Annotated in this window: 55 protein-coding genes (1 of these 55 only partly in view); 23 read left to right on the top strand and 32 right to left on the bottom strand. The window is 71.7% G+C overall.

Going from position 1 to position 55,479, the window contains the following annotated elements:
• The 7 genes in view from ACWEPL_RS38460 to ACWEPL_RS38430 are tightly spaced (each overlapping or abutting the next) and all read right to left on the bottom strand, a layout consistent with a single transcriptional unit that may run on beyond the window.
• A protein-coding gene (locus ACWEPL_RS38460) for an alkylhydroperoxidase domain protein (RefSeq protein ID WP_452439061.1) crosses the window boundary here: on the bottom strand, nt 1-226 show its start. The gene continues 350 nt to the left of window position 1, outside the view; 226 of the gene's 576 nt are visible here — the first part of the coding sequence; its start codon is at nt 224-226; its stop codon lies off the left edge, out of view.
• A complete protein-coding gene (locus ACWEPL_RS38455; protein ID WP_452439060.1) occupies nt 223-813 on the bottom strand; it encodes a CMD domain protein in 591 nt (196 codons plus the stop codon). The genes ACWEPL_RS38460 and ACWEPL_RS38455 overlap by 4 nt, the downstream gene beginning before the upstream one ends.
• Complete coding sequence (locus ACWEPL_RS38450) at nt 810-1,802, bottom strand: putative FMN-dependent luciferase-like monooxygenase (protein ID WP_452439059.1); 993 nt, start codon at nt 1,800-1,802, stop codon at nt 810-812. The genes ACWEPL_RS38455 and ACWEPL_RS38450 overlap by 4 nt, the downstream gene beginning before the upstream one ends.
• A complete protein-coding gene (locus tag ACWEPL_RS38445) occupies nt 1,799-3,337 on the bottom strand; it encodes an ABC transporter ATP-binding protein (protein WP_350728542.1) in 1,539 nt (512 codons plus the stop codon). Before ACWEPL_RS38445 ends, ACWEPL_RS38450 begins: the two co-directional genes overlap by 4 nt.
• Nucleotides 3,334-4,125 carry an ABC transporter permease gene (locus tag ACWEPL_RS38440; RefSeq protein ID WP_350728541.1) on the bottom strand — a complete coding sequence of 264 codons (792 nt, stop codon included), beginning with the start codon at nt 4,123-4,125 and terminating at the stop codon, nt 3,334-3,336. The genes ACWEPL_RS38445 and ACWEPL_RS38440 overlap by 4 nt, the downstream gene beginning before the upstream one ends.
• Nucleotides 4,122-5,069 (bottom strand): ABC transporter permease, encoded by a 948-nt coding sequence (locus tag ACWEPL_RS38435; protein WP_350728540.1) that lies wholly within the window; start codon nt 5,067-5,069, stop codon nt 4,122-4,124. The genes ACWEPL_RS38440 and ACWEPL_RS38435 overlap by 4 nt, the downstream gene beginning before the upstream one ends.
• Nucleotides 5,051-6,682 (bottom strand): TIGR04028 family ABC transporter substrate-binding protein, encoded by a 1,632-nt coding sequence (locus ACWEPL_RS38430; protein WP_452439058.1) that lies wholly within the window; start codon nt 6,680-6,682, stop codon nt 5,051-5,053. The genes ACWEPL_RS38435 and ACWEPL_RS38430 overlap by 19 nt, the downstream gene beginning before the upstream one ends.
• Before the next feature lie 153 nt (nt 6,683-6,835).
• Here ACWEPL_RS38430 and ACWEPL_RS38425 point away from each other — a divergent pair, with 153 nt between their 5' ends.
• From ACWEPL_RS38425 to ACWEPL_RS38405, 5 genes are read left to right on the top strand one after another with little or no spacing between them, the layout of a single operon-like run.
• Entirely contained in the window at nt 6,836-7,843 is a 1,008-nt protein-coding gene (locus ACWEPL_RS38425; protein ID WP_363962596.1) for a sulfate ABC transporter substrate-binding protein, read from the top strand.
• A 7-nt stretch (nt 7,844-7,850) separates the two neighbouring features.
• Nucleotides 7,851-8,669, top strand: a complete 819-nt coding sequence (gene cysT / locus ACWEPL_RS38420; RefSeq protein ID WP_363962595.1) for a sulfate ABC transporter permease subunit CysT — start codon at nt 7,851-7,853, stop codon at nt 8,667-8,669.
• Nucleotides 8,662-9,444 carry a sulfate ABC transporter permease gene (locus ACWEPL_RS38415; protein WP_363962594.1) on the top strand — a complete coding sequence of 261 codons (783 nt, stop codon included), beginning with the start codon at nt 8,662-8,664 and terminating at the stop codon, nt 9,442-9,444. Before cysT ends, ACWEPL_RS38415 begins: the two co-directional genes overlap by 8 nt.
• A gap of 5 nt (nt 9,445-9,449) precedes the next feature.
• Nucleotides 9,450-10,421, top strand: a complete 972-nt coding sequence (locus tag ACWEPL_RS38410) for a sulfate/molybdate ABC transporter ATP-binding protein (RefSeq protein ID WP_363962593.1) — start codon at nt 9,450-9,452, stop codon at nt 10,419-10,421.
• Nucleotides 10,421-10,822, top strand: coding sequence for an RrF2 family transcriptional regulator (locus tag ACWEPL_RS38405; RefSeq protein WP_363962592.1), 402 nt, complete (start codon nt 10,421-10,423; stop codon nt 10,820-10,822). The genes ACWEPL_RS38410 and ACWEPL_RS38405 overlap by 1 nt, the downstream gene beginning before the upstream one ends.
• On the opposite strand, the gene ACWEPL_RS38400 is transcribed toward ACWEPL_RS38405, so the two are convergent.
• From ACWEPL_RS38400 to ACWEPL_RS38370, 7 genes are all read right to left on the bottom strand, one after another.
• Nucleotides 10,819-13,479, bottom strand: a complete 2,661-nt coding sequence (locus ACWEPL_RS38400) for a fumarate reductase/succinate dehydrogenase flavoprotein subunit (RefSeq protein ID WP_452439057.1) — start codon at nt 13,477-13,479, stop codon at nt 10,819-10,821. The genes ACWEPL_RS38405 and ACWEPL_RS38400 overlap by 4 nt on opposite strands.
• Complete coding sequence (locus ACWEPL_RS38395; RefSeq protein ID WP_363962590.1) at nt 13,480-14,184, bottom strand: ABC transporter ATP-binding protein; 705 nt, start codon at nt 14,182-14,184, stop codon at nt 13,480-13,482.
• Nucleotides 14,181-15,035: an ABC transporter permease gene (locus ACWEPL_RS38390; protein WP_452439056.1), complete on the bottom strand. Its 855-nt coding sequence runs from the start codon at nt 15,033-15,035 to the stop codon at nt 14,181-14,183. Before ACWEPL_RS38390 ends, ACWEPL_RS38395 begins: the two co-directional genes overlap by 4 nt.
• Nucleotides 15,032-16,429 (bottom strand): ABC transporter substrate-binding protein, encoded by a 1,398-nt coding sequence (locus ACWEPL_RS38385; RefSeq protein WP_452439055.1) that lies wholly within the window; start codon nt 16,427-16,429, stop codon nt 15,032-15,034. Before ACWEPL_RS38385 ends, ACWEPL_RS38390 begins: the two co-directional genes overlap by 4 nt.
• Nucleotides 16,430-16,440: 11 nt before the next feature.
• Nucleotides 16,441-16,668 carry a 4Fe-4S dicluster domain-containing protein gene (locus ACWEPL_RS38380; RefSeq protein ID WP_192790340.1) on the bottom strand — a complete coding sequence of 76 codons (228 nt, stop codon included), beginning with the start codon at nt 16,666-16,668 and terminating at the stop codon, nt 16,441-16,443.
• A gap of 2 nt (nt 16,669-16,670) precedes the next feature.
• Complete coding sequence (locus tag ACWEPL_RS38375) at nt 16,671-17,405, bottom strand: GntR family transcriptional regulator (protein ID WP_452439054.1); 735 nt, start codon at nt 17,403-17,405, stop codon at nt 16,671-16,673.
• A gap of 454 nt (nt 17,406-17,859) precedes the next feature.
• The gene (locus ACWEPL_RS38370; protein ID WP_363962586.1) at nt 17,860-18,420 is read right to left on the bottom strand and encodes an NADPH-dependent FMN reductase; all 561 of its coding nucleotides are present in this window, start codon (nt 18,418-18,420) and stop codon (nt 17,860-17,862) included.
• Between the two features lie 122 nt (nt 18,421-18,542).
• On the opposite strand from ACWEPL_RS38370, the gene ACWEPL_RS38365 reads away from it, so the two are divergent.
• The 3 genes from ACWEPL_RS38365 (at nt 18,543) to ACWEPL_RS38355 (ending at nt 21,469) form a co-directional block, all read left to right on the top strand.
• On the top strand, nt 18,543-19,487 hold the full coding sequence (locus tag ACWEPL_RS38365) for an AraC family transcriptional regulator (protein ID WP_363962585.1): 945 nt from the start codon (nt 18,543-18,545) through the stop codon (nt 19,485-19,487).
• A gap of 646 nt (nt 19,488-20,133) precedes the next feature.
• Entirely contained in the window at nt 20,134-20,847 is a 714-nt protein-coding gene (locus ACWEPL_RS38360; RefSeq protein ID WP_452439053.1) for a hypothetical protein, read from the top strand.
• Nucleotides 20,848-20,890: 43 nt separating this feature from the next.
• Nucleotides 20,891-21,469 carry a TetR/AcrR family transcriptional regulator gene (locus ACWEPL_RS38355; protein WP_452439052.1) on the top strand — a complete coding sequence of 193 codons (579 nt, stop codon included), beginning with the start codon at nt 20,891-20,893 and terminating at the stop codon, nt 21,467-21,469.
• Between the two features lie 7 nt (nt 21,470-21,476).
• On the opposite strand, the gene ACWEPL_RS38350 is transcribed toward ACWEPL_RS38355, so the two are convergent.
• Nucleotides 21,477-24,233, bottom strand: coding sequence for an ATP-binding protein (locus ACWEPL_RS38350; protein WP_452439051.1), 2,757 nt, complete (start codon nt 24,231-24,233; stop codon nt 21,477-21,479).
• Nucleotides 24,234-24,335: 102 nt separating this feature from the next.
• Here ACWEPL_RS38350 and ACWEPL_RS38345 point away from each other — a divergent pair, with 102 nt between their 5' ends.
• Nucleotides 24,336-24,950: a LysE family translocator gene (locus ACWEPL_RS38345; protein ID WP_364244133.1), complete on the top strand. Its 615-nt coding sequence runs from the start codon at nt 24,336-24,338 to the stop codon at nt 24,948-24,950.
• A gap of 4 nt (nt 24,951-24,954) precedes the next feature.
• The gene (locus tag ACWEPL_RS38340; RefSeq protein ID WP_397368179.1) at nt 24,955-25,503 is read left to right on the top strand and encodes a TetR/AcrR family transcriptional regulator; all 549 of its coding nucleotides are present in this window, start codon (nt 24,955-24,957) and stop codon (nt 25,501-25,503) included.
• Here the strand turns inward: ACWEPL_RS38340 and ACWEPL_RS38335 are convergent.
• The 6 genes from ACWEPL_RS38335 to ACWEPL_RS38310 are packed head-to-tail and all read right to left on the bottom strand — an operon-like array spanning nt 25,489 to nt 33,703.
• On the bottom strand, nt 25,489-26,685 hold the full coding sequence (locus ACWEPL_RS38335; protein ID WP_350728524.1) for a hypothetical protein: 1,197 nt from the start codon (nt 26,683-26,685) through the stop codon (nt 25,489-25,491). The genes ACWEPL_RS38340 and ACWEPL_RS38335 overlap by 15 nt on opposite strands.
• Before the next feature lie 9 nt (nt 26,686-26,694).
• On the bottom strand, nt 26,695-27,075 hold the full coding sequence (locus ACWEPL_RS38330) for a RidA family protein (RefSeq protein ID WP_185071114.1): 381 nt from the start codon (nt 27,073-27,075) through the stop codon (nt 26,695-26,697).
• Between the two features lie 9 nt (nt 27,076-27,084).
• Nucleotides 27,085-28,152, bottom strand: coding sequence for an alanine racemase (locus tag ACWEPL_RS38325; protein WP_452439050.1), 1,068 nt, complete (start codon nt 28,150-28,152; stop codon nt 27,085-27,087).
• A gap of 48 nt (nt 28,153-28,200) precedes the next feature.
• Entirely contained in the window at nt 28,201-29,742 is a 1,542-nt protein-coding gene (locus ACWEPL_RS38320; RefSeq protein WP_363962579.1) for an N-acyl-D-amino-acid deacylase family protein, read from the bottom strand.
• Between the two features lie 8 nt (nt 29,743-29,750).
• Nucleotides 29,751-33,023: a DUF4153 domain-containing protein gene (locus tag ACWEPL_RS38315; RefSeq protein ID WP_452439049.1), complete on the bottom strand. Its 3,273-nt coding sequence runs from the start codon at nt 33,021-33,023 to the stop codon at nt 29,751-29,753.
• The gene (locus ACWEPL_RS38310; RefSeq protein WP_313044633.1) at nt 33,020-33,703 is read right to left on the bottom strand and encodes a response regulator transcription factor; all 684 of its coding nucleotides are present in this window, start codon (nt 33,701-33,703) and stop codon (nt 33,020-33,022) included. Before ACWEPL_RS38310 ends, ACWEPL_RS38315 begins: the two co-directional genes overlap by 4 nt.
• Before the next feature lie 72 nt (nt 33,704-33,775).
• Between ACWEPL_RS38310 and ACWEPL_RS38305 the strand changes: the two genes are divergently transcribed.
• The 3 genes from ACWEPL_RS38305 (at nt 33,776) to ACWEPL_RS38295 (ending at nt 36,026) form a co-directional block, all read left to right on the top strand.
• Nucleotides 33,776-34,630, top strand: coding sequence for an arylamine N-acetyltransferase family protein (locus tag ACWEPL_RS38305; protein WP_452439048.1), 855 nt, complete (start codon nt 33,776-33,778; stop codon nt 34,628-34,630).
• A gap of 27 nt (nt 34,631-34,657) precedes the next feature.
• Nucleotides 34,658-35,722, top strand: a complete 1,065-nt coding sequence (locus ACWEPL_RS38300; protein WP_363962576.1) for a protein kinase domain-containing protein — start codon at nt 34,658-34,660, stop codon at nt 35,720-35,722.
• Nucleotides 35,723-35,831: 109 nt separating this feature from the next.
• Entirely contained in the window at nt 35,832-36,026 is a 195-nt protein-coding gene (locus ACWEPL_RS38295) for a hypothetical protein (RefSeq protein WP_350728518.1), read from the top strand.
• A gap of 80 nt (nt 36,027-36,106) precedes the next feature.
• Here the strand turns inward: ACWEPL_RS38295 and ACWEPL_RS38290 are convergent, their stop codons facing one another.
• Both ACWEPL_RS38290 and ACWEPL_RS38285 read right to left on the bottom strand, forming a co-directional pair.
• The gene (locus ACWEPL_RS38290; RefSeq protein ID WP_350728517.1) at nt 36,107-36,424 is read right to left on the bottom strand and encodes a DUF3817 domain-containing protein; all 318 of its coding nucleotides are present in this window, start codon (nt 36,422-36,424) and stop codon (nt 36,107-36,109) included.
• 2 nt (nt 36,425-36,426) lie between these two features.
• Entirely contained in the window at nt 36,427-37,209 is a 783-nt protein-coding gene (locus ACWEPL_RS38285) for an SURF1 family protein (protein WP_363962575.1), read from the bottom strand.
• Nucleotides 37,210-37,314: 105 nt separating this feature from the next.
• On the opposite strand from ACWEPL_RS38285, the gene ACWEPL_RS38280 reads away from it, so the two are divergent.
• Together ACWEPL_RS38280 and ACWEPL_RS38275 are read left to right on the top strand one after the other, a co-directional pair.
• Nucleotides 37,315-37,488, top strand: a complete 174-nt coding sequence (locus ACWEPL_RS38280) for a hypothetical protein (protein WP_192790321.1) — start codon at nt 37,315-37,317, stop codon at nt 37,486-37,488.
• 520 nt (nt 37,489-38,008) lie between these two features.
• Nucleotides 38,009-39,457, top strand: coding sequence for a flavin-containing monooxygenase (locus ACWEPL_RS38275; RefSeq protein ID WP_452439047.1), 1,449 nt, complete (start codon nt 38,009-38,011; stop codon nt 39,455-39,457).
• Here the strand turns inward: ACWEPL_RS38275 and ACWEPL_RS38270 are convergent.
• Genes ACWEPL_RS38270 through ACWEPL_RS38255 form a run of 4 tightly spaced genes read right to left on the bottom strand, consistent with a single transcriptional unit; the run spans nt 39,451 to nt 41,309 of the window.
• Nucleotides 39,451-39,828: a VOC family protein gene (locus ACWEPL_RS38270; protein WP_350728513.1), complete on the bottom strand. Its 378-nt coding sequence runs from the start codon at nt 39,826-39,828 to the stop codon at nt 39,451-39,453. The genes ACWEPL_RS38275 and ACWEPL_RS38270 overlap by 7 nt on opposite strands.
• Nucleotides 39,812-40,576 (bottom strand): class I SAM-dependent methyltransferase, encoded by a 765-nt coding sequence (locus tag ACWEPL_RS38265; RefSeq protein WP_452439046.1) that lies wholly within the window; start codon nt 40,574-40,576, stop codon nt 39,812-39,814. The genes ACWEPL_RS38270 and ACWEPL_RS38265 overlap by 17 nt, the downstream gene beginning before the upstream one ends.
• Nucleotides 40,577-40,636: 60 nt before the next feature.
• Nucleotides 40,637-41,095, bottom strand: a complete 459-nt coding sequence (locus tag ACWEPL_RS38260) for a Clp protease N-terminal domain-containing protein (protein WP_350728511.1) — start codon at nt 41,093-41,095, stop codon at nt 40,637-40,639.
• 10 nt (nt 41,096-41,105) lie between these two features.
• Nucleotides 41,106-41,309: a helix-turn-helix domain-containing protein gene (locus ACWEPL_RS38255; RefSeq protein WP_185071099.1), complete on the bottom strand. Its 204-nt coding sequence runs from the start codon at nt 41,307-41,309 to the stop codon at nt 41,106-41,108.
• A 51-nt stretch (nt 41,310-41,360) separates the two neighbouring features.
• Between ACWEPL_RS38255 and ACWEPL_RS38250 the strand changes: the two genes are divergently transcribed.
• Nucleotides 41,361-42,797, top strand: coding sequence for an FAD-dependent oxidoreductase (locus ACWEPL_RS38250; protein ID WP_452439045.1), 1,437 nt, complete (start codon nt 41,361-41,363; stop codon nt 42,795-42,797).
• On the opposite strand, the gene ACWEPL_RS38245 is transcribed toward ACWEPL_RS38250, so the two are convergent.
• Together ACWEPL_RS38245 and ACWEPL_RS38240 are read right to left on the bottom strand one after the other, a co-directional pair.
• Entirely contained in the window at nt 42,778-43,425 is a 648-nt protein-coding gene (locus tag ACWEPL_RS38245) for a response regulator (protein WP_452439044.1), read from the bottom strand. The genes ACWEPL_RS38250 and ACWEPL_RS38245 overlap by 20 nt on opposite strands.
• Complete coding sequence (locus ACWEPL_RS38240) at nt 43,422-44,528, bottom strand: sensor histidine kinase (RefSeq protein WP_452439043.1); 1,107 nt, start codon at nt 44,526-44,528, stop codon at nt 43,422-43,424. The genes ACWEPL_RS38245 and ACWEPL_RS38240 overlap by 4 nt, the downstream gene beginning before the upstream one ends.
• A gap of 95 nt (nt 44,529-44,623) precedes the next feature.
• Here ACWEPL_RS38240 and ggt point away from each other — a divergent pair, with 95 nt between their 5' ends.
• Entirely contained in the window at nt 44,624-46,345 is a 1,722-nt protein-coding gene (ggt, locus tag ACWEPL_RS38235; RefSeq protein ID WP_452439042.1) for a gamma-glutamyltransferase, read from the top strand.
• Here the strand turns inward: ggt and ACWEPL_RS38230 are convergent.
• On the bottom strand, nt 46,342-47,172 hold the full coding sequence (locus ACWEPL_RS38230; RefSeq protein ID WP_452439041.1) for an NAD(P)H-binding protein: 831 nt from the start codon (nt 47,170-47,172) through the stop codon (nt 46,342-46,344). The two genes, ggt and ACWEPL_RS38230, sit on opposite strands and share 4 nt — an antisense overlap.
• Before the next feature lie 86 nt (nt 47,173-47,258).
• On the opposite strand from ACWEPL_RS38230, the gene ACWEPL_RS38225 reads away from it, so the two are divergent.
• The 5 genes from ACWEPL_RS38225 to ACWEPL_RS38205 all read left to right on the top strand — a co-directional run bounded on the left by ACWEPL_RS38225 (nt 47,259) and on the right by ACWEPL_RS38205 (nt 51,195).
• On the top strand, nt 47,259-48,227 hold the full coding sequence (locus ACWEPL_RS38225) for an Lrp/AsnC family transcriptional regulator (RefSeq protein WP_363962568.1): 969 nt from the start codon (nt 47,259-47,261) through the stop codon (nt 48,225-48,227).
• A 95-nt stretch (nt 48,228-48,322) separates the two neighbouring features.
• On the top strand, nt 48,323-48,562 hold the full coding sequence (locus ACWEPL_RS38220; RefSeq protein ID WP_350728504.1) for an SHOCT domain-containing protein: 240 nt from the start codon (nt 48,323-48,325) through the stop codon (nt 48,560-48,562).
• Between the two features lie 91 nt (nt 48,563-48,653).
• Nucleotides 48,654-48,854, top strand: coding sequence for a hypothetical protein (locus ACWEPL_RS38215; protein ID WP_452439040.1), 201 nt, complete (start codon nt 48,654-48,656; stop codon nt 48,852-48,854).
• A gap of 41 nt (nt 48,855-48,895) precedes the next feature.
• On the top strand, nt 48,896-49,753 hold the full coding sequence (locus ACWEPL_RS38210; protein WP_452439039.1) for an urease accessory protein UreH domain-containing protein: 858 nt from the start codon (nt 48,896-48,898) through the stop codon (nt 49,751-49,753).
• 56 nt (nt 49,754-49,809) lie between these two features.
• Nucleotides 49,810-51,195 carry a tetratricopeptide repeat protein gene (locus ACWEPL_RS38205; protein WP_350728501.1) on the top strand — a complete coding sequence of 462 codons (1,386 nt, stop codon included), beginning with the start codon at nt 49,810-49,812 and terminating at the stop codon, nt 51,193-51,195.
• Nucleotides 51,196-51,220: 25 nt separating this feature from the next.
• On the opposite strand, the gene ald is transcribed toward ACWEPL_RS38205, so the two are convergent.
• Together ald and ACWEPL_RS38195 are read right to left on the bottom strand one after the other, a co-directional pair.
• Nucleotides 51,221-52,330: an alanine dehydrogenase gene (gene ald, locus ACWEPL_RS38200; protein WP_363962565.1), complete on the bottom strand. Its 1,110-nt coding sequence runs from the start codon at nt 52,328-52,330 to the stop codon at nt 51,221-51,223.
• 64 nt (nt 52,331-52,394) lie between these two features.
• On the bottom strand, nt 52,395-53,777 hold the full coding sequence (locus tag ACWEPL_RS38195) for an aspartate aminotransferase family protein (protein ID WP_350728499.1): 1,383 nt from the start codon (nt 53,775-53,777) through the stop codon (nt 52,395-52,397).
• Nucleotides 53,778-54,040: 263 nt separating this feature from the next.
• Here ACWEPL_RS38195 and ACWEPL_RS38190 point away from each other — a divergent pair, with 263 nt between their 5' ends.
• Nucleotides 54,041-55,396, top strand: a complete 1,356-nt coding sequence (locus ACWEPL_RS38190) for a dipeptidase (protein WP_363962564.1) — start codon at nt 54,041-54,043, stop codon at nt 55,394-55,396.
• Nucleotides 55,397-55,479: the final 83 nt, after the last annotated feature.

Here is a 55,479-nt window from a genome sequence, read left to right as displayed (position 1 = left end):
CGGCCCGCGGCAGCCCGCCGTCGGCGTTGTAGAAGATGTCGTTGTCGGTCCTCGTCCTGGCCTGCAGGATCGCCGGGTCCCTGGCCAGGAGCAGGAAGTACGGCGACTTCGCGCGGGCCTTGTCGACCAGCGCCTCGTAGTGCTCGTCGGTCAGCTCGTCCGTCTCCAGGGGCGTCAGCCAGGGCTCCCACCCGAGCTGATCCCGCGTGAACGCCAATTGAGTCATGAGGTCACTCCGTTCTGCAGGTGACGCAGCCCGGCCACCACGCGGATCTGGAAGGTGAGGAAGGCGACGAGCTGCGACAGCGTCACGACGCCCGTGGCGCTCCAGCCCGCCCTGGCCAGCGCGTCCAGGGACTCCCGCCCCGCCTCCCTGGGGCGGAACACGAGCAGGTGGGCGTGCTCGAACGCGGCGGCGAGCCGTACGCCGAAGTCGCCGGGGCGCCGCACCCGGTAGCGCAGCCCCTCGTCGCTCTCCACCGACAGCGGGCCCTCGCCCGGGTAGACCCCGTACGGCCCGGTCGTGGCCCCGGCCGAGACCTCCGACTCGACCGCCGCGAGCAGCCCGGGCGAGAGCTCGGCCAGCCGGTCGGCGTAGAAGCGGGCGATGCCGGGGTCGTCGTGCAGCCCGGCCACGAAGGCGGCGACCGCGTCCCGCTCGACGAGCGTGATCTCCTCCTCCGTCTCGGGGCGGAACAGCGCGTCGTAGCTGCGCTGGGCGTGCTCGCGGGCGGCGGGCCGGCGGGCGCGCAGCCGGTCGAGCGACGAGCCGGGCTGGATGCCCGCCAGGTGGTCGATGACGTCGGCGATCATGTGGTGCTCAATTCTGTGGAGGGGACCCAGCCGAGCGCGGGCGCGACCTCGGTCGCCAGCAGCTCGATCGAGCGGAGGACGAGCGGGTGCGGCGGGTCCACCGAGTGCACCTGGAGGACCAGGTCGGTGACCCGTTCGAGGGTCGGGTCGGCCTTGAGGCTCTCGATGACGTCCTGCGGCGTGCCCACGTGCACGTCGAACGCGGCGATGCGCCGGTCGAGGTCGCTGTCCGGCAGCTCGAACGGCAGTCGCCCCCGCCCGAGCCCGAGTTCGGCGTAGCGCAGCGCCTCGGCCCGGCTGTCGGCCACGAACGCGGTCCGGGAGGCCATGATCCGCGGGGCCGCGTCGGCCGGCAGGTGTTCGAGGTAGGCGTCCACGATGGGCCGCTGGATCTGGGCCAGCGTGGCCTGCGGGTCGTCGGCCGGGCGGGGCTGCGTGCGCGAGAGCATGAGTCCGTGGCCCGCCTGCCCGGCGCGTACGCCGCCGCCGACCGAGAACGTCGCCTGCCAGACCGCCTCCAGCAGCCTCGGCGCGGGCGGGTAGAGCCGGTTGCCGCCGCCGAGGTCGCCCCCGGACCAGGCGTTGAGCAGCACCGCCAGGTGCTCGGCGTAGACGGCCGAGCGCTCCGCGCTGTCGTGCCCGAACGGCGCGAACGACGCGGGCGTCCCGCCGCTGCCCACGCCGACCTCCAGCCGCCCGCCGGTGAGCAGGTCGAGCACGGCGGTGTCCTCGGCCACCCGCACCGGCTGCTCCAGCGGGAGCGTGATGATCCCGGTGCCGAGCCTGATGCGGCTGGTACGGGCGGCCACGTGGGCGAGGAACACCAGCGGCGCGGGCAGGCCGCCCTCCGCGCCGTCGAAGTGGTGCTGCGCGACCCAGGCCGTGTCGAACCCGTACGCCTCGGCGTGCGCGATCTGCTCGGTGGCCAGCCGGTAGCGCTCGCCCGCGGGCACGTCGTCCAGCAGCCGGGTGAAGAAGCCGAGCCTCATATCGCGGGCTCCGGGATGGCGGCCAGGAGCTCGCGCGTGTATTCGTGCCGGGGGTCGGTGAAGACCCGCCGGGTCGTTCCTGATTCCACGATTCTTCCCTTGTTCATGACGGAGACGGTGTGCGAGATCTGCCGCACCACGGCCAGGTCGTGCGAGATGAAGAGATAGGTCAGCCCCAGGTCGCGCTGGAGCTGTTCGAGCAGGTCGAGGATCTGCGCCTGCACGGTGACGTCGAGGGCGGAGACGGCCTCGTCGAGCACGACGACCTCGGGCCCGGCCGCCAGCGCGCGGGCGACGGCCACCCGCTGCCGCTGCCCGCCGGACAGCTCGCGCGGCCTGCGGGTGAGCACGTCCCGCGGCAGCGCGACCCGGTCGAGCAGGTCGAGCACGCGGGCGCGCCGCTCGGCCCGGTCCCCCAGCCGGAAGTTGCGCAACGGCTCCTCCACGATGTCGCCGATCGGCTGCCGGGGGTCGAGCGAACCGTACGGGTTCTGGTGGACGAGTTGCACGTGCCGGCGGAACCCGCGGCCCTCCCCCGCCCCGGCGATGGTGACCGTTCCCGAGGTGGGCTCGGCGAACCGCACCACCATCCGGGCCGTGGTCGTCTTGCCCGAGCCGGACTCGCCCACGAGCGCGTGCGTGGTGCCGCGGGCCACCTCGAACGAGACCCCGTCCACCGCCCTGAACCCCTTGAACTCCTTGACCAGGTCGCGCACCACGATCGCGGGCTCGCTCCCGGGAGGGGGGTCGCGGAACGGGGACGCCGACAGCGACGGGGCGTCGTTCAGCAGGCGCTTGGTGTAGTCGGCCGCCGGGGAGGCCAGCACCTCCGGCGTCCGGCCCTGCTCCTCGATCCGGCCGCCCTTCATGACGACCAGCCGGTCGGAGCGGGCGGCGGCCACGCCCAGGTCGTGGGTCACCAGCAGCAGCGCGGTGCCGGACTCCGCGCGCAGGTCGTCGATGAGGTCCAGGATGCGCCGCTGCACGGTGACGTCCAGGGCGCTGGTGGGCTCGTCGGCGATGATCAGGCGGGGTTCGAGCGCGATCGCGATGGCGATGAGCACGCGCTGGCGCATGCCGCCGGACAGCTCGTGCGGGTACTGGCGGGCCCGCGCCTCAGGGTCCGGCAGGCCCACGCGGGCCAGCAGGTCGACGACCCGGCTCCGGATCGCCCGCCGGTCGCCACGCTTGTGGATGCGCAGCACCTCGGCGATCTGCGCCCCGACGGTCTTGACCGGGTCCAGCGAGCTGGACGGGTCCTGGGGGATCAGGCCGATCTGGGCGCCGCGTACCGACTCCATGCGCTTCGACGACCAGGACGCCAGGTCGGCGTCGCCCAGCAGGATCCGGCCCGCGTCCACGGCGCCGTTCGAGGGGAGCAGACCGATGACGGCGTGCGCGGTGGTGGACTTGCCCGATCCCGACTCGCCGACGACGGCGACGACCTCGCCGGGCTCCACGGTGAAGGAGACGCCCTCGACCGCGCGCCTGCCGTCGTAGGAGACGGCCAGGTCACGGACCTCCAGCAGGCTCACTCGTGCCTCCCGATCGAACGGCTGATGCGGCCGGCGGCGAGCACCACCGCGACCACGACGGCGCCCGGCAGCGTGGTCAGCCACCATGACGTAGCCAGGTAGTTGCGTCCCTCGGAGATGAGCAGGCCCCACTCGGGCGTGGGCGGCTCGGCGCCGTACCCGAGGAAGCCGAGCGTCGAGATGGCCAGGATGGCCATCCCGAACTGCAGCGCCGCGAGCGCGATGACCGGGCCGAGCGAGTTGGGCAGCACGTGCCGCCACAGCACGGCCGGGAACCGGCCGCCGCTGCCGAACGCGGCCTCCACGTAGTCGGTGCGCCGCACCCGGACCACCTCCGAGCGCGACAGCCTGGCGAAGGCCGCGACCGAGCCGACGCCGACCGCGATGGCCACGTTCACGGTGCCGGGCCCGAGCAGGATGATCACGGTCAGGGCCAGGAGCAGGCCGGGCACCGACAGCAGCACGTCCACGATCCGCATGACGGCCTCGTCCGGCACCCCGCCGACGGATCCGGCCAGCAGCCCGAGCAGCGTGCCCAGCACCAGGCCCACCGCCACGGCCACGAACGCGCCCGACAGCGAGTGCACGGACCCGTGCACCACCCGCGCGAACAGGTCGCGTCCCACCGCGTCGGTGCCGAACAGGTGGTACGCGCTCGGCGCCTGCAGCTTCTCGGCCGGGACGCCCGCGATCGGGTCGAACCCGGTGAACAGGCCCGGCACCACGGCCCAGAACAGGGCCAGGCCGATCACCGCCCAGGCGAGCGCCAGCCCGCCCCTGCGCTTCACGAGGCCGCCTTGAGCCGCGGGTCCAGCACCGGGAACAGCACGTCCACCACCAGGTTGACCAGCACGAACACGGCCGCCGCGAGCACCACGACCGCCAGCATCACCGGCGTGTCCTGCGCGTTGACGGCCTGCTCGGTCAGCCGTCCGATGCCGCCGCGCCCGAAGACCGTCTCGGTCACGACCGACCCGGCGATCAGCTCGCCCAGCGTCAGCCCCGCCACGGTCAGGGTCGGCAGCACGGCGTTGCGGGCGACGTGCCGCCACAGGATCCACCACCGCGAGGCGCCCTTGGCCGCCACCACGGGCACGAACGCCTGCGTGGACACCTGGTCCATGCTGCGCGCCAGCACCTGGGCGATCGGCGCGGAGATGGGCACGGCCAGCGTGAGCACCGGCAAGATGAGTTGCTGCACCGGCCCGCCGCCGATGACCGGCACCAGCTTGAGCCGGAACGAGAACACCTGGATGAGCAGGATGCCCAGCCAGAACGCCGGGACCGACACGAACACCGACGGCACCGACAGCAGCGCGTTCCTGATCCAGGAGGTCCTGCTGTAACCGGCCGCGAACGCGATCAGCACGGCGATCAGCACCGCCAGCGCGAACGCGGCCGAGGCCAGCTTCGCCGTCTCCGGCAGCGCCTCGCCCAGCCGCTCGACGACCGGCGTGCCGGTGTCGATCGAGTAGCCGAACGAGCCGCGCAGGAAGCCGAGCAGGGTGTTCAGGTAGTCGAGGAGCGGCGGGTCGCCGGCGCCGTAATAGGCCCGGATCTCGGCGATCTGCTGCGGCGACAGGCCCAGCTCGGGGTTCTGGAACTTGATCAGGATCGAGTCGCCGGGCAGCAGCTGCAGCAGCACGTAGCTCGCCGTGAAGGCGATCCAGAGCACGAGCGCCGCCTGCCCGACCCGGCCGAGCAGGTACCTGGTCACTGCTGCGACTTCCACACCGAGTAGAACCACGGCCTGGCGACCGCCTCGAAGGCCACCCCCTGGACGTACGGCGCCCCGCCGTAGACCTGCGGCTCCTCGAAGAGCGGGATCGCGTAGCCCTGGTCGAGCACGTACCGCTGGATCTCGGCGACCTTGGCGTTGCGCTTGGCGACGTCCGGCTCGGCCGACTCCTCCTCCAGCAGCTTGTCCAGCTTGGTGTCGTCGGACAGGATGACGTCGCGGTTCTTGCTGTGGAAGTGGCTCTTGATCACGTCCTGGTCGGCGCGCCCGACCATGCCGTGCTGGACGGCGGTCTTCTCGGCGTCCTTGATGTCCACGGCCTGGGTGCCCGCGTCGGCGGGGCGGATCTCCAGCTTCACGCCGAGCTGGGCCCACTGCTGGCCGACGAGTTCGAGCGTCTGCTTCGACAGCGGCTGCGGGCCGGAGACGAACACGCCGAGCTGCAGCGGCACGCCGTCCTTCGCCCGGGTGCCGTCGGCGCCCCTGGCCCAGCCCGCCTCGTCGAGGAGCCGGTTGGCCTTGCCGGGGTCGTAGGCGAGGTCCTTCGACAGGTCCACGTAGCCCTGCGCCAGGTGGCTGAGCACCGAAGTGGCCGGCGGGTAACTCGCGGTGAAGAGGGTGTCGACGACCTCCTTGGCGTTCGTGCCGGCCTGGAGGGCCTTGCGGACCTTGACGTCCTTCAGGATGCTGTTGCGCGGCCGCAGGTAGAGGCCGTTGTTGACGCCTCGCGTGGGCTCGGCGTAGATCTGGAAGCCCGCGTCCTTGACGGTCTTCTCGTCGTACGCCTGGACGTACCTGACGAAGTCGGCCTGGCCGGAGGTGAGGGCGCCGACGCGCACGTTGTCCTCGGGTGTCACGATGATCTTGATTTCGTCCAGGTACGCGCGGCCCTGGTGCTTCGACGACGGCGGCGCCCAGTTGTAGTCCTTGCGCGCGACCAGGTCCACCTCCTTGTCGACGACCTGGTTCTTCAGCGTGAAGGGGCCGGAGCCGACGATGTTCTTGAGCTGGCACTGCTGCTCGTACGGCAGCGAGATCGTCTTCTTGGACACCAGCCCGGCGCCGATGACCGAGGTGCCCTGGAGGAAGCCGGGCGACGGCTTGTCGAAGTGGAAGCGCACGGTCAGAGGGTCGACGACCTCGCTGCGCTGGTAGTTGTTGACGAACTCGGCGACGGGCAGCTTGAGCTTCTCGTCGCCCAGGCCGTACACGTCGAAGTTGGCCGCCACGGCGGAGGCGTCCAGCGGGCTGCCGTCGCTGAACGTCACCCCGTCGCGCAGGTGGAACGTGTACTCGGTGGCGTCCTTGTCGACCTCCCACTTGCTGGCGATCCACGGCTCGATCTCGAGCGTCTTCGGGTTCTGCCAGGTGAGCTTGTCGGTGATCTGATTGAGGATGCCGCCGTTGGGATAGAACCCGGCCGCCGGCAGGTAGAGGCAGGTCGGGGGCTGGTGCTCGAGGTAGGTGAGCGTGCCGCCGAAGACGGGCTGCCCGCCGCTCTTCGCCGTCTGGGCAGCTCCGCCACCGCCACAGGCGCCGAGTAGCCCCACGACGGCGAGCATCGCGGTGCTCGCCACGGCTGTGGTGCGCAGTCTGGAGGATGACATGGATCTGCCCTTCATGAACGGAGGCGGATGACTCTAAAGCCACTATAACCTACCAGCAAAGAAGGGAATGTTCCGGGTCGCGGTCTTGCCAAGGAAGCCCGCTCGCCCTAACATCCAAATATCGACTTGTTAAGTAGGGATATAGGAGAATCGGTGAACGTGCGCAGGCTTCTGGCGACCGCTACGGTCATGGCGTCGATCGCCACTCTCGCCGCGTGCGGGGGCGGCGGGTCCGACGGAGGGTCGGGCGGTCAGGTACAGCTGTCGCTGGTGGCGTACTCCACGCCACAGGCGGCCTACGAGAAGATCATCAAGGCCTTCCAGGCCACGCCGGAGGGCAAGAACGTCACCTTCACCAAGTCCTTCGGGGCGTCGGGCGACCAGAGCCGGGCCGTGGAGGCCGGGCTGAAGGCCGACATCGTCGCGTTCTCCCTCGAGCCGGACATGACCCGCCTGGTCAAGAAGGGCCTGGTCGCCGAGGACTGGAGCGCCGGCGAGAACAAGGGCATGATCACCGACTCGGTCGTGGTCATCGCCACCCGCAAGGGCAACCCGAAGAGCCTCAAGACCTGGGACGACCTGACCAAGCCGGGCGTCGAGGTCATCACCCCCAACCCGTTCACCTCGGGCGGCGCCCGCTGGAACGTCATGGCCGGTTACGGCGCCAAGTCGAACAAGGGCGCCGACAAGCAGGCCGGCGTGGACTACCTCAACGCCCTGTTCGCGAACGTTCCGGTGCAGGACGACAGCGCCCGCAAGTCGCTGCAGACCTTCTCCAGCGGCAAGGGGGACGCCATCCTCGCCTACGAGAACGAGGCGATCTTCGCCCAGCAGAACAACCAGCCGCTGGACTACACGGTCCCGGACTCGACGATCCTGATCGAGAACCCGGTCGCGGTGGCCAAGAACTCGGCCCACCCCAACGAGGCCAAGGCGTTCCTGAAGTTCCTCTACACCACGGAAGCGCAGAAGATCTTCGCTGACAACGGCTACCGGCCGGTGGTCAAGGGCGTGCAGGGCGTCTCCTTCCCTGCTCCGCCCGCCCTGTTCACCATCGCCGACCTCGGCGGCTGGCCGAAGGTGACCACCGAGTTCTTCGACCCCAAGGGCAGCGTCATGGCCGACGTCGAGCGCAAGCTCGGGGTCTCGATCGAGAAGTAGGGACCGCGTGTCCGCACAGACTGTCGTCTCCAGAGCGGCGCTCAGCCAGAAGCGGGGCACCGCGCTCGGGCTGGGCGCGGCCGTCCTGTACCTGAGCCTGATCGTGCTGATCCCCCTGGCCGCCGTGGTGTTGCGCTCGCAGGAGCGGGGGATCGTCTACTTCTGGGACGCCGTCACCACGCCGGACGCCTGGGCGGCGCTCTCCCTGACGATCGGCGCCTCGGTGGTCGTGGCCGTGATCAACCTGGTCATGGGCACGGTCATCGCCTGGGTCCTGGTCCGGGACCGCTTCCCCGGCAAGGCCGTGGTCGACACGCTCATCGACCTGCCGTTCGCCCTGCCCACCATCGTCGCCGGGCTGGTGCTGCTGGCGCTGTACGGCCCGCAGAGCCCGCTCGGCGTCGACCTGGCCTACAGCCGCGCCGGCGTGGTGCTGGCGCTGCTGTTCGTCACCCTCCCGTTCGTGGTGCGCACGGTCCAGCCGGTCCTGCTTGAACTTGACAGGGACATGGAGCAGGCCGCGGCCTCACTCGGCGCGAGCACGGCGCAAACCTTCCGTCGCATCATCCTGCCCAACCTGGTGCCGGCCATGTTGTCGGGCACCGCGCTGGCGTTCTCCCGATCGATGGCCGAGATCGGCTCCGTCGTGCTGATCTCGGGAAACCTCCCGTTCAAGACCCAGGTGGCCTCGGTGCACATCTTCGGACAGATCGAAACCGACAACCCGGTCGGCGCGGCGGCGGTCTCCACGGTCCTGCTCGTCGTCGCCCTGGTGACGCTGGTCCTGCTGGACCTGCTGCAGCGGTGGGGCAGTCGCCGTGGCTAAATACGGACTCCGCGCGCTCGCGCTCCTCTACCTGCTGTTCCTGCTCGTGCTGCCGGTCGTGCTCATCGGCTGGCGCACCTTCGCGAACGGTCTCGGCCCGGTGCTGGAGGCGCTCGCCACGCCCCAGGCCCAGTCGGCCTTCCGCGTCACCCTGATCGTCGCGTTCTGGGCCGTGCTGGCCAACACCGTCTTCGGGGTCGGCACGGCGATTCTCCTGGTACGGCACGACTTCCCCGGCAAGCGGCTGCTGAACGCTCTCATCGACCTGCCCATGGCCGTCTCCCCGGTCGTGGTGGGCCTGGCGCTGATCCTGGTCTACGGCCGCTTCGCCCCTGTGGGCGGATGGTTGGAGAACCTCGGCGTCCAGGTCATCTTCTCCATCCCCGGCATGGTCATGGCAGCCGTCTTCATCTCCCTGCCCCTGGTCATCCGAGAGGTGATCCCCGTCCTGGAGGAGCTCGGAGACGAGCAGGAGCAGGCGGCCCGCACGCTCGGCGCCGGCCCCTGGCAGACCTTCCGCCGCATCACCATCCCCGGGATCCGCTGGGCGTTGGCCTACGGCGTCGTGCTGTGCCTGGCTCGGGCGCTGGGCGAGTACGGCGCGGTCGCCGTCGTCTCCGGCCGCCTGGTCGAGAAGACCCAGACGCTGACCCTGTTCGTGGAGGAACGCTTCCAGAACTTCGACGAAGCCTCCGCCTTCGCCGCCGCGACCGCGCTCGCGCTGGTGGCGGTCGTCACGCTCCTGCTCACCAAGATCCTGCGCCCGAAGGGCTGAACCTCATGGCCATCCAAGTAAGCGGCGTCAACAAGGCGTTCGGGGAAACGCCGGTGCTGAGCGACGTCTCCATCGACGTGGCCGCCGGATCCCTGACCGCGCTGCTCGGCCCCAGCGGCGGCGGCAAGTCGACGCTGCTGCGCGTCATCGCCGGACTGGAGACCCCCGACACGGGCACCGTGCTGATCTCCGGCGTGGACGCCACCAGGCTGTCGCCCCAGCGCCGCAATGTCGGCTTCGTCTTCCAGCACTACGCGGCCTTCAAGCACATGAGCGTGTTCAAGAACGTCGCCTTCGGCCTGGAGATCCGCAAACGTCCCAAAGACGAGATCCGCAAGCGCGTGATGGAGCTGCTGGAGCTGGTCCACCTGGAGAACTTCGCCGACCGCTACCCGGCCCAGCTCTCCGGCGGCCAGCGCCAGCGCATGGCCCTGGCCCGCGCGCTGGCGGTCGAGCCGCAGGTCCTGCTGCTCGACGAGCCCTTCGGCGCCCTGGACGCCCAGGTACGCAAGGAGCTGCGGACGTGGCTGCGCCGCCTGCACGACGAGGTGCACGTCACCACCGTGTTCGTCACCCACGACCAGGAGGAGGCGATCGAGGTCGCCGACACCATCGTCGTGCTGGCCGACGGTCAGGTGAAGCAGATCGGCAGCCCCACGGAGGTCTACGACAACCCGGCCGACCCGTTCGTGATGCGCTTCCTCGGCCCCGTCACCGAGCTGGACGGCCACCTGGTCCGCCCGCACGACATCGAGATCGGCACCGCCCCGGAGGACGGCAGCGTCCCCGCCACGGTCACCCGGATCGTCCGCCTCGGTTTCGAGGTGCGCGTGGAGCTGCTCATCGACGGCCAGGAAGCCTGGGCCCAGGCCACCCGCAGCACCGTCGAGCGCCTGAACCTGCGTCCGGACCAGGTCATCCACGTGTGGCCCAGCCCGGCCGCCCGCTCCCTCGCCCTGAGCACGACCACGGCGTGATGAGGATCTCTGCCCGCACTCACTACGCCCTGCGCGCCGCCGTCGCCCTCGCGGCGGCACCACCCGGCCCGGTGCCCGCCGAGAAGATCGCCTCCAGTCAGGACATCCCGCGCAGGTTCTGCGACAACATCCTGCTGCAGCTGCGCCGGGCCGGGCTCGTGCGCAGCCAGCGGGGCCCTGACGGGGGCTACTGGCTGGCCCGGCCTCCCGAGGAGATCACCCTCGCCGACGTCATCCGCGTGACGGAGGGGATCGAGGAGGAGATCGAGCGCTTCCCCGGGGTGGCCGGCCCGCTCGCCGACATCTGGACGGCGATGCGCGAGCACGAGCACGCCCTGCTGACCGAGGTCACGCTCGCCGACGTCGTCACCACGGCGGCCAAGGACCCCGCCGCCGGCTAGGTGTTCTCGATCGCCCGGCGGGCGTAGGCCCGTACGTCGGCGTCCGGATCGTCAATGACGGCGCGCAGTCCGGCGGCCGCCTCGGAGGTGGTCGCCCAGGGGGTGAGGGCGAGCACGGCGGCCTTGCGTACGTCCTGGTTGGCGTCCGAGAGGGCCGCGACCAGAGCTCCGATCGCCGTGGCCGGGTCCGCGGCGGCCAGGCAGCGGGCCGCGCCCACGCGTACCTGCCAGTCGGGGTCCTCCAGCCCCTTGACGGCCCGCGACTCCAGCGGGACGCCCGCGGCGCCGGACGCCTCCAGCGCGGCGGCCCTGACCAGCGGGTCGGCATCGTCCGCGAGCACCGCCAGCGACCCTGTCGATCTGCCGATGAGGCCGAGGCCCTTCGCCACCCATACGCGCACCTCGCGCGACGGGTCGGCGACGGCCGTGGCCACCAAGGCGGCCTCGTCGAGCGAGACCAGCCCGCGGATCGCCTCGATGCGCACCCGGCGGTCGGGGTCGCCGATCCCCGCCGCGAACGCCTCCCGGTCACCGAGCCGCAGCGCGCGCAGCACGTCGAGCGCGGTGGCCCGGACGACGGCGTCCGCGCCGGTCAGGCACCCGGCCAGGGCCGCGCCCAGCGAGGGGGTGGCGGGCAGCACCTCCACCAGCTCCCTCAGCCCGGTCGCCGCGGCCCGCCGCACGGTGCCGTGGCCGTCCCCGAGCGCGGCGACCAGCGCCTCCCCCGCCCCTTCCGGGACGGTCTCGGTGAGCGTGGCGATGGCGGCCCGCCGCACCTTGGGGTCGGGGTCGGCGAGGTAGGGCGCGAGCCGCTCCACGTCGGGCTGCTCCTCGGCCAGCCGGTGCAGCTCCAGGATCCGGGGCGAGCGCCCCACGGCCGCCCGCTCCTTCCGCGCACCGTCCGAGCGCCGCACGGTGGCGGCCGACTGCGCGCCCAGCAGCACCGGCTCGCCCGCGACCGGCTCGAACTCGGGCACGGGCACCAGGTACGGCTCCACCGGCCGCTTGACGAACTCCATCGCGCCGTCGGCCCTCTTGCGGAGGTTCAGGTGGTAGAGCCACGTGCCGTCGTCGCGACCGGGCAGGTCGGCGCGCTCGTGGTAGAGACCCCACCGACTCTCGGTACGGGTGAGGGAGGACCGGGCGGCCATCTCGGCGCAGTCGCGGATGAACGTGACCTCCGCGCAGCGCATCAGCTCGTGCGGCGTACGCGCGCCCATCGCCGCGATCTCCTCGCGCATCCGCTCGAACGACTCCAGCGCGATGTCCAGCTTGGCGGCCGTCTTCGGTGGGGCCACGTAGTCGTTGACGAAGCGGCGCAGCTTGTACTCCACCTGCTGCTGCGGCGGCCCGTCGGGGTTGGCCAGCGGGCGGTAGACCAGCGCGTGCGCCTCCGCGACCTGGTCCTCGGGCAGGGCCTGCGGCCGGACGTGATGCTCGGCCGCGTGCGCCCCGGCCAGGTCGCCGAACACGAACGCGCCAATCATGTAGTTGTGCGGCACGCAGGCCAGGTCACCGGCCGCGTACAGGCCCGGCACGGTGGTGGCGCCGTGCTCGTCCACCCAGACCCCCGATGCGGAGTGGCCGCCGCACAGCCCGATCTCGGAGATGTGCATCTCCACGTCATGGGTGCGGTAGTCGTGGCCGCGCCCGGCGTGGAAGGTGCCGCGGGTGGGGCGCTCGGTGGTGTGCAGGATGCCCTCCACCGCGGAGATCGTCTCCTCGGGCAGGTGGGTGAGCTTCAGGTAGATCGGCCCGCGGGCCGACGCGATCTCGGCGGCGACCTCGGACATCATCTGCCCCGACCAGTAGTCGGAGTCGACGAACCGCTCCCCCTGGTTGTTGACCTGGTAGCCGCCGAACGGGTTGGCCACGTACGCGCAGGCCGGGCCGTTGTAGTCCTTGATGAGCGGGTTGATCTGGAAGCACTCGATGCCGCTGAGCTCGGCGCCCGCGTGGTAGGCCATGGCGTGGCCGTCGCCGGCGTTCGTGGGGTTCTCGTAGGTGCCGTAGAGGTAGCCGCTGGCCGGCAGCCCGAGCCGCCCGCTGGCGCCGGTGGCCAGGATCACGGCGCCGGCCCGCACCGTGACGAACCGTCCCGACCTGGTGTCGAACCCGGCGACCCCGACCGCCCGGCCGTTCGAGGTGAGGACCCTGACCGGCATGACGCGGTTCTCGATGCGGACCCGTTCCCTGATGTCGCGGCGGCGCAGCACCCGGTAGAGGACCTTCTTGACGTCCTTGCCCTCGGGCATCGGCAGGACGTAGCTGCCCGAGCGGTGCACCCTGCGCACCGCGTACTCGCCGTACTCGTCCTTCTCGAACTTCACGCCGTACCGCTCCAGGCGCCGGACCATCGCGTGGCCCCTCGTGGCGGTCTGGTAGATCGTCTTCTGGTTGACGACGCCGTCGTTGGCCCTGGTGATCTCGGCGACGTAGTCCTCGGGGGTGGCCTTGCCGGGGATGACGGCGTTGTTGACGCCGTCCATGCCCATGGCCAGCGCGCCGCTGTGCCGTACGTGCGCCTTCTCCAGCAGCAGGACGTCGGCGCCGCGCTCGGCGGCGGTGATCGCGGCCATCGTGCCCGCGGTGCCGCCGCCGACGACGAGCACCTCGCACTCCAGGCTCAGGCGGTCCTCGATCGGGGGAATCTCCATCTACAACTCCTCCAGGATCCTGGCGCGCAGGTCGTTCCGGTCGCCGTCGGCCACGCCGAGCACCGAGCGGACGTCCTGGCCGCCCAGCACCACCACGCGGTCGGCGAGCAGCAGCGCCTCGTCCACGTCGTGGGTCACGAAAATCACCGTGGCCCGGGTGCCGCGCAGCACGTCGAGCAGCAGGCGCTGCATCTGCGCCCGGGTCTGGGCGTCCAGCGCGCCGAACGGCTCGTCCATCAGCACGGCCCTGGGCGCTCCGGCCAGCGCGCGGGCGAGCTGGACGCGCTGCCGCATGCCGCCGGACAGCTCGCGGGGCAGCTTGTCCTCCGACCCCGCGAGGCCCACGCGCTCGATCCACTCGCGTGCCTGCTCCGCGCGCTCGCGCCGCGCCACTCCCCGGATCTTCAGCGGCAGCTCGACGTTGCGCCTGACCGTCCGCCACGGCAGCAGGCCGTCGTCCTGGAAGACCATCGCGCGCTCTCCCGACGTGCCCGCGACCTCGGCGCCGTCCGCGAGGATCCGCCCCTCGTACGGCGCCAGCAGCCCGGCCAGCGCCCGCAGCAGCGTGGACTTGCCGGAGCCCGAGGCCCCGACCACGACCAGCACCTCGCCCGGCACGACCTCCAGATCGACCTCGCGCAGCACCAGGCCGCCGCCGTAGCCGAGGGACAGCCCGTCGAGGGCGAACCCCAGCCCCGCGGTCATCGCCCGCTTCCTTCCGCCCGCGGCAGCCAGCGGGTGATCCGGCGGCCGACCAGCTCGACCACGGCCGAGGTGAGCCAGCCGAGCAGGCCGATGGTGATCATCCCGACGATCACCGCGGGGTAGTCCACGAGCGTGTACGACTGCCAGGTCCGGTAGCCGATCCCGAACTCGCCGGAGATCATCTCTGCCGAGATCACGCAGATCCACGACACGCCCATGCCGACCGACAGCCCGCCGAACACGCCCGGCAGGATCCCGGGCAGTACGACGTACCGGAGCACGTGGCGGCGCCCGCCCCCGAGCGTCCTGACGGCGTCCTCCCAGAGCGTCGGCAGCGCCCGTACGGCGTGGCGCGTGCTCACCATGATCGGGAAGAACGCGGCCACGAACGTGATGAACACGATGCCCTGCTCGTCCGTCGGGAACAGCAGGATCGCCACCGGCACCAGCGCGATGGCCGGGATCGGGCGGACGGCTTCGAGCAGCGGCAGCAGCACGTCACGCGTGCGGCCCGACCTGCCCACGAGCACGCCCACCCCGATGCCCGCCACCGTGGCCAGGCCGAAGCCGGTGAGGATGCGGATCAGGCTCTGGAGCAGGTCGAGCAGGTAGACCTGGGTGGCGAGCTGCCTGGCCGCCTCGCGGGCGATCTCGTCGAGCGTCGGCAACCGGTCGAACCTGAGCCACAGCCGGGCGTCGGTGACGGTGAGCAGCTGCCACAGGCCGGCCGCCGCCGCCACGGACGCCACCCTGACGGCCCACCGCCCCTTCCCGGCCCGGGGCGGAGTGGTGACCTTCCGCGCCTTCCGGGGGCCGGTCGTCTCGCGTGGGAGTACTTCGGCGCTCGTCATGCGTCGCCGCCCCGCCCGGCCGCCTTCAGCGCGGCCTCGTAGGTGACGGGCTCGGTCCCGGGGTGTGCCTTCCGGTAGGCGTCGGCGCCGTCCTGCGTGGTGAACGGCAGGAACCGCGACCGCTCGGGTGCCGCCGGGTCCCGGAGCCAGACCGAGCCGTCGGCGAACCACCGGGTGCCGGTGGTCGTGTCGGGCACGTACGCGGCGCGCACCGCCGTACCGGCCTTGGCGATCTGGCGCAGCAGGCAGGTGGGCGTGGCCGCGGGCCGCGTCGTCGCCGCGCCGGCCGGCCACAGCTCGGACGCCGTCCTCGGGTCGGTGACCTGGCCGCCGCAGGCGGGGTCGGTGCCGGTGATCCGGGCGGGGTTCGCGGTGGAGGCCAGGTCCTTGTCGTACGAGGGCCCGTACGCCCTGCGCAGGTACGTGTCGTTGACGAATGCGGAGACGTCCACCCCGGCGAAGTCGGTGCCGATGCGCTTGAGGAACGGCACGTCGTGCTCGTGCGCCGCCTTGAGCTGCGGCTTCAACGTGACGTCGAACGTGGAGATGCCGCCGGGGCCGTTGTAGAGGTAGACCACCTCGGCGGGCAGGCCCGTGGTCCCGGCCACGGACTCGGCGGCCTCCAGCGGGTGGTCGTGCAGGTAGCGGGTGGCGTCGATCTGCGCCTTGAGGAAGGCGTCCACGACCTCGGGGTGCTCCTTCGCGTACGCCTGACGCACCACCACACCGTGGAACGTGGGCACGTCCAGCGCGGAGCCGTCGTAGACCAGCCGCCCCTTGTGCTGGAAGACCAGCAGCCCCGGCCAGGCCACGAACTGCGCGTACGCCTGCACCCCGCCCGACTCGAGCTGGGAGGCGCCCACCGCGGGCTGGTGGTTGACCACCTCGACACCCGTGACCCCGGCCTTCTCCAGGGCCTGGACCAGCGTGCCGTGCCCGGCCGAGCCCAGGCTGGCGGAGATCTTCGCGCCCTTCAGGTCCGCGAGGGTCTTCGCCTTGGAGCCGGGCGGGACGACGACCATGTTGAGCCCGCCGCGCAGGTTGTAGCCGGTGATCGAGACCAGCTCCGTACGGGCGGCCGGGATCCCCTGGGTGCGGGAGGCGTTGATCAGCAGCGGGTAGTCGCCCATCGAGCCGATGTCGATCTTCCCGGCCACCATTTTCGCGGTGATGGGGGCGCCGGTGTCGTAGTCCTGCCACTCGACGGAGTACTTGCCGCCGAGCCGCTTCTCCAGGTAGCCGAGCGAGCGCAGCAGCGTGCCCGCCGTCACCGTGTTGATGGTCTTCGACTGGTAGCCGATGACGATCTTCGTCTTGCCTTCGCCGCCCGCCGCGCCGGTGACCGAGCACCCGGCCGCCGCCAGCAGCGCGACGGCCGCCAGGGCCTTGCGCATCGTGCTCTCCCTCATCGCAGCAGGTAGGGGATGTTGATGGTGACCGCGTCCACGGGGCACCGCGCGGCGCAGGGACCGCAGTACCAGCACTCGTCCACGTGCATGTACGCCTTGCCGGTCTCGTCGCTGATCGCGAGCGAGTCCAGCGGGCAGGCCTCGACGCAGAGTGTGCAGCCGTCGATGCAGAGCGCCTCGTCGATGGTCACGGGGACCTCGACCCGCTGGGTGATCAGGGCCATCGTCACTCCTTGTCCGTGGCGCGGTTCAGGTGGCCGCGCATGGTCAGCCGGTCGCCCCTGAAGCGGATGAACTCCAGGTCGACCGGTCGGCTGTCGGCCAGGTGGGTGAGCCGTTCGACCATGAGCAGCGCGGCGCCGGGCGGCGCGTCGAGCACGGCCGCGGTGTGCGCGTCGGCGTTGACCGCCTCCAGGGTGAGCTCCGCCGTGCCGAGCGGCTGGCCCATGATGCTCTCCAGCAGCACGAAGATGTCGTTGTGCTCCAGGTCGGCGTCGAACAGCGGCTCTCCGACGTCCCGCACCAGGTAGGTCAGGTCCAGGGAGAGGGGCAGGCCGTTGAGACGGCGCAGCCGTTCGAGGTAGACGACCTGCTCGCCGGCGGGCAGGTCGAGCCGGTGGCTGACCGCCCTGGGCGGCTCCATCAGGGTCATGGTCCTGACCTGGTTGGTGACCTCGCCGTGCTCGTGCAGGGTCTCGGCCAGGCCGAGCAGCCGGTGCAGGCCGTGCGGGTACTTCTCCCTGGCCACCGTGGTGCCCACGCCCGGACACCGCTCGACCAGGCCCTCCTCGCGCAGCAGCCCGAGCGCCTCGCGCACGGTGTTGCGCGAGGCGCCGAACTCGCGCGCCAGCGCCGCCTCCAGCGGCAACTGGCCGCGCGGGAAGTGCCCGTGGACGATCTGCCTGCGCAGCAGGTCGGCCACCTGCCGGGCATGGTCGGCCCGGCGCCGTGTGGGTCCCACTTGTGCCTCCCGGCGGTCCTCAATCGGCCTCCGACAAGCACAACCTAGCAATCCGGTAGGAAAATAGGGATAACGGTCGGGTTGCGCCACCCGACCGCCCCGCCGCCCCACCCCCGATCAGCCGTTCCCCCAGAACGACCCCAAGATCTGCCACCCCGCCGCCACCCCAGGAAACGACCGAGCCCCCGCCCCCGGCCACCGCACCGCGCCCGCCCCGCCACAGCACCGACCGGCCACGCCGTCGCCCCGGCTCCGCCGCCCCCACGGCGCCATCCCTACGCCGCCACCCCCCGCGTCGGCGTCCGGCGTAGCGCCGGGGCGGCTCCCGGCACTTGGCCTACCCCGTCACCCCAGCCCCCTCGAACCGCGAGTGCCGGGGTGCGGTGGCTCGTCGGTGGTCGGCGAGTTCGCCGGGCCGTAGCCGTACCACCGAGAGCCGGGCGCGAATGCGTGGTCAGGCCGCCCGCAGCGGGCGGAGGGCGCCGCCCCAGGCGAGGACCTGGTCGAGCATGACGCCGAGCTTGTCCTCGTGCACGGCGGCGGGCTTGAACGCGGTCATGTTCTCGAAGTCGGTGAAGATCGAGAGCGTGACCTGCTGCTGCACAGTGGCCACGCCGACATTGGAGAGGACGTCGCGCAGGTGCCCGACGGCCTGGACCGCGCCGCCCACCCCGCAACCCACGAAACCGGCCGCCTTGTTGGTCCACTCCGCATACAGGAAGTCGATGGCGTTCTTCAGCGAGCCCGGGATCGAGTGGTTGTACTCGGGCGTCACGAAGACGAACGCGTCGAAGGATGCGATCTTCGCCGCCCACTGCTTGGTGTGCTCGTGCGCGTAGTTCCCCGCGGCGGGGTGCTGCGGCTCGTCCAGGTTGCCCAGGGCGTAGTCCTTCAGGTCCACCAGCTCGTACTCGGCGTCGCCGCGCTTGGCCGCCAGCTCGTGGACCCACTGCGCCACCGCCTCGGCGTTGCGGCCGGGACGGGTGCTCCCCATGATGATGCCAACCTTGATCATGTCAATCGGTCCTCTCAGCGAGTCAGGAAATGCCTGACCAACAGTAGGAGCCGAGATTGAGATATCCAATGCTTCAAACACTACTTTTTATACGCGAGAGTCTCCTGCCTTAGACTGGTGACATGGATGTGCTGAGCGACGTCGTCGCCCTCATGCGTACCGGCCGCCCGACCTCCGTGCGCATCTCCTGGCGGGCCCCGTGGGGCAAGGAGTTCCCGAAGGTGCCGGGGTCCGCCGGCTTCCAGATTGTGCTGCGCGGGTCCTGCTGGCTCATCCCGCCCGGCGGCGAGCCCATGCCGCTGAGCGTGGGCGACGTGATCTTCTTCCCGCACGGCGACGGGTACGGCCTGGCCGACACCCCCGGCACGCCGCTCGCCGGGCCGGTCTGCGACCCGTACCTGGACGCCGAGCTGTTCGCCTCGACCATCGAGGGCGGCGACGGGGCCGAGACGGTCACCCTCTGCTGCGGCTACCAACTCGACCCCACCAGGACCCACCCGATCCTGAACGCGCTGCCCGACGTGATCCACCTGCCGACCACGCTCGGCCACCACCCCGAACTCCGGGCCGCCGTCGAACTGCTCGCCGGCGAGATCGACAACCCCCGGCCGGGCGCCGACACCGTCGTCACGTCCCTGCTCGACGTCCTCCAGCTCTACATCCTGCGCGCCTGGTTCGATCTGGAGTCCGACGCGTGCAGGGAATCGGGCTGGGCCGCCGCGCTGGCCGACCCGGCCATCGGCCGCGCGCTGGACGCCATCCACCGCGCCCCCGCCCACCACTGGACGGTCGAGTCGCTCGGCGCCCACGCCGGGCTCTCGCGCGCCGGCTTCGCCCGCCGCTTCACCTCCCTCGTCGGGCAGCCGCCGCTGGCGTACCTCACGTGGTGGCGCCTGGCCACGGCGGGCCGCATCCTGCGCGAGTCCGACGTCTCGGTGGCGGAGGTGGCGCAGCGGGTCGGGTACGGGTCGGAGTTCGCGTTCGGGAACGCCTTCAAGCGGCAGTACGGGCTGGCACCCGGGAAATACCGCCGCCAGGTGTGCGAAGAGGCGCGTACGGCCTCCTGAGATTTGGGGGGTGGCTGGGGCAGATGGGGATGAGCTACCCCACAATGGAGCAATGGCATACCCTCCGCAGCCTCCCCCGCCCCAGCCCCAGCCGGAAGGCCCGTGGGGCGCGCAAGGAGCGCCGCAGGGGTACGGCCCGCAGCAGCCCTACGGCCCGCCACCCGGCCAAGCCGGCCCTCCTCCGCAGCCCGGCTACGGCCAGAGCCAACCGGGATACGGCCAACCCGGCTACCCGACCCCACCCGGGCAGGGCACCCCACCACCCGGATACGGGCCACCGCCTGGGCAAGGTGGCTACGGGTCCGGATCTGGCCAAGGGTCCCCTCCGTCCGGATACGGCCCACCGCCTGGGCAGGGAGCCCCGCCACCCGGATACGGGCCCGCTCCTGGGCAGGGAGCCCCTCCACCCGGATATGGGCCGCCGAGTGGGCAGGGGGTCCCGCCGCCCGGATACGGGCCGCCGAATGGGCACGGTGGCTACGGGGCCGGGCAGGGGCAGCCGCCGGGATCGGGCGGGCCGCCGTACGGCAACCCGACCGGGCCCCAAGGCACGCTGCTGCTCCCGGCCCCAGGCCCCGTCCCAGGCCCGCCGCCACCCCCGGCTCCGCCGCAGAAGGGCACCAACGCCCTGGTCATCGGCCTGGTCGTGGGCCTGGTCTCGGTCCTCCTGATAGGCGGCGGGGTCGTCGCGTTCCTCTACATGCGCGACTCCGGCCAGAAACCGCCCGTCGCGCTGCCGACCGCCGACCCGGTCCCCACGACCACGACGGCGCCGCAGTCCGACCCGCCGTCGGCCGCCCCGTCGGACCCGCCCACCTCCGAGCCCGCCGAGCCCACCCCGGCCCCCAGCGACACCAGCTCCAGCACCTCGAAGCGGGTGGATCCCGGCTCGCCGCTCACCGACGACGAGTTCGAGGACTGGGACTTCAAGCTGGGAGACGTGGAGCTCCAGGCCAAGAAGGTCGCCGGGTGGACGTACGACAGCTGCGACCCGGTGGACGGCCAGGGCGTGCTGGCCAAGAACAACTGTCAGCGAGCCGTCCAGCTCGCGTACTCGGCGAACGGCGGGCACATCAAGGCGGTCCAGCTCCTGCTGTCCTTCCCCAGCGAGGGTGCCGCCAAGGCCATGGCCACGCGCCTGGCGTCGCTCACCTCGGACGCGGTCAAGTGGCACACGGACAGGACGCTCAAGAGCTACGCCTACGGCAAGATGCGCTCGAGCGCGTCCAAGAAGTACGTGGTCATCACGGTCCTCACCGCGGACAAGGCCGCCAAGCCCATGGCCACGTACTACCACCAGTACCTGCAGAGCGACATCGCGAGCTACTTCCTCTTCCGCGACCTGACCATCACCAGCTGACAGGAGCAACGCTAGGACTCCTAGTCATGCTAGCATGCGAGGTATGTCGATAGCCGCCCGCCGAGCACGCGAACGCGCGCAGCGCCACCAGCTGATCATCACCGCCGCCCGCGAACTGGCCGAGTCCGAGGGCTGGGACGCCGTGACGACCCGGCGCCTGTCGGAGCGCGTCGAATACAGCCAGCCGGTGCTCTACAGCCACTTCAAGGGCAAGGACGCCATCGTGCGGGAGGTGGCGATCGAGGGGTTCGTGGAGCTGGCGAACAAGCTCCGGGCAGCGCGAACGGCGGGCGGCGACCCCCAGGCGGTGCTGCGCCGGGTGGCGACGGCCTACCTCGACTTCGCCCGCACCCACAGCGCCCTGTACGAGGCCATGTTCGTCATGCCCGTCGCCATCCCCTTCGCCACCGACGAGACGCCGGAGGAGCTGCGGGCGGCGTTCGGCGAGTTCGTGCTCGCGCTGGAGCCGGTGGCCGGTGAGCACCATCCCGGCGTCTTCGCCGAGGTGGTGTGGGCCTCCCTGCACGGCCTGGCCACCCTGGCCCACGACGGGCGGATCCCGGCCGAGCATCAGGAAGCCAGGATCGACCTGCTCATCGACCACCTCACCCGGCCCGCCTGACCCCGCGCTAGGCCAGCAGCCCCAGCCGCCGTCCGGCCGCGGCCGCCTGCGTGCGGGTGGAGACCTCCAGCTTCCCCAGGATGTTGGACACGTGCACGCTGACCGTCTTCTGCGCGATGAACAGCCGTTCCCCGATCTCCCGGTTGGTCAGGCCCTCGGCGACCAGTCGCAGCACCTCCGTCTCCCGGGCCGTCAGCCCGCCGTCGCCCTGGCCGCCGCCGTGCCCGCCGGCGGGCACGAACCGGGCCCGCCGCCCGAACTCCTGCAGCGCGTTCGCCAGCGGCGTGGCCCGCAGCCGCTCCGCCGTCTCCCGCGCCAGGGCCCACTCCGCCTGCGCCGCCTCCCGGTCGCCGGCCGCCAGCAGCGCCTCGGCCAGCCGCCAGCGAGCCCGCGCCACCTCGTAGACGAACCCGAAGTCGAACGCCTCCACGACCCGGCGCCACAGCTCCACGTCGAGCCGCCCGTGCACGCGATGCCACTCGGCCTCCACCCGCACCGCCCAGGCCAGCCCCTCGGGCCCCAGATGGCCGGGCTCGCCGGTGGGCCCGGACTCGACGGCGAGGCGGGCGCGGGCGCGCAGCTCGTCGGCGCCCTCGGTGGTGCCGAGCTCGGCCAGCGCCCACAGGCCGATGGCGGCCAGCCGCAGGATCCACGCGTAGCCGTCGACCATCGGCGCCAGGACCGCCCGCACGTGGTCGAGCGCCGCCGCGGGGTCGCCGTGCCAGAGCGCGTGCTCGGCGGCCAGGCCACGGGAGATGTATCCGGCCAGCTCGTCGTACCAGAACGGCCGCACCCAGCTCAGCCGCGCCTCGACCGCGGGCAGATCCCGCGCCACCTCGATGAACAGCGCGAACGACGACAGCGTCGCCTCCGGCAGCGTGCCCACCCGGGTGCCGAAGCCGGACGCGACCGCCTCGGCCTGGTCCCACTCACCGGCCACGTAGTGGATCAGGAACCGCAGGAAGCGCAGGTCGGTGCCGTAGGTGCTCCACCTGAGCCCGGTCTCCGTCGCCACGCGGACGCCGGCGTCGGCCACCTCGGCGGCCTTGGCCAGCAGTCCCTGTTCGTAGTGGATGCGGGCGTGCTGGAAATGGGCGCGCAGGTCCATCGCCAGGTCGCCGGAGCCCTCGGCGGAGGCGCTCTCGATCAGCTCGTGAGCCCTGGCCACGTCGCCCTGGTGCTCCACGTAGGCGGCCAGCGTGAGGAGGGCGCCCACCTCGGCGTCCCTGGCACCGGACGCGCGCGCGGTCTCCAGCGCCCGCGCGGTCAGGGCCTCGACCTCGCGGTGGCGGGTGCTCCACAGCAGGGTGCGGGCATAGGTGGCCAGGGCGCGGGCGAGCGCGGGCTGATCCTCGGCGCTCTCCACCGCGCGCTCCGCCGTCGCGATGGCGCCCGGCTGGTCGTCGGCTTCGTAGAGGTAGTAGGCCAGGCGTTCGCTGACCTCGGACGTCTGCGGCAGGGCCTTGAGCTGGGTGATCGCACGATGCTTGTCGCCGCTGTCGGCCGCCGACACGGCGCTGCGCAGCGCCAGCGCGAACCGGCCCTCCCCGGCCAGCTCCGCCGCGCCCTCGACCCGTTCCCACAGGCCGAGCACCTGGTCGTAGTGGCTGTGCGCCTCGGCCGGAGCCCCGAGCCGCTCGGCCAGGCGCCCCGCCTCGGCGGAGGCCGCCAGCGCCCCGGCCAGGTCGTGACCGGCGAGGTAGTGGTGGGCCAGCTCGGCGGGTGAGGTCAGCAGCTTGGCGAAGGCGGCGTGCAGCCGCGTGCGCTCGCCGGGCAGCAGATCGGTGTAGACCACTTCCTGCAGCAGGGCGTGGCGGAAGGTGTAGCCGTAGCCGTCGACCCTGAGCAGCCCGCGCGAGACGATCTCCCTGACCGCCTCCTCGAACTCCGCCAGCGGCAGCCCCGACACCTCCCGCAGCAGCTCGTCCTCCACCCGCCGGCCCGCCACGGCGGCGGCCCGCAGCACCCGCTGCCCGGCCTCCGACAGCAGCTCGACCCTGGACATCAGCAGGCTGGCCAGCCCGTCGGGCAGGCTGTCGCCCTCGGCCATCGCCGCGAACAGCTCCTCGGCGTAGAACGGGTTGCCGTCGGCGCGGGCCACGATGAGGCCGAGCTCCTGAGCGCCCACCTCACCCATAGTGGTGACATAGTCGGACATGTCGCCGGAGCCCAGCGGCCCCAGCTCGACGCCCATCACCGTGGGCAGCCGCCGCAGCTCGGCCAGCACCGACCGGAGCGGGTGGCGGCGGTGGAGGTCGTCGGTGCGGTAGGTGCCGACCACGCAGACCCGCTCGCTCTGCACCATGCGGCTGAGGAAGACCAGCAGGTCACGGGTGGACCGGTCGGCCCAGTGCAGGTCCTCGATCACGAACAGCACCGGCTGCACGTCGGCCAGCAGCCCCAGCAGCGAGCCGAACAGCCGCTGCTGCGTGAGCCCCGCCGAAGGGGCGCTCTCCACGCCCGGCAGCAGCTGGCCCAGCATGGGATGGGCGGCGGCGGCCTCGCGCACGGCCGGCTCGGCACCGCGCAGCGCGTCGGCCAGCGGCAGGTAGGGCAGCGCGTCGCCCAGCTCGGCGCACTGGCCGACCAGCACGTGGAAACCGCGTTCGCGGGCCTCGGACACCAGCTCCGAGATCAGCCGGGTCTTGCCGATGCCCGCGTCTCCGCCGACGAGCGCCACCCCGGCCGTGCCCTCGGCTGCCGACTGCAGCACCCGCACCAGTCCGGACAGCTCTGTAGAGCGCCCGACGAGAAGACCGTTCACGCCAGAAACTATGCCACGCCCCACTGACATCCCATTGGTCCAGGAAATTGGACCAAGATTGGCCCTCATCTACATACCAAAGGCATTTTACGCTGCTGTTTCGTGATTCAGCCAACGACTTTCGCCCTCTTCATCACGGCCTCGCTCGCCCTGGTGCTCATCCCCGGCCCGAACCATCTCTACATCACCGCCAGGGGCCTCGCCCAGGGCAGGGCGGCGGGCCTGGCCAGCGCGTTCGGCGTGGAGACCGGCACGCTCGTGCACATCGCGGCCGCCGCCGCGGGCCTGTCGTACGTGATCTCGCAGTCGGCGACGCTGTTCGCGGTCGTCAAGTGGGCCGGCGTTGCGTACCTCGTCTATCTCGGCATCCGCGCGTTCACCGGCAAGGAGACGGAGGGCGTGGCGCCGCCGCCCCAGCCGCTGCGCAAGGTCTTCCTCGAAGGCGTGCTGGTCAACGTGCTGAACCCCAAGGTGGCGCTGTTCTTCCTGGCGTTCCTGCCGCAGTTCGTGCGCCCGGAGGCGGGCTCGCCCGCGCTCCAGGTGGTGCTGTTCGGACTGACGCTGCTGCTCCTGGGGCTGATCTCCGACGTCGTGTACGCCTGCACCGCCGGCGCTCTCGGCACCCGGCTCACCACCCGGGCCAGGACCCTCCGGTACGTCAGCGGCTTCGTCTACCTGGGACTGGGAGTGGCCACGGCCTTCGCCGGGAGAAAATGACCCTATGGCGCCGAGGAAACAGCAGGAGATCTTCGATACGACGTTGCGGCTGGTGGCGGAGAAGGGCTACGACGGGCTGACCGTCGAGGGGGTCGCCGAGCATTCGGGCGTCAACAAGACGACGATCTACCGCTGGTGGCCGTCCAAGGCCGCGCTGCTGGGGGCGGCGCTGGTGGAGGCCGACGTGCTGGGGTTCGAGGCGCCGGACACGGGGAGCCTGCGCGGTGACCTGGTCGCGCTGGTCGAGGGGGTGCGGCGGCTGCTCACCGAGCCGCCGTCCAGCGACATCGCCGTCGCCGCGCTGGCCGCCGCCGTCCGCCATCCCGAGCTGGACGCCCGCCGCTTCTTCGCCGACCGCTTCGCGCGGGAGCGGGAGATCTTCGAGCGTGCGGTACGGCGGGGCGAGCTGAAGGGGTCGGTGGACCCGATGCTGATCGTCGACCTGCTGGCCGGGGCCGTGTGGATGCGGGCGGTCTTCCGGGGCCTGCCGGTCGCCGACGACTTCCCCACGGCGACCGTCTCGGCCCTCCTGGACGGGCTACAACGCTTCTGAGAGCGCGGCCGGGATGCGGTCCAGCACGGGGTGGGGCACCAGCCCGTACGCGTAGAAGTCCACGGCGAGCGCGCCCGCCGCCTTCGCGCCCCGGGCCTTGGCCACCAGCCGGTCCGTCGAGTCGCTGTCCGGGTAGCCGGGCCGCAGCACCGCCCGCACCTCCCGGTCCTTGCCCACCGACCGCAGGTAGGCGCCCACGTCGTCGGCCACCCGAGCCGCGTCCCGCGCGTACGCCAGCACCCCGAAGGCCGGGACGAGGTCACCCAGCGCCACCAGGTCGACCCCGAGCTGCCAGGCGTCGTGCGCCGCGAGCCCGGGCGTGGGCAGCCCGTCCGTGTAGCCCTTGACCGCGCCGGTCGAGTCGATGAACACCAGCTTGGAGCCCTCGTCTGCCACCGCCGAGGCCACCTCGGACACCAGCGTGGTGACGGTCTCGGACCGGGCCCGCGCGTAGGCCACGACGTCGGGCCCCGCGTAGGCGGTGAGCGCGGCCCGGGTCACCTCCCCCTGCGCGGGCGGGTCGCCGTCGAACACGCCGCCCACGATCCTGGCGCACTCGTCGCGCGCCACCTCGGCGTTCACGCCCAGGTCGGTGGCGCGGCGCATGCAGTAGTCGCAGAAGCAGAGCGCGAACAGGTACGCGTCCATCGGCCCCAGCGGCACGAACGAGCGCTGCGGCTTGAGCGGCCTGAAGTGCAGCGACTCCGCCACCACGCTGTCGACCCCGAGCCTGGCCACCGCCCGGGCCAGCGCGACCGCGTATTCGCGCACGTCGGGGTGGGCGGGGCACAGGTCGGTGAGCGAGCCGCGGTCGCCGAAGCAGTCGCGTACGGTCACGTCCGGATGCTTCGTGCCGAGCGTGGCGTTGCGCAGGAAGACCGTCCATCCGTGGAGCTTCATGGACCGCTTCGCACAAGCCTCGCGAAGCCCGTCGAGGGCGTTCAGATAGCCGGGCACGGGAGACAGGCGGAGCCCGGCGAACAGATCGGACGGCGGGGGGAAGTGCGCCCCGTCGTGGCGGATGGTCAGCCGGGACAGTCCGTGCGGGGTGACGTCGCGGGAGGCGTGGTGGACGGCGCCGACGGTGATGCCGCTCACGCCGTACGCGCTGATCCTGTCGAGCACCCGCTCGACGCCCTCGCCGCGCAGGTCCTCGACGAAGACGTACACCGAACTGTCCACAAGCAGACCTTAAGCGCTCTTGTGAGCGACGAAGTCGATCTCCACCAGGATGCCCAACAGCTGGGATCCTACGGTGGTGCGCACGGGGAACGGCTGGCTGAAATAGGACTTGTAAACCTCGTTGTAGGCGGCGAAGTCGCGCTCGAGGTGCTGCAGGTGGACCGTGGACTTGATCACGTCGTCGAAGCCGAGGCCGTGGGCGGCCAGGATGGCTCCGAGGTTGCGCATGACCTGGTGCGTCTGGGTGGCCACGTCGTCGCCGACGATCTCACCGGTCTGCGGGTCGAGCGGGCCCATGCCGGAGGTGTAGACGAAGTCCCCCACCACGAGACCCTGCGAGTAGGCGCCGATCGGGGCGGCGCCTTCGGTGGTCCTGAGCTCCTTTTTCACCGTGTCTCCCTAGAAATTGGTGGTTATCTGGCCAACGACACGGTAGTCCTGGTCCACCAGGGGCAGCACGCGCCACTTGTCGAACGCGGTGCAGGGATGGGAGATGCCGAAGGCCAGCAGGTCGCCGGGCTTGAGCCCGTCGGCGCGCACGACCGTCTGCTGGTCCTGCATCTTCACGATCGTGACGCCGTCGCGGCGCGGGATGGGCAGCCCCTCGTCGTAGGGCGCGTCGCGCTTGCCCATGCCCACGATCGCCAGCCCGGGCTCGGGCGTGGACAGCACGTGCGCCCAGACCTCCAGCGCCGGGCGCAGCTCCCCTTCGATGCGGTTGAACGGGGTGCGCTCGCGGTAGTAGCCGTCGTCGTGGGTGACGTACGCGCCGCTGCGCAGCAGGATCCTGGCCTGGGTGGTGACGAGCTCGCGGCCGATCACGTCGAACCACTGGCTGCCGCCCACGGTCAGGATCGGGTTCTTGAGGCGGACGTACTCGACGGCCTCCTGCAGCAAGTACAGATATTTCCGGACCTCGTCGGCGGTCTTCAGCGCGCCCTCGTACCCGGCGACCCCGGCCAGCTCGACGCCCGGGACCCCCTGCACGTACGACACCAGGCTCAGCAGCTGCTCCAGGGACCGGCACCCGGCTCGTCCGCCTTCGTGCCCCAGCTCCACCAGCACCCGGAACGGCCGGGACGCGGCATGCCGAGCGAGAATGTCCACCCCGGCCTCGGCGTCCACGAAGCTCAGGAGCTCGAACGCGGGATCCCGCTCCAGCTCGCCCGCGGCCCAGTCGAGCCCCGCCGGGTCCACGAGCTGGTTGGCCACCAGGATCCGGCCCACCCCGAACCCGCGGACCACCCGCGCCTGGCGCGGCGTCGCGACGGTGAGCCCCCAGGCGCCCGCTTCGAGCTGAAGCGCGGCGATCTCAGCGGACATGTGAGTCTTGGCGTGCGGCGCCAGCTCCATGCCGTGATCGCGGACGAAGGCCGCCATCGTCTCGATGTTGTGCTCCAGCGCGTCCCGGTGCACGACCATGAGGGGGAGTTCGAGTCCACCCGCGAAGACCTGCTGCCCGAGCACAATGCCCCTTTCGTCCGCGTCCGACCCTATCTCAGACCTTCGCCGCAATCATGGACGGAGCGCACGCCCCGGAGTGGCGCCGGTCAGCTCTCCCCCGGCCAGTACGCGTACGCCCGACACGAGCACGTCGTCGACCCCGGCCGCGAGCGTGCGCGGCGCCTCGTAGGTCGCCCGGTCGCCCACCGCCGCCGGGTCGAACACCACCACGTCGGCCGCGAACCCGCTCCGCACCAGCCCCCGGTCCGTCAGCCCGAAGCGCCTGGCCGGGTGGGAGGCCAGGTGCACCACGGCCTGCTCCCAGGTCCAGTCGGCCAGCTCCCGCACGTGCCGGCCGAGGAACCTGGCGAACGCCCCGAAACCCCGCGGATGCGGATGGCCGCCCACATAGATGCCGTCGGAGCCGCCGGTGTGCGAGGGGTGCCGGAGCATCCTGCGTACCGACTCCTCCCCTTCCGGGCCCTCGTCGGGGCGGGCGGACACGACGCCCGCCTCCAGCCGCGTCTCCGTCAGGAGACGGCGGCAGAACTCGGCGGGCGCCGACCCGTCCCGTTCGGCCGCCGCCACGATGGTCAGGCCCTCGGCCCACTCCATCCCCGGGGCGTGCGAGACGGTCAGCCGTGGCCAGACGGCGTCGAGCGTCGGCCACCAGCCGTCCAGCTCGTCGGACGCGATCATCTCCAGCGCCCGGTCGGTCTCGGCGCCCGGCACGGAGCCGGGCAGCACGACCATGGCCAGGATCGTGTTGCCGCGCAGGTAGGGGTAGGTGTCGAAGGTGAGGTCCACGCCCTTCCCGAGCGCCTCCTCGACCAGGGGCAGCAGCACGTCCGCGGGGCCGTGCAGGTGGGAGACGTGCACGGCGGCGCCGGAGCGCTCGGCGATGTCGATGACCTCGGTCATGCCCACGCCGGCCTGAGGGCCGTACGCGCGCATATGGGTGACGTACGGGAGGCCGCCGAGCGGGGCGCACAGGGCGGCCAGCTCCTCGGCGGTGGCGTAGCGGCCGGGGAGGTATTCGAGGCCGGTCGACAGGCCCACCGCCCCCTCCGACAGGCCCCGCTCGACGTGCCGCAGCATGGCCGCCAGGTGGTCGCGGGAGGGCGGCTCGGGCGAGGGCCCCATGACGTCGTAGCGGATGGTGCCGTGCGGGAGGAGGTACGCGGTGTTCAGCGCCACGGCGCGGTCGTAGCCGCCGAGCAGCTCGCCGACGGTCAGCGGCCCATCGGCGGCGAGCGGGCCGTCGAGCGGCCCGTTGACGGCGGCGAAGTAGCGGGAGGCGTAGGCGACGGTGGCGGCCGAGCCCGGGGCGAAGGACAGGCCGTCCTGCCCCAGCACGAACGTGGTCACCCCCTGCCGCAGCGCCGCCCGCTGGACCGCCGGGTCGAACACGGCCGCGTCGCCGTGGGCGTGACAGTCGACGAAGCCGGGCGCGACGAATCGCCCCGTCGCGTCGATCACGGTCTCCGCCCCGGCGCCGCCCAGCCTCCCGATCGCCGCGATCTTGCCGTCCGCGACCGCGACGTCCGCCCGGTACGGCGGGGCGCCCGTCCCGTCGAGCACCCGGCCGCCGTTGATGACTACGTCGAACCTCACACCAAGATTCAATCAGAGCCGCGCGAATACGCCGGAGGGCATTCCACGGACTTGACGATCGGCCGGGCGGCCAGCACGGCGCGAGCCCGGGCCCGGTCGAGGTTCCAGCCGTTCCAGGGGTCGGGGCGGGACAGGCCGTTGGCCGCGACCACGTCGGCCAGCACGCAGCTGCGCTGCGGCTCCGGCAGCTTGTCCAGCGCCGGTACGGCCTCCGCGCCGAGGTCGCCCAGGTAGTCGGAGTCCAGCTTGCTCACGCCGCGCACCTCGACCTGCGTGTGGGCGACCTGGAGATCGGGGTTCACGATGGCGAACGCGCCCAGGCCCAGCCCGGTGACCAGCACGACCGTACGCGGCAGCCAGCCGGAGCCGCGGCCCAGGAGCCGAGCCGCCCCCGCCAGCAGCACCAGCGCGAACAGCGTGCCCAGCCACCACACCGTGGCCTGCACGGACAGGCGCAACCTGGACAGGCCGTACGCCTCGGTGTAGAGGTTCATGCGGTGCAGGGCGGAGGCCAGCACCACCATGGTCAGCCCGCACAGCACGCCGAGCAGCGCGGCCAGCAGCCAGCGTTCGCGCCGCTCGACCTTGAGCATCCCGCTGGCGACCGCCACGATGCCCAGCACGAACACGCTGACCACCACGAGCTGGAAGAACCCCTGCCTGGCGTACTCGGCATAGGTGAGCCCGGCCGTCTTCAGCACCCAGGTGTTGCCGCCGAACAGCGCCGTGATCTGCACCGCCACGAACGAGGCGAACAGCAGGTTCACCGCCGTGAGAGGCACGATCCAGACACTCCTGCTCACCGTGAACTTCGGCTCCGGCCCCACGGGGTCCACCACCGGTCTGAGCGCGACCAGCACCACGGCGGCCAGCAGCACGGCGAACAGCCCGAACAGGAAGATCCGCACCGGCGCCGACTCCGCCCAGTCCGGCGCGGTCGTCAGCCGTTCCAGGAAGGAGGCGAACACCGCGTCCGCCGAGGCGAACAGCAGCCCGAACACCAGGAGCAGCACCGCCGTGATGCCCAGGGCGGCCAGCATCGGCATGAAGCGCCGCCTGGCGGTCAGCTTCTTCAGCGGCTGGGCCAGGAACCACGGCACCGGGCCGAGCGCCAGCATCACGGACACGCCGCCCCTGATCACGCCGAGCCACCCGGCCCCGGCTCCCGACACGGCCAGCGCGCCCAGACCGGCCCCCGCCACGAGCAGGATCGCGACCAGCCAGTCCGCGTCGCGCACCGCCGCCATCGAGATCAGGAAGTACGCCGTCAGCCCGAACGCCACCGTCCACGGCGTCATCCGTCGCAACACGGCAGGCAGCGCGGCCGCGCCCAGAACCATGGCGACCAGCACGATCCCCAGCCCGACCTGCGCCTCGGGCAACGCCACCGCCGCGAACACCCCGGCCCCGGCCGCCGCGGGCAGCAGCCAGCGGGGCGAGTCGGGCAGCTCGGGCCTGGGGAAGAGGGGCGGCGGCACGTAGGGCGGCGGCGGCCCTCCCTGGTTCCGGTGCGGCGCCGCAACCTGCGGGCTCCCCTGGCCCGCCGCCGCTTGGGCCGCCGACTGGTACGCCGCGACCTGCGCCGACTGGTAGGCCGCCACGGCCGCCCGGCGCCCTGACCCGGCCCCCATCCCCGCGCCGACCGCGCCCATGAGCGCGGTGCACATGACGAGCGTGACGAGGGCCATCCCGTCGCTGAGGGTCACACTGACGAGCACGGCGGCGAACAGGCCGATCAGGAACCCGACCAGCACACCGATGACCGCACCCCCGATCATCCTGACGAACGCGCTGCCCGCCGGCACCCCGGCACCACGCCCAGTGCCCCCCGCGGCAACACCACCACCGGGCGCACCCACACCCGTCGCGAGCCCGGCACCCCCGCCACCGGCGAACGCGCCCGCACCCGCCGCGAACCCCGCGGACACGCCCACCCCGGTTGCGAGCCCTGAGGGTCCTCCCACGCCTGCCGCCGGCCCGGCCGCGACGACGGCGCCCGTCTCGCTCTCGGCGGCGGGGCGGCCGGGCGTACCGACCGTGGCCAGGGCTACGAGAGCCGCGACTCCGGCGGCGTCACGGGACCCTTCACCTGAAGCCGCACCACCCTCGACCGCGTCGGCCGCCGGGCCCACCACCTCGGCGCCGTCCCCAGCCGAGGCGGTGACCACCAACTCCGCAGCGCGATCGGGGGTCTCGGAACCCGCCGTCGTCGGGGCAGCGACGTCCAGAGCCTCCGGCAACTGCTCGGTCCCCGTGCCCCGCTCACCGCCCTCCAGCGGCACATCCGCCATCGTCGTCCTCCCTGGTAAATCGACCACCATGCGGCATCCCGCACAGTCGTCGATGCGAATGGAGCCCCCGTGCAGCTCGACGATCTCCTTCACGATGGCCAGCCCCAGCCCGGCGCCCCCGGAGTCGGCCGCCCGCCCGGCGTCGAGCCGGGAGAAGCGCTCGAACACGCGTCCCCTGGCCGCGACCGGGATCCCCGGCCCCTGGTCGGCGACGGCCAGCAGCACCCCGGCCCCCTTCGCCGCGACGGTCACGGTCACCACCCCGTCCGAGGGGCTGTGCCGTACCGCGTTGTCGAGGAGGTTCGCCAGGACCTGCGCGAGGAGGTCGGGGTCGGCGCGCACCACCAGGTCGGCGGGGACCGACGCCCGGATCGCGACGTCGTCGCGGGCCAGCGCCCCCTCGCGCACCGCCTGCTCGACCAGCGGCGCCAGTTCGACGGCCTCGGGCTCGATCAGGCGTACGCCGGAGTCCAGCCGCGACAGGTCCAGGAGCTGGGCCACGAGGCGGCCGAGGCGTTCGGTCTGGGCGAGCGCGGTCCGCATGGTGACGGGGTCGGGGGCGGAGACGCCGTCCACGACGTTCTCCAGGACCGCGCGCAGGCCGGTGATGGGGGTGCGGAGCTCGTGGCTGACGTTCGCGATGAGCTCGCGCCGCTGCCGGTCCACCTCGCCGAGGTCGGCGGCCATCGCGTTGAACGCCCTGGCCAGCTCCCCGACCTCGTCGCGCGACGTGGCGGTCACGCGCAGCCCGTACAGACCCTTGGCGATCGTCTGGGCGGCGCTGGCCATCTGGCGCAGCGGCTTGGTCATCCCCGTGGCCAGCAGCTGCACCATGATCAACGCCAGGACCACGGCGACCGCGATGCGTAACTCGCGGGACAGGCCCGAGTTGAGCCCGACCTCGTTCACCACGAACGCGGTCCCCACGGCCAGCACGATCACGATGCCGAGCTTGACCTTGATGCGGCCGAGGAAGTCGAGCGGCCTCATCGCCGCACCAGGGCGTAGCCGACGCCATGCACCGTGCGCACCACGTCGGAGCCCAGCTTGCGGCGCAGCGCCCGGACGTGGCTGTCCACGGTCCTGGTCGCCGCCGCCTCCGAGAAGCCCCACACGTCCGACAGCAGCCGGTCCCGCTCGAACACCTGCCCGGGACGCTCCGCCAACCGGCGCAGCAGGTCGAACTCCGTCCTGGTGAGCTGCGCCTCCGCGCCTCCGACGAACACCCGGCGGGCCGCGGTGTCGATCTCGACCTCGCCGACCCTGATCACCGTGTCCTCGGCCGCGAGCTGGGCCGCCCGCTCGACCCTGCGCAGCAGCGCGTGGATCCTGGCCACGAGCTCGCGCATGCTGAACGGCTTGGCCAGGTAGTCGTCCGCCCCCACGCCGAGCCCGACCAGGACGTCGGTCTCCTCGCCGAGCGCGGTCAGCATGAGCACCGGCACCGGCCTGGCCGCCTGCATCCGGCGGCACACCTCCAGCCCGTCGAGCCCCGGCAGCAGCCGGTCGAGGATCACCAGGTCCGGTTCCGCCTTGCCGTACTGGATCAGGGCATCCTGCCCGTCGCCGGCCACCCTGACGTCGAAGCCCTCGGCGGCCAGCCGGTTCCGTACGGCCAGCGCGATCGTCTGATCGTCCTCGACCACGAGGATGCGTCGCTGCTCTGCCACGTACGAAAGCCTAGAAGCGGCCTGTGCAGACGACACTCCTAAATTTGTGCACATACAGTGCAGACTTGGCTGGTGAACACAGCCGGATACCTCCGCCGCATCGGCCTGCCCAGCCTCCTCAACGCCCCCACCAGCGCAGAGAACCTGCGGGCGCTCCACGCCGCGCACCTCGAGAAGGTGCCGTACGAGGCGCTGGAGATCTGGCTCGATCGCCCCACCACCGTCGATCCCGTCGAGTCCGCCGAGCGCATCATCGGAGGGCGCGGCGGCTACTGCTACCACCTCAACGGCGCGTTCTCCGAGCTGATCAGGTCGCTGGGGTACGACGTGACCAGGCACGTCGGCGGGGTCCAGAACCGCGGCGACGAGCCCGGCATCACCGCCAACCACCTGGTGCTCACCGTGCGCGGCCTGCCGTCGCAGGACAATCCGGGCGGTGCGTGGCTGACCGACCTCGGGCTCGGGGACGGGTTCCACGAGCCGCTGCCGCTGGTCGAGGGCACGTACGAGCAGGGGCCGTTCACGTACGTCCTGCGCCCGTCGGAGGTCGCGCCGGGCGGCTGGCGGTTCGAGCACGATCCGAGCGGCTCGTTCGAGGGCATGGACTTCGGCCCGGCCCCGACGGACATGTCGGCGTTCGTCGATATGCACCGGCATTTGACGACGTCGCCGACGTCCGGGTTCGTGCGCATCGCGACCGTCCAGCGACGGGACGCGTACGGCGTGGACAGCCTGCGCGGGCTCCAGCTGAAGCGCATCGGCGGCCGGACGCTCTCGGTGACCTTGGACAACGCCCGCGACTACTACGCGGCGCTGGCGGACATCTTCCTGCTCCCGCTCACGGACGTGAGCGGGCCGGAGAAGGAGAAGCTCTGGCGCAGACTGTACGAGGCTCATGAGGCCTGGCTGGCCAGTGACGCGACGTGACAGCCTTGCGCTATCGTGCACCTCGACATGGGTGAGACCCGGAAGCTGGCCGGTCGCTACCGGCTGCTGAATCCCCTGGCCGCGGGCTCTGTCCGGCTGGCCTTCGACGAGTCGGAGCACCGCGATGTCACGGTCAGGGAGCTGCGGGTCCCGGCCGAGCTGCGCGACGCCGCCCTGGAGGAGGCCCGCCGGGCGTCCGGGCTCCGGCACGCCTCGATCGTGCGGGTGCTCGACGTGGTGATCGAGGACCAGACGCCGTGGCTGGTCATGGAGTTCGTGTCGGGGGCGTCGCTGGAGCAGACCGTACGCGCCCGCCGCCCGCTGCCGGTCGCGCAGGCGGCCCGGGTCGGCGTCTGCGTCCTGTCCGCCCTGACGACGGCTCACGAGGCCGGGATCGTGCACGGGCGCGTGGAGCCCGGCAACGTCCTGCTCACCCCGACGGGCCGGGCGGTGCTCACCGGCTTCGGCTTCCCCAGCCTCAGCATGCTGCCCTCTGCGGACCTGTGGGCCCTGGCCGCCACGCTGCACTTCGCGGTGGAGGGCCGCCCGCCGGGGCAGGTGCCCGCGGAGGGCGCGGACCCGCTCAGGACGCTGATCAGAGCCATGCTCCACCCGGCGGGGGCGCCGGCGACGGACGTGATCCGCGAGACCCTGGAGCTCCTGGCCGTGAGCCGCCCGCTGGACGTGATCATCGGGCTGTTCGGGCCGCTGCCGATCCCCGTGGTGGCCGCGATGGGGCTCGCCCTGATCGAGCAGCTCCAGGCCGGGGAGGCGTTCCACGGCGGGATCCAGCCCGGCAACGTCCTCATCGACGACCGGGGCCGGGCCCACCTGACCCCGCTGCTGAGGTCGGGAACGCTCCCGGCCTACACGGCCCCGGAAGCCTCCGCCACCCTGGCCGCCGACATGTGGTCCCTGGGCGCCACGCTCTTCACCGCCGTCGAGGGCGTGCCGCCCTCGCCCGGCGCGCCGCTGACCAGAGCGGGGGCGCTGGCTCAGGTGTTGTTCCGTCTTTTGTCAGGTAATCCGTTGGAACGTCCCACTCCGGATGAGCTCCGCCGCGACCTCCGGTTGGTACGACGCACCCGTTGAGATACATCGCGATTGGAACCAAGCGATGGGCTCACTCGTTGGACAGGGGACGCAGAATGTAGGAGAGGCGGGGCACGCGCTCCGTGTTCGGAAGCGGAGGAAGTTGAGTATGTCGCCAATCCAGAAGTACGCCATTGGCGCAGGCGCCGCGGTTCTGCTCTCGCTGATCTTCTTCGGGACCGGATGGATCACCCTGCTGGTCATCCTCGGCGTGATCGCCGCCCCTGTGGTCGGTTACCTGATGCTCGACCCGTCGCAGCGCGAGCGGCTCAAGAGGGCCCGCAGGCGCGGCATCGGCCGCTGAACTCCGCGCGGCGGGGGCCGTGACACGGCCTCCGCCGCGGGCTCAGGCCTCCGTTGCGGGCTCAGGCGTCCGCCGCGCGCTCAGGCCTCCGCTGTCGCCGCCGCCTGCTCCGTCTGCACGCGCTGGGTCACCCGGCGCTCGATGTAGAACGACAGGAACGGCACCGTGCCCCCGACCATGACACCGAGCATGTACTGCCACGTCCAGCGCGCCTTCATGCCCAGGTTCATGACCGCGACCAGGTAGAGCATGTAGAGCCCGCCGTGGATGGGCGCGATGACCTTCGACAGCGTCGGGTCGCCGAAGCCGTAACGCACCACCATGGCCACGCAGAGCACGAGCAGCATGCAGCCGACCACGTAGGCGAGCACCCGGAAGGGCTTCAGAGCCGATTCCACGATTAACCTTCCAGAGCCATCTCAGGGGACTTGGCACGGTCCCGATCGGTTCGTACGGCATCGCGTACGAAGTGGAACCACATGAATACGGCGAATCCTGCGAAGATCCACCAGTTGGCGGCATATGCCAGGTTACGCCAGGTCAGCGTGCCTCCCACCACCGGCGGCTGGATCTCGACCTGCGCCAGCGAGCCGGACGGCGGCTGCGCCACGACGAAGCCGGCGCGTACCTGCTGACCGCTCCACAGGTTGACCAGCTCGCCCGTGGACACCGTCTGCACCTGACCGGCGGGCAGACCCTCCGCGCGCCGCTGCACGCTGTCGGTGCCCTGCTGCGGCCGCAGCCGCCCGGCCACCGTGACCTTGCCCTGCGGCACCGCGGAGACCGCCGGGTCGTCCGCCTTGGCGGTCCAGCCCCGTACCACCGGCATCAGCGTGCCGTCGTCGAGCCGGAGCGGCGTGAGCACCCAGTAGCCGCGGTCACGCGAGACGTTGCCGCCTGGGGCGTCGACGTCGGCCCGCCGGTCGGCGACCAGGAGCTGGCGGCCGGCCTCGTAGACCCCCTCCGCCATGACCTTGCGGCCCACGAGCTCACCGCTCAGCTGCGGGCCCACCTGGGCGAGCGTGCCGACCGCGACGGGCCCGGGATCGGTGGAGGCGTGCGGCTTTCCCGAATCCTGGAAAACGCCGAGCTGCCAGCGCCCGAGCAGGATGAACGCGACGAGGACCCCGATCGTGAGCAGGTGCAACCCCATGAGACGGGGGGAGAACAGGGTCCGCAGCATGTTTCAAAGCTATCCGCCGGGTGGGGTGGTCCCCTAATCAGCCCATGCCTACCGATACCAACAAACAGTGCAAACGACACAGGCGCTCACGCTAGGCTGCTGGCCATGTCTGACCAGCATATCGACCCTTCGGGCAGCACTCAGCAGTTCAAGGCTTTCGCTCAGCGTCGCGAGCAGGAAGCCGCCGCCACCCCCAAGAAGTCCCCCGTCGTACCGATCATCGCGGTCGTCGTCGCGATCGTGATCGTCGGCGTTGCCGCCTTCCTCCTGCTGAAGTAACCCCAGATCTGATCGAACCGCCGCGGGGGCCGTGGCGGTTTCTCGCCGTTCACGCAATCATCCCTTCGGCCCGCCCAACGACGCGCGGGCCCTCGGCCCCCCGCCTCCCTGCCGCCTCCCCTGCCGACGCCGCTCCGGCCCGCGAGGCGCATGCCTCCCAAGAACCTCTGCCGACGCGCAGCACCCCACAGCCAAGAGCCGCCACGCCACGCGCCCGTCCGCGCAGGAACGCGCCACGGCCACCGAACAAGCGAACGGCCACTTGGGGGCGGTGAGGCTGGAGACGCCCAGGGGGCGGGATAGCGGCAAGGATCCGAGCGGGCGCACGAGCGGCGGGCACGCAAAGCCGAAGCGGGCGCGCAGCGCCCGAGCGAGCCCGCGGGTAGCGGTGCGGATGGCGGGACGGGCGCGGGTAGCGGGGTGAGGCGCGGAGGGCGTGAGAGGGGGTCGCTCTGGACCTCGGTGAGGCGGGTTATTACATTGGATTGAGCGTCCAATAAGCGCCACCCCGGGAGGTCAGATGCCAGGGTTAGCGATCATCGGGTCCGGGTTCGCCGGGATCGGCATGGCCATCAAGCTCAAAGAGGCGGGGTACCACGACTTCGTCATCCTGGAGAAGGCCGCCGACCTGGGCGGCACCTGGCGGGACAACACCTACCCCGGCTGCGCGTGCGACGTCCCCTCGCACATGTACTCCTACTCGTACGAGCTGAACCCGGGCTGGTCCCGCATGTTCTCCCCGCAGGAGGAGATCTGGGACTACATGCGCTCGTGCGCCGACAAGTACGGCGTGACCCCGCACATCCGGTACGGCAAGCGCGTCGTCGCGCTCGAGTACGACGACGGCCGGCGCGATTGGTCGGTCACCACGGACGACGGGGCGACGTTGCGGGTGAACGCGGTCGTGTCGGCCATCGGTGCCCTACATATACCGAAATTTCCCGAAATTTCGGGGCGCGAGTCCTTCACCGGCCCCGCCTTCCACTCCGCCGAATGGGACCACTCGATCGACCTGACCGGCAAGCGCGTTGCCGTCATCGGCACCGGCGCCTCCGCCATCCAGTTCGTCCCCCAGATCGCGCCCGCCGCGGGCCACCTGACGGTCTTCCAGCGCACTCCCCCGTGGATCCACCCCAAGCCGGACTTCGCCATCACCCCCGCCACCCGCCGGATCCTCGGCCTGCCCGGCCTGGCCAGAACCATGCGCAACGCCATCTACTGGGCCCTGGAGACACGGGCGCTCGGCTTCACCGTCGACCCGCGCCTGATGAAGGCCCACGAGAAGCTGGCCCTCAGGCATCTCGATGCCCAGGTCCCCGACCCGGACCTGCGCCGCAGGCTCACCCCCGGCTACCTGATCGGCTGCAAGCGCATCCTCATCTCCAGCGACTACTATCCCGCCCTCACCAGGGACAACGTCGAGCTGGTGACCGACGGCATCACCGAGATCAGGCCGCGCTCGGTCGTGGACGCCTCCGGCGCCGAGCACGAGGTCGACGCGATCGTCTACGGCACCGGCTTCAAGGTCGTGGACGCGCTGCAGGAGCAGCACATCGTCGGCAAGGGTGGCCGCAAGCTCCAGGACGCCTGGCAGGACGGCATCGAGACCTACTACGGCATCGCCACGTCCGGCTTCCCGAACCTGTTCTTCCTGCTCGGCCCCAACACGGGCCTCGGGCACAACTCGGTCGTGTTCATGATCGAGTCGCAGGTCCGCTACATCATCGACTGCCTGCGCCTGCTGTCGAGGACGCAGGCCAGGGCCGTGGACGTCAAGCCGGGCGCCCAGCGGGCGTTCGCCCGCCGCCTGCGCGAACGGCTCGACCCCCTCGTCTGGAACGCGGGCGGCTGCGACTCCTGGTATCTGGACGAGCACGGAGTGAACCGGACGATCTGGCCGGGCTTCACCTTCGAGTACTGGGCGCGCACCAGAAGGGTCAAACCCAGCGCGTACGAGCTCATCTACTGAGGAAACACGCAGAACTCGTTGCCCTCCGGGTCGGCCAGCGTCACCCAGTCGTCGTACGTGGCCAGCAGCGTGGCACCCAGCCCGCGCAGCCGGTCGATCTCGGCGTCGAGGTCGTCGGCGCTCAGGTCGAGGTGGAGCCGGTTCTTGACGACCTTGCGCTCGGGCACGTGCTGGAACCACAGCCGCGGCGGCCCGCCCTCGACCAGCACCGTGGGGTCGTCCTCGGGGTCCTCGATGCCCTCGCCGCGCAGCCGCGCCAGCTCGGCCTCGTCGTACGGCGCCACGGCGTAACCGTCGAGCGCCGCCGCCCAGAACCTGGCCAGCGACGCCGGGTGGCGGCAGTCGACCACCACGTCACGCAGCCGGGCCACCGGGCTTCCTCGCCTCGATGAGGAACCTGGAGGAATGCGCCACGAACGGACCCTCCGCCTCGATCCGGTCGTGCAGCTCGCGCAGCCGGTCCGCGTACCGCTCGACCGAGAAGCCCGGCACGATCCAGATCACCTTCCGCAGGAAGTAGATCACTGCCCCCACGTCGCAGAACTCCATCCGCAGCCGCTCGAACCGCAGGTCCACGACCTCGAGCCCGGCCGACCCGGCCGCGGCCCTGGCCTGGTCGGGGTCGCGGGAGGAGCCGTCGTGGGGGCCCATGAAGTAGTGCGTCAGCTCCGCGACGCTCCACGGCCCGACCTGCTGCGAGAAGTAGGCGCCGCCGGGGCGCAGCACGCGGGCGATCTCCTCCCACCAGGTCTCCACCGGATGGCGGCTGGTGACCAGGTCGAAGACGCCGTCCCGGAACGGCAGGCGCGGATCGTCGTCGTCGGCCACCACCCACGCCCCGCGCGGGCGCAGCCGCGAGGCGGCCAGTTTGAGGTTGGGCGGCCAGGACTCGGTGGCCACGGTCACCGCCGGCAGCGTGGGCACGCCGGCCAGGATCTCGCCCCCGCCGGTCTGAACGTCGAGCGCGGCCCCGGCCCCGGCCATCCGCTCGCCGAGCAGCCTGGCGTACCCCCAGGAAGGCCGCTCCTCGCTGGCCCGGCCGTCGAGCCAGGAGAAGTCCCAGCCGTCCACGGAGACCGTGGCGGCCTCCTGGACGAGGTCGTCATACGTACGGCTCATTCTTCGACCTTGTCAGCGGCCCCGCCGGACGTTCAACCAAATTTCGTCATACGCTCCGCATCATGCGCAGCGGCCGCGTACCGCCGCGCGGTCGATGCCGAGGTGGTCGATCAGCCCCGCGACCGGGTCGGGCCGCCCCTGCGCCAGCAGGGCGAACACCAGCTGCCGGGGGGCCTCGACCGCCCTGGTCTTCATCGTCGTGGCCTTGATGGCCTGGTTGATGGTGGCGCGGGCGCTCGACGTCAGCGCGGTCCCGGGCACCTGCGGGTGCTTGCGCGGCGTCCGCGGCAGCAGATCCCCGACCTCCAGGCCGAGCATGCGCAGCGCCGCCCGGTCGAGCTCGTCGAGCGCGGCCCGCGCGCCCGCCACGTCCACGCCGAGAGCGCGGGCGAGGTCCGCGTCGTGCAGGACGCCGAGCAGCAGGTGCTCGGTGCCCAGCCGCCGGTCGCCCCGCTGCCTGGCCTCGTCGAACGCGGCCTTGACGATCACGCCGAACCGGCTCTTCTCAAAGCCGAACATCGCGAACCCCTCACTTCCCGTATTTGGCGTGCACCGACTGCCGTGACATGCCGAGCGCGTCGCCGATCTGCTCCCAGGTCCAGCCCTGCTCCCTGGCCAGCGCCACCGACACCGCCTCGACCTGCTCGGCCAGCCGGTGCAGCGCGCCCACCGCCCGCAGGCCCAAGGCCGGGTCGTTCGACCTGATCCGTTCGGAGAGCTCTGTTACGTCCACCCTGTCAGGCTAGATTGACAGGCGCCGATTTGTCAATCTAGCCTGACAGCCATGGATGACGTGTTGATCGTGGGGGCGGGACCCGTGGGGCTCATGCTCGCGTGCGAGCTGGGCCTGGCGGGAGTCCGCCCGATCGTGCTGGACAAGAGGCCGGAACCGAGCGAGCTGCCCAGGGCCAACGGCCTGGGCGGGCAGATCATCGACCTGCTCGACCACCGCGGCCTGCTGGAGCGCTTCAGCGCGGGCAGCCCGTTCGCCGGGCGGCCACCCGGGTTCCCGTTCGGCTCGGTGCCGCTGCGCTTCGCGGGGGCGGCCGACCTGCCGTTACGGCTGCTGATGATCCAGCAGCCGCGGATGGAGCAGCTGCTCGCCGAGCGCGCCAAGGAGCTCGGAGCCGAGATCAGGCGGGGGTGCGAGGTGCTCTCCCTGGCCCAGGACGAGGAGGGCGTGACACTGGAGCTCGCGGACGGCACGCGGATCCGGGCCCGCTACGTCGTGGGCTGCGACGGCGGGGGCAGCAGCGTACGGCGGGAGGCCGGGATCGGCTTCCCCGGCACGACCGACGACGAGGTGCTGCGCCTCGGGCACTTCGCGACCGGCGCGGACACGGGCGTCTTCGAGGCACTGGAGACCGACGGCCTGGCGCCCGGCTGGAACCGCACCCCGAACGGCCGCCTGCTGCTCACCTCGCTCCAGCACGGCGTGCTGATCGCCGGCGTGCGCGAGAAGGGGGCTCCCGCCGACGGCCCCGTGACCCCGGAGGACTTCCGGGCGGCCGTGCGCCGCGTGCTGGGCCGGGACCTGCCGTTGGGCGAGCCCATCTGGCTGTCCAGCACGGTCGCGCAGGCGCGGCTGGCCGAGCGGTACCGGGCGGGGCGGGTGTTCCTGGCCGGGGACGCCGCGCACCTGTTCCCCGCGGGCGGCTCGGCGCTCAACGTCGGCATGACGGACGCGGCCAACCTCGGCTGGAAGCTGGCCGCCGCGCTCCTGGGGCGGGCCTCCGACGGGCTCCTGGACACGTACGAGTCCGAGCGGCGGCCGGTCGCCGAGCGCGCCCTCATGCAGACGCGGGCACAGGCGGTGCTCGACCGGCTGGAGGGCGAGGACGGGGCGGCGCTGCGGGAGCTGCTCACCGAGGTGTTCGCCTTCGAGGAGCCGCTGCGGCACGTGGCCGGGCTACTGCACGACTCCGGCGTCCGGTACGGCCCGGCGGCGCACCCGCTGGTGGGCCGGTTCGTCCCGGATCTGGCGCTGTCCGGCGGGCGGCGGGTGGCCGAGCTCATGCGCGAGGGCCGGCCCGTGCTGCTCGACCTGGGCGGCGGCGCGACGCTGGACGACGACTGGATCGACGTGGTCAGGGCCCGCGCCGACGACCCGCCCGCCGACGCGCTGCTGATCCGCCCCGACGGCTACGTCGCCTGGGCGGGCACCGACGGGCTCGCCGAAGCGGCCCAGGAATGGTTCGGGCTCACAGCCACCCCGGCTTGACCAGGCCCGATTCGTAGGCGATCACCACGAGCTGGGCGCGGTCGCGGGCGTGCAGCTTCATCATGGCCCGGCTCACGTGCGTCTTGGCCGTCGCCGGTGACATGAACAGCTTGGCCGCGATCTCGTCGTTCGTCATGCCGGTCCCGACCAGGCCGAGCACCTCGCGTTCGCGCTCGGTGAGCTGGTCGAGGCCGTCGGCGGCGACGGGCTCCTTGGCCCGGGAGGCGTACTCGGCGATCAACCGGCGCGTCACGCTCGGCGACAGCAGCGCCTCCCCCGCCGCCACCACCCGGACGGCCTGGATCAGCTCGGCCGGCTCGGTGTCCTTGACCAGGAAGCCGCTGGCCCCGCCGCGCAGCGCCTCGAAGACGTACTCGTCCAGCTCGAACGTCGTCAGGATGATGATGTGCGGCCCCTGCGGCATCTGCCGGGTGGCGGTCAGGCCGTCCATGCCGGGCATGCGGATGTCCATCAGCACCACGTCCGGCTGGCGCTCGCCCGCCAGCCGGACCGCCTCGGCGCCGTCGGAGGCCTCGGCCACCACGGTCATGTCCGGCTGGGCGTCGAGCAGCGCCTTGAAGCCCGCCCGGACCAGCGCCTGGTCGTCGGCCAGCAGCACCTTGATCATGAGGTCTCCTCGGGTAGTGGCAGCCGGGCCTCGACCTGGAACCCCGTGCCGGACGGCCCGGCGACCAGCGTGCCGCCCAGCGCGGAGGCCCGCTCGCGCATGCCGGGGATGCCGTTGCCGCTGCCCGCCTCGGACAGCACGGGGGCGGTCGTCGCGCCGGAGTCCGTGACGTGGATGGCCAGCTCCTGCTCGCCGTACTCCAGGCGCACGCTCACCGACGAGCCAGGCGCGTACCTGGCGGCGTTGGTCAGCGACTCCTGCACGATCCGGTACGCGGCCCGCTCCACCTGCGGCGGCAACGGCCGCGAGCCGACGCGTTTGAGCGCCACGTCCATGCCCGAGCGCTCGATCAGGTCGTCGAGGCGGTCGAGCCCGGCCGTGGGGGAACGGGGCGCCCCTTCGCGAAGGACGTTCAGGACCGAGCGCATCTCGCCCAGAACCTCCTTGGACGCCGTCTTGATGGTGGCCAGAGCGGTCTTGGCGTGGTCAGGGTTGTCGTCGATGAGGTGCAGCGCGGTGGACGCCTGCACGTGGATGAGCGAGATGTTGTGCGCGAGCACGTCGTGCAGCTCCTGCGCCATGGTCAGCCGCTCCTCGCTGGCCTGCCGCCTGGCCTCCTCCTCGGCGACGCGCTCACGCTCGGCCCGGCGCTCCCTGACGATCCTGACCAGCTCGGCCACGACCATGAGCAGCATGATGAACGTGAGGATCCACACGCTGTGGAAGAGGTCGCGGTTGCCGATCAGCCAGGCGTAGGAGAGGAACGACAGCACCGTCATCCCCGCCATGAACCAGGCCATCGCCCTCTTGCCCCGCGTGACCAGCAGGAACAGCAGGATCGCGGGGCTGATGAAGCTGGGGCCGTAGGCGTACCCGCCGGCCAGGTAGAGATCGCACGCGCCGAGCGCGGCGGCGGTCGTGAGCAGCGGGAAACGGCGGTGCAGCAGGATCGCCAGCGGGCCGACCAGCAGCAGCCCGTACGCGTACGGGTCGAGCGGCTCCCTGAGAAACCGCTGCCCCCAGGACGCCCCCTTGGCGATGACGAACTGGGCGGCCGCCACGATGAGGGCGAGATAAGGATCGAATCCGAACTTTCCTCGCACGACCCCTACGCTAGATCAGCGCTCTGACCTGCGCATCATCCCAGCGTGTGAGGGGGCCCTACCGCGACGGGCGTACGTGGGCCATCGTAAGGACCATGCTCCGAGTGATCGTCCCCGCAGCAGCAGTCCTCATCACGCTCGTGTCGGCCCCGCCCGCGCTGGCCGGGCCCCAACAGAAGGTCCCGGTCGCGGAGGGGTACGGCGGCGCCGTCGCCACCGTCGACCTCGACGCCAGCAAGGCCGCCATCGCCGTGCTCAGGAGGGGAGGCAACGCCGTCGACGCCGCCGTCGCCGCGGGCGCGGTGCTGGGCGTCACGGAGCCGTACTCCGCGGGCCTGGCCGGCGGCGGCTTCATGGTGTACTACGACGCCAGGCAGCGCAAGGTCTTCACGATCGACGGCCGTGAGACCGCCCCGCAGGCCATGACCTCGACCACGTTAGAAGGCATCCCGTTCGAGGAGGGCGTCACCAGCGGCCTGTCGGCGGGCATTCCCGGCACGGTCGCGAACTGGGACCTGGCCCTCCGCAAATTCGGCACGATCTCCCTCAAAGAAGCCCTCCAGCCCGCCATCGACGTGGCTTCCAAGGGCTTCGTCGTCGACCAGACCTTCCACCAGCAGACCGCCGACAACGCGGCCCGGTTCAAGGACATCACCTCCACGGCCAAGCTCTACCTCCCCAACGGCGCCCCGCCGCCCGTCGGCTCGGTGTTCAGGAACCCCGAGCTGGCGGCCACGTACCGCGAGCTCGGAAAGCGCGGCCCCGGCTGGCTGTACGGCGGGCAACTCGGCAAGGAGGTCGTGGCCACCGTCAAGCAGCCGCCGGTCACCCCCGGCAGCACCCGCAACGTCCGGCCGGGCCTGATGGAGCTGTCCGACCTGCGGGCCTACCGGGCGCTCCTGCGCGAGCCCACCAAGATCTCCTACAAGGGCAAGGACGTGTACGGCATGGCGCCCCCGTCCTCCGGCGGCTCGACGGTGGGCGAGGCGCTCAACATCCTTGAGGCTCTCCCGCAGGTGGGCCTGCACGAATACCTGGAGGCGTCGAGACTGGCCTTCGCCGACCGCGGCAAGTACGTCGGCGACATCCCCGGCGTGCCGCTCAAGGAGCTGCTGTCCGACGGCTTCGCCAAGGAGCGGGCCTGCCTGATCGGCGACCGGGCGACGGCCCACCCGGCGGCGCCCGGCAGCCCGGACGGCTCGTACGAGCCCTGCGCCCAGCCCACCGGCACCGCCACCCCGATCGCGGACGAAGGCCCCGAGACCACCCATCTCGTCATCGCCGACCGCTGGGGCAACGTGATCGCCTACAACCTGACCATCGAGTCCACCGGCGGCAACGGCATCGTGGTGCCCGGACGCGGCGTGCTGCTCAACAACGAGCTGACCGACTTCACGTTCGGCCCGGCGCCCGGCGACCCGAACCTGCCCGGCCCCGGCAAGCGTCCCCGCTCGTCGATGTCGCCGACGCTGGTGTTCGAGCACGGCAGGCCGGTGCTGGCGGTCGGCTCGCCGGGCGGCTCGACCATCATCACGACCGTGCTGCAGATCCTGGTCAACCGGTACGAGTTCGGGATGAGCCTGCCGGACGCGCTCGCCGCGCCGCGCGCCACGCAGCGCAACACCGCGCAGACCCAGGCCGAGCAGGCGTTCCTGGACAAGTATCGGACCGAGTTGGAGGCCAAGGGGCACAGCTTCGCGCTCAACCCGGAGATCGGGGCGGCGACGGCGCTGGAGTTCGTCGGCCGGGGCCGGATCCAGGCCGTCGCCGAGCCTGTCCGCCGCGGCGGCGGCAGCGCGCTGGTGGTGGCTCCCTAGAAGTCGCCCACATGGTCCTTCGCCCATTCGGCGAAGGACCGCGCGGGCCGGCCCGTCACCTCCTCGACCGTGTTCGTCAGGACGGGTGGCGGGCCGTCGAGCATCTGGGCGTAGCCGTCGAGCAGCGCGTCCACGAACGAGTCGGGGAAGGAGTCGTCGGCCAGCAGCCGCTGCCGCTCCTCCTCCCGGCTGAGCTCCTGCCAGCGCAACGGGCGCCCGAGCGCGTCGCCGAGGATCCGCACCTGCTCGACCTGGGTCAGCACCTGCGGCCCCGTCAGCGCGTAGCGGGCCCCGTCGTGGCCGTCCGTGGTCAGCGCCCGTACGGCCACGGCGGCGATGTCGCGCTCGTGCAGCATCGCCATCGGCACCGCGCCGAACGCGCCGCGCACCACGTCTCCAGAGCGGATCTGGTCGCGCCACCAGAACGCGTTCGCGGCGAACGTGCTGGGCCAGAGCATGGTCCAGGCCAGGCCCGACTGCTCGACGCGCTGTTCGAGCTCGTTGTGCGAAAGGCCGACGGACGAGTCGGGCTGGTCGCGTACCGCGCCCGAGGAGAGCAGGACGACGCGGCGGGCATGTCGCCTGATCGCGCCGACCACGGCGGGGGCGAGGTCCGCGGTGTGGAAGGGCCAGATGAGGAAGACCGACTCGACGCCGTCGAGGCACCGGTCGATGGTTTCGTGGTCGCCCTTGACCACCTCGACGGCCCCCGGCAGGGCCGCCCAGGAGGGGTCACGGGTCATGGCGCGTACGGGGTGGCCGGCCTCGACGAGCTGGTTGACGACCTGGCGGCCGACGTTTCCGGTGGCTCCTGTGACGAGAATCATGGGTCCAAGGTTGGCCCGCGAGCCGAAGGTGCCCCAATTTTTCACGATATTTCGGTAGCTTTCCTCCAGAGCATTAGCCTGAACGGATGGAATCCGCCGAACTCGACGGCGTGGACCGCGGTCTGGTGCACGCGCTCCAGCTCGACGGCCGCGCCCCCTTCGCCAGGATCGCCGACGTGCTCGGCGTCTCCGAGCAGACCGTCGCCCGCCGCTACCGCAGGCTCACGGCGGCCGGCGTGATCAGGGTGGTGGGCGGCCTCGACGGCGCGCTCCTCGGCTACACGCCGTGGACCATCCGCGTACGCTGCACACCCGACGCGGGCACCGCCATCGCCGAGGCCCTGGCCAGGAGGCCCGACACGTACTGGGTGCACCTGCTGTCCGGCGGCACCGAGATCTCGTGCTTCGCCCAGTCGCCCGACACGGTCCTGCTGGAGAAGCTGCCCCGGACCAGCCGCGTCCTGTCCATGACCGCGCATTCGCTCCTGCGCGGCTTCGCCCTGCCCGACGGCTGGCAGGGCCTGGCCTGGCTCACCGCGGAGCAGGCCGACCTGCTGCGCCCCGAGCCGCGTACCGGATCGGACGGCATCGTCCTCCAGGAGGAGGACCACCGCCTCCTGGACGTGCTGGCCAGGGACGGCCGGGCCGGGTACACGGAGCTGGCCAGGGCCACCGGCTGGTCGGAGGCCACGGCCAAGCGCCGGCTGCGCCAGTTGCGCGGGTCCGGCGCGCTCACCATCCAGCTCGACTACTCCCCCAGGCTGCTCGGCTACCGCGCCGAGGCCCGGCTGTGGATGGCCGTGCGCCCCTCCGAGCTGCTCCAGGTGGCCGGGACCCTCGCGGGCCACCCCGAGATCTCCTTCGCCAGCGTCACCACCGGCCCGACCAACCTCCTCGCCACCGCCATCTGCCGCGACAACGCCGACCTGTACCGCTACCTCACCGAACGGGTGAGCGCCCTGGACGCCGTCCAGACGCTGGAGACCGCCCCCGTCCTCCGGACGGTCAAACGCACCGGCGCACTACCCCCACAGGTGTACGGGCGACCCGCGTGAACACTCCCCCGGGCTGACTCCGAACAGGGCCTGACGTGCGATTCGGCCCGCCCCTCCGACCGGCACGCTGAAAGGCATCACGTCAAGGAGGAGACATGCACAGCTTCTGGCCGATCATCCCGTTCTTCTGGGGCCTGTTCTGGGTCGCCGTCGTCGCGCTGGCCATCACGGCCCGGCACAAGGGCTGGTGGGGGCCGCGCCACGCGCACGTCGCGGCTGCCGCGTCGCCCACCGCCGGAGCAGAGCGGATCCTCGCCGAGCGGTACGCCCGCGGCGAGATGAGCGAGGACGAGTACTTCGAGAAGGTGTCCGTTCTCAAAGGCTGGACATCCTAAACATCACTAAGGGTGCAATTACTGTCACTGGCCGCATTTCTGGACCGGCGTTACGGTTCGTGTACCGGATACATAGAGAGCGGGGACAGGTATGCGATCCGTCGCCAGGTTCTGCGGCCAGTGTGACTGCGGGTGCCCCGAGCTGTTCGTGGACGACACGGCGTCCGTCGAGCGCCAGGTGGTCATCACCGACGACTTCGGGCAGCGCGTGGAGATGAGCCTCGACCAGTTCGGCTCGATCGTCGAGGCCGCCAAGAGCGGGTCTCTGGACAGTCTGGCGCTCGCCCGCTGAGCGCCGTCACCCTGCTGGCCGGCGGAGTCGCCGCCGGGCTGGTGGCGGGGACGGCCTCGTGCACCGCGGCGCAGGGCAGCCTGCTCATGGGCCTGGTCGATCACTGCCACGGGCGCGATCCCGCGCTGGTCGGCTGGTTCCTGGCGGGGCGGCTGGCCTCGTACACCACGGCCGGAGCGCTGCTCGGGCTGCTCGGCTCGGCCGTCAGCCTCCCGCCCGCGGCCCGCGCGGTGCTGCTCGTCGCGGCCGGGCTCACCGTGATCGTCTTCGCCGTCCGGCTGATGCGGCGCGGTCACTGCGCGGCCAAACCCGAGGCCGGCGCCCCCTCGCGCTACAAGGCGCCGCTGCTGGGCGCGGCCACCATCCTGGTGCCCTGCGGCGTGACCCTCGGCATGGAGATGATCGCGATCTCCAGCGGCTCCCCGGTGGCGGGGGCGGCGGCCATGGCGGGGTTCGTGCTCGGCACCGCTCCGGCGTTCGCGCTGCTCGGGTACGTGCTGCGGCGTGTCTCCCGCACCCGGCTGGCCCGGCTCGCCGCGGTCGTGGCCGTCGCCGCCGGGCTCTGGACCGTCGGCGCGGGGCTCACCCTGGGCGGCTGGATCGGCGGCACCCCGCCGGCCGCGTCCACTCCCCTGCCCGCCGCGCCGGGCCCGGGCGAGCAGATCGTGACGGTCTGGGCGACCCGCGAGGGCTACCGGCCGGCCGTCGTGGCGGCCCGCGCCGGAGCACCGGTCGAGGTGGTGTTCAAGCTGGTCGACCGGGGATGCACCGGCACGGTCACGATCGGCGGGCGCGACGTCGCGCTGCCGGCCACCGTACGCCTGCCGCCGCAGCCGAAGGGCGCGCTGCGGTACGTGTGCGGGATGGGCATGTACACGGGCTTCATCGACTTCTCGTGACGCCATGTCGGCGATTACCGTTCGTGATCACGCGATCACGTGCCACGCTGGTCGCCATGGCCTGGCAAGGAGAGGTCGCGGCGCCGTCCGTACCGGCGCCGCGCGTGGGAGACGAGCCCGAGCTGCTGGCCGCCGCGGGAGCCGGCGACGCGCAGGCCGCGCACCGGCTCGGCAAGCTCTATGCCCAGCACGGCGACCGCGCGGCCGCCAAGCACTGGTGGGAGCGGGCGGCCGAGGGCGGCAACCTGGACAGCGCGTACAACCTGGGCGTCTGGCACGAGATGCACGGCAGCCTGGTGGATGCCGTCAGCTGGTACGAACTCGCGGCCGGCGCCGGCGACGCCGAGGCGGCGAGCAACCTGGCGACGCTCCTGCTGGAGCAGCGCGGAGACCCCGACAGGGCCCGGCGCTGGTACGAGGTCGCCGCCCACGGCGGCTCCAGCACCGCGGCCCGCAGGCTGGCGCTGATGTGCGAGGACGCGGGCGAGCTGGCGGCGGCCCGCGAGTGGCACCGCACGGCGGCCGCGGAAGGCGACATGGCCTCGGCGCACGACCTGGGCTTCCTCGCCTACGCGACGGGCGACGACGAGGAGACCGTGCGCTGGTGGGAGTACGCGGCCAGGGGCGGCCACCCGGACTCGGCGTACTGCATGGGCCTCTACCTGCACGCCAGCCGCGACCCCGAGGGCGCGGAGGCCTACTACCGGCTGGCCGCCAAGAGCGAGCACCCGGGCGCCGCCTCCCAGCTCGGCGAGATCGCGCTGTCCATGGGCGACCTGCGGATCGCCCGCGCCTGGTTCGAGCAGGCCGCCGGCGCCGGGCGCGGCTACGACCAGCGGATGGCCGGGTTCGTCTGCGTCGAGCTGAGGGACTGCGCGGCGGCCAGCCACTGGTTCGGCCGGGCGGCGGCCGGCGGGGACGCCGAGGCGGCCTTCAACTACGGCCTGCTGCTGATCGCCGAGTTCGGCGACCTGGCGGGCGGGCAGCACTGGTTCCGGCAGGCGGCGCGGGCCGGGCACCGCGGGGCCGCCGTCGAGCTGGGCGGGCTGCTGTCGGTGGCCGGTGAGCTGGGCGAGGCCCAGGAATGGCTGTCCGATCCGCCGCCGCCCACGTGGGGGCGGCACGCCGAGCCGGAGCTGGCCGCCAGGGCCGAGCTGGCCGCGGCGGCCACCGGCCGCAGGGGCGGCGCCGCGCTGGACGTGGGCGACCTGACCGAGGTGCTCGGCACGTGGGATCTGGTGACCCGGCCGCTGCACGACCACTCCGACGTGATCGGGTGGCTGGTGGGGCGCAGCGGGCTGCACCCGAGCGCGATCGAGCACCTGGCGTCGGTGCGCGGCACGCTGCTGCGTCCCGGGACCGCGCCGTGGCCGAGCTGCGGCGAGATCGAGTACGTGCTGGCCACGGCCCGCGACCTGCGCAAGCGCCTGGGCGTGCGCTGATCGGCGCACGCCCGGGCGCTCCTCGTCACACCAGTTCGGTCACCGGGGTGAACGGCAGGCCGAGCGCCTCGGCCACCGGCCCGTTGGTGAGCAGGCCGTCGTGCGTGTTGAGCCCGCCCGCGAGGCCGGCGTCCGTCCTGAGCGCCTCGCGCCAGCCCAGGTCGGCCAGCTTGACCGCGTACGGGAGGGTCGCGTTCGTCAGGGCGTACGTGGAGGTGTTGGCCACGGAGCCCGGCATGTTGGCCACGCAGTAGAAGACCGACTCGTGCACCTTGTACGTCGGCTCGGCGTGCGTGGTCGGGCGCGAGTCCTCGAAGCAGCCGCCCTGGTCGATGGCGATGTCGACGAGCACGGAGCCCGGCTTCATGCGCGAGACCAGGTCGTTGGAGACCAGCGTCGGGGCCTTGGCGCCGGGGATCAGCACCGCGCCGATGACCAGGTCGGCCTGAAGGACCTCCTGCTCGATCGCGTACGACGTCGAGACCAGCGTCCTGAGCCGGCCCTGGTAGATGGCGTCGATGAAGCGCAGGCGGTCGATGTTCGTGTCGAGCACGGTGACGTCGGCGCCCATACCGACGGCGATCTGCGCGGCGTTGAGGCCGGAGACCCCGCCCCCGATCACGACAACCTTGGCCGGGGCCACACCGGGTACGCCGCCCGGCAGGACGCCGCGGCCGCCGTTGAAGCGCATCAGGTTGTAGGCGCCTACCTGCGGCGCGAGGCGGCCGGCGACCTCGGACATCGGGGCGAGCAGCGGCAGCGCGTTGCCCACCTGGACGGTCTCGTACGCGATACCGGTCGTCCTGGCCTTCAGCAGCGCGTCCGTGCAGGGGCGCGAGGCGGCCAGGTGCAGGTACGTGAAGAGCACGAGGCCCTCACGCAGCCGGTGGTACTCCTCGGCGATGGGCTCCTTGACCTTGAGCACCATCTCCGCTTCGCCCCATACGGCGTCGGCACCGTCGAGGATCTTCGCCCCCGCCGAGAGATATTCCTCGTCCGGGATGTGCGAGCCCAGGCCCGCACCCCGCTGGACCAGGACGTCGTGGCCGTGGCGCACCAGCTCGTGAACTCCGGCGGGCGTGGCGGCGACGCGATATTCGTGGTTCTTGACCTCGGCAGGGACGCCGATCTTCATGGTTGATCCTTTCGCGAAACCGGCACGCCGTCGTACCGGACTGAGGGGTGGTTCTGTCGGGCCTCTACAGACGCGTCCACGCTTCGGTGAGCACGCCACGGAGTATCGACCCGATCTCGGCGAACTCCTCGGGCCCCGCGATCAGCGGGGGCGCCAGCTGGATGACAGGGTCGCCACGGTCGTCGGCGCGGCAGTAGAGGCCCGCGTCGAACAGCGCCTTGGACAGGAAGCCGCGCAGCAGCCGCTCCGACTCGTCGGCGGAGAACGTCTCCTTGGTGGCCTTGTCCTTGACCAGCTCGATGCCCCAGAAGTAGCCCGAGCCGCGCACGTCGCCGACGATCGGCAGGTCGCGCAGGCCGTCGAGGGTCTCCTTGAACAGCGGCTCGTTCCTGGAGACGTGGCCGAGCAGGTCCTCGCGCTCGAAGATGTCGAGGTTGGCCAGCGCCACGGCCGACGAGACCGGGTGGCCGCCGAAGGTGTAGCCGTGGGCGAACATGGCGTCGCCGCCCTTGAACGGCTCGAACAGCCGCTCGTGCGCGATCATGGCGCCGATGGGCGAGTAGCCGCTGGTCATGCCCTTGGCACAGGTGATGATGTCCGGCACGTAGTCGAACTTCTGGCCGCCGAACATCGTGCCGAGCCGGCCGAAGGCGCAGATGACCTCGTCGGAGACGAGCAGCACGTCGTACTCGTCGCAGATCTCGCGCAGGCGCTGCCAGTAGCCGGGAGGGGGCGGGAAGCAGCCACCGGCGTTCTGGACGGGCTCGGCGAAGACGGCGGCGACGGTGTCGGGGCCCTCCATCTCGATGGCGCGGGCCACGCGCTCGGCCGCCCAGATGCCGTACTCCTCGGGCGTCATGCCCTTGACGCCGGTGATCTCGTCGGCGCGGTAGTGGTTGGTGTTGGGGACCCGGACCGAGCCCGGCACCAGCGGCTCGAACATCTGCTTGAACGCGGGGATGCCGGTGATCGACAGCGCGCCCTGCGGGGTGCCGTGGTAGGCGATCTGGCGGCTGATGACCTTGTGCTTGAGCGGCTTGCCGATGAGCTTGTAGTACTGCTTGGCCAGCTTCCAGGCGGTCTCGACCGCCTCACCGCCGCCGGTGGTGAAGAAGACGCGGTTGAGCTCGCCGGGCGTGTACGAGGCCAGCCGCTGGGCCAGCTCGGCGGCCTTCGGGTGGGCGTAGGACCACAGCGGGAAGAACGCCAGCTCCTGAGCCTGCTTGGCGGCGGCCTCGGCCAGCTCCTGGCGTCCGTGGCCGACCTGGACCACGAAGAGTCCGGCCAGCCCGTCGAGGTAGCGCTTGCCGTGGATGTCGTAGACGTAGGACCCCTCACCGCGCACGATGGTCGGGATCTCGGACTGCTGATAGGCGCTGTGCCTGGTGAAGTGCAACCACAGGTTGTCCTGCGCGGCCTTCAGGACGTCGTTTTCCGGCTGCGTCATGGTTATCTTCCCTCGTGTCTCAACTCCCCACAGTCTGCATGCTCACCTGGGGATTTGCCAAGCGAATCGGTCGTAGCAATATGCAAGAAAATCGGTATCCGCAGATCGACTATGTAACGGCGACGAAATCCGCATGTAGATTGGCGCGCGGGTCACCAGCGCCGCTTTGGCGTTCTCGCACGTGGAACGTTGTGTGATCCAATGAGACCAACATGTTGAGACCAGCCAGAACCTTCTGATAACGACCCCCGGGGGACCCTTCCGTGACTCCTGACCAGATTGAGAGCGCCGTCGCCGCCGCGATGCCCCAGGCCGTCGAGGAGCTGCGGCGGCTGGCCGCCATACCCTCCGTGGCCTTCCCCGGGCACCCGGAGGAGCCGGTCTTCGCCGCCGCCGCGATGACGGAGGAGCTGCTGCGCTCCGTGGGCCTGCCGCGTGTCCAGCAGGTGCCGGTCGAAGGCAGCTTCCCGGCGATCTTCGGCGAGGCCCCCGCGCCGCCCGGCGCGCCCACGGTCCTGCTGTACGCGCACTACGACGTGCAGCCCGCGGGCGACCCGGCCGCGTGGCGCACTCCGCCGTTCGAGCCGACCTTGATCGACGGCAAGCTGTACGGGCGGGGCTGCGCGGACGACAAGTCCGGCATCCTCTCCCACATCACCGCCCTGCGCGCCTTCCAGGGCCGCTTCCCCGTGGGCATCAAGGTCATCATCGAGGGCCAGGAGGAGTACGCGGGCGAGCGCCTGGAGGCGTTCGTCGAGCGCAACCCCGAGCTGCTGCGGGCCGACGCCATCGTGGTGGCCGACACCGGCAACCCGCGGGTCGGCGACCCGGCGGTCACGACCTCGCTGCGCGGCATGGCGGCGTTCACCATCGAGGCGCGCACGCTGCGGGAGCCGGTGCACAGCGGCTCGTTCGGCGGCGCGGCCCCCGACGCGCTGGCCGCCCTCATGCGCATGCTGACCTCGCTGCACGACGACAACGGCGACATCCGCGTGCCCGGCCTGCCGCGCGGCACCTTCCTCGGGCAGGGGCCGTCGGAGGAGGAGTTCAGGAAGACGGCCGGCGTCCTCGACGGTGTCTCGCTGGTGGGCTCGGGCTCGCTGGCCGACCGGCTCTGGGCGTCGTACGCGATCACGGTGACGGGCCTGGACGTGCCGACGGTCTCGGGCGCGGTGAACGCGGTCCAGCCCGCCGCGCGGGCCCGCGTGACCGTACGCGTCCCCCCGGCGGGCGACCCGAAGGCGACGGTGAACGCCGTGGTCGAGTTCCTGCGCAAGGTGGCGCCGTGGGGCGTCCAGGTGTCGTTCACGGACCTGACAGTGGGCTCGGGCTTCCAGGCGGACTCGGGCGGCAAGGCCCGCGCCGCCCTCAACCGGGCCATGGAGCGCGCCTTCGGCCGCCCGCCCAGGGACGTGGGCGCCGGAGGCTCGATCCCCCTGGTCAACACGCTCCTGAAGCAGTTCCCCGCGGCGGAGATCCTGCTGTTCGGGGCGGAGGACGAGGACGCGGCCATCCACGCGCCCAACGAGCGGGTGGACCTTGAGGAGCTACGGCGGGTGGCGACGACGGAGGCCCTGTTCCTCCACGAGCTCAGCCTCCCCACCGCGCTCGGGGTGTGACGACAGGTCGTGCGGGCTCGCCTCGGATGGGGTCAGGTCGTTGAGAAACGTGGCGTTCTGGGCACTGGGGCGCTTGGCCGTAC

The sequence above is a fragment of the Nonomuraea sp. NPDC004186 genome, assembly GCF_053603495.1.
This window is presented reverse-complemented; position numbering and strand designations above follow the sequence as displayed.

What these genes read in the sequence shown, in the direction of transcription:
- ACWEPL_RS38455 (WP_452439060.1), bottom strand. Translation starts at nt 813, where the DNA reads ATGATCGCCGACGTCATCGACCACCTGGCGGGCATCCAGCCCGGCTCG.
- ACWEPL_RS38450 (WP_452439059.1), bottom strand. Translation starts at nt 1,802, where the DNA reads ATGAGGCTCGGCTTCTTCACCCGGCTGCTGGACGACGTGCCCGCGGGC.
- ACWEPL_RS38430 (WP_452439058.1), bottom strand. Translation starts at nt 6,682, where the DNA reads ATGTCATCCTCCAGACTGCGCACCACAGCCGTGGCGAGCACCGCGATG.
- ACWEPL_RS38410 (WP_363962593.1), top strand. Translation starts at nt 9,450, where the DNA reads ATGGCCATCCAAGTAAGCGGCGTCAACAAGGCGTTCGGGGAAACGCCG.
- ACWEPL_RS38405 (WP_363962592.1), top strand. Translation starts at nt 10,421, where the DNA reads ATGAGGATCTCTGCCCGCACTCACTACGCCCTGCGCGCCGCCGTCGCC.
- ACWEPL_RS38400 (WP_452439057.1), bottom strand. Translation starts at nt 13,479, where the DNA reads ATGGAGATTCCCCCGATCGAGGACCGCCTGAGCCTGGAGTGCGAGGTG.
- ACWEPL_RS38395 (WP_363962590.1), bottom strand. Translation starts at nt 14,184, where the DNA reads ATGACCGCGGGGCTGGGGTTCGCCCTCGACGGGCTGTCCCTCGGCTAC.
- ACWEPL_RS38390 (WP_452439056.1), bottom strand. Translation starts at nt 15,035, where the DNA reads ATGACGAGCGCCGAAGTACTCCCACGCGAGACGACCGGCCCCCGGAAG.
- ACWEPL_RS38385 (WP_452439055.1), bottom strand. Translation starts at nt 16,429, where the DNA reads ATGCGCAAGGCCCTGGCGGCCGTCGCGCTGCTGGCGGCGGCCGGGTGC.
- ACWEPL_RS38380 (WP_192790340.1), bottom strand. Translation starts at nt 16,668, where the DNA reads ATGGCCCTGATCACCCAGCGGGTCGAGGTCCCCGTGACCATCGACGAG.
- ACWEPL_RS38370 (WP_363962586.1), bottom strand. Translation starts at nt 18,420, where the DNA reads ATGATCAAGGTTGGCATCATCATGGGGAGCACCCGTCCCGGCCGCAAC.
- ACWEPL_RS38365 (WP_363962585.1), top strand. Translation starts at nt 18,543, where the DNA reads ATGGATGTGCTGAGCGACGTCGTCGCCCTCATGCGTACCGGCCGCCCG.
- ACWEPL_RS38355 (WP_452439052.1), top strand. Translation starts at nt 20,891, where the DNA reads ATGTCGATAGCCGCCCGCCGAGCACGCGAACGCGCGCAGCGCCACCAG.
- ACWEPL_RS38340 (WP_397368179.1), top strand. Translation starts at nt 24,955, where the DNA reads ATGGCGCCGAGGAAACAGCAGGAGATCTTCGATACGACGTTGCGGCTG.
- ACWEPL_RS38315 (WP_452439049.1), bottom strand. Translation starts at nt 33,023, where the DNA reads ATGAGGCCGCTCGACTTCCTCGGCCGCATCAAGGTCAAGCTCGGCATC.
- ACWEPL_RS38300 (WP_363962576.1), top strand. Translation starts at nt 34,658, where the DNA reads ATGGGTGAGACCCGGAAGCTGGCCGGTCGCTACCGGCTGCTGAATCCC.
- ACWEPL_RS38295 (WP_350728518.1), top strand. Translation starts at nt 35,832, where the DNA reads ATGTCGCCAATCCAGAAGTACGCCATTGGCGCAGGCGCCGCGGTTCTG.
- ACWEPL_RS38285 (WP_363962575.1), bottom strand. Translation starts at nt 37,209, where the DNA reads ATGCTGCGGACCCTGTTCTCCCCCCGTCTCATGGGGTTGCACCTGCTC.
- ACWEPL_RS38280 (WP_192790321.1), top strand. Translation starts at nt 37,315, where the DNA reads ATGTCTGACCAGCATATCGACCCTTCGGGCAGCACTCAGCAGTTCAAG.
- ACWEPL_RS38275 (WP_452439047.1), top strand. Translation starts at nt 38,009, where the DNA reads ATGCCAGGGTTAGCGATCATCGGGTCCGGGTTCGCCGGGATCGGCATG.
- ACWEPL_RS38265 (WP_452439046.1), bottom strand. Translation starts at nt 40,576, where the DNA reads ATGAGCCGTACGTATGACGACCTCGTCCAGGAGGCCGCCACGGTCTCC.
- ACWEPL_RS38260 (WP_350728511.1), bottom strand. Translation starts at nt 41,095, where the DNA reads ATGTTCGGCTTTGAGAAGAGCCGGTTCGGCGTGATCGTCAAGGCCGCG.
- ACWEPL_RS38250 (WP_452439045.1), top strand. Translation starts at nt 41,361, where the DNA reads ATGGATGACGTGTTGATCGTGGGGGCGGGACCCGTGGGGCTCATGCTC.
- ACWEPL_RS38245 (WP_452439044.1), bottom strand. Translation starts at nt 43,425, where the DNA reads ATGATCAAGGTGCTGCTGGCCGACGACCAGGCGCTGGTCCGGGCGGGC.
- ggt (WP_452439042.1), top strand. Translation starts at nt 44,624, where the DNA reads ATGCTCCGAGTGATCGTCCCCGCAGCAGCAGTCCTCATCACGCTCGTG.
- ACWEPL_RS38230 (WP_452439041.1), bottom strand. Translation starts at nt 47,172, where the DNA reads ATGATTCTCGTCACAGGAGCCACCGGAAACGTCGGCCGCCAGGTCGTC.
- ACWEPL_RS38225 (WP_363962568.1), top strand. Translation starts at nt 47,259, where the DNA reads ATGGAATCCGCCGAACTCGACGGCGTGGACCGCGGTCTGGTGCACGCG.
- ACWEPL_RS38220 (WP_350728504.1), top strand. Translation starts at nt 48,323, where the DNA reads ATGCACAGCTTCTGGCCGATCATCCCGTTCTTCTGGGGCCTGTTCTGG.
- ACWEPL_RS38215 (WP_452439040.1), top strand. Translation starts at nt 48,654, where the DNA reads ATGCGATCCGTCGCCAGGTTCTGCGGCCAGTGTGACTGCGGGTGCCCC.
- ACWEPL_RS38205 (WP_350728501.1), top strand. Translation starts at nt 49,810, where the DNA reads ATGGCCTGGCAAGGAGAGGTCGCGGCGCCGTCCGTACCGGCGCCGCGC.
- ald (WP_363962565.1), bottom strand. Translation starts at nt 52,330, where the DNA reads ATGAAGATCGGCGTCCCTGCCGAGGTCAAGAACCACGAATATCGCGTC.
- ACWEPL_RS38195 (WP_350728499.1), bottom strand. Translation starts at nt 53,777, where the DNA reads ATGACGCAGCCGGAAAACGACGTCCTGAAGGCCGCGCAGGACAACCTG.